58 protein-coding genes (2 of these 58 running past the window's edge) are annotated in these 54,856 nt (G+C 68.5%); 28 read left to right on the top strand and 30 right to left on the bottom strand.

What is annotated here, in order from left to right; translation table 11 throughout:
* A protein-coding gene (locus BLT25_RS15065) for an ABC-F family ATP-binding cassette domain-containing protein (RefSeq protein ID WP_091047330.1) crosses the window boundary here: on the top strand, positions 1-1,026 show its 3' portion. Its footprint begins 606 nt before the window's first position; 1,026 of the gene's 1,632 nt are visible here — the last part of the coding sequence; its start codon lies off the left edge, out of view; the stop codon is at positions 1,024-1,026.
* On the opposite strand, the gene BLT25_RS15060 is transcribed toward BLT25_RS15065, so the two are convergent.
* From BLT25_RS15060 to BLT25_RS15005, 12 genes are all read right to left on the bottom strand, one after another.
* Entirely contained in the window at positions 1,015-2,121 is a 1,107-nt protein-coding gene (locus tag BLT25_RS15060) for an MSMEG_0565 family glycosyltransferase (protein WP_091047327.1), read from the bottom strand. The genes BLT25_RS15065 and BLT25_RS15060 overlap by 12 nt on opposite strands.
* Positions 2,118-2,972, bottom strand: coding sequence for a carbon-nitrogen hydrolase family protein (locus tag BLT25_RS15055; RefSeq protein WP_091047325.1), 855 nt, complete (start codon positions 2,970-2,972; stop codon positions 2,118-2,120). The genes BLT25_RS15060 and BLT25_RS15055 overlap by 4 nt, the downstream gene beginning before the upstream one ends.
* Before the next feature lie 44 nt (positions 2,973-3,016).
* Positions 3,017-4,336 carry an MSMEG_0569 family flavin-dependent oxidoreductase gene (locus BLT25_RS15050; RefSeq protein ID WP_091047323.1) on the bottom strand — a complete coding sequence of 440 codons (1,320 nt, stop codon included), beginning with the start codon at positions 4,334-4,336 and terminating at the stop codon, positions 3,017-3,019.
* Positions 4,333-4,650: an MSMEG_0570 family nitrogen starvation response protein gene (locus tag BLT25_RS15045; RefSeq protein ID WP_091047320.1), complete on the bottom strand. Its 318-nt coding sequence runs from the start codon at positions 4,648-4,650 to the stop codon at positions 4,333-4,335. Before BLT25_RS15045 ends, BLT25_RS15050 begins: the two co-directional genes overlap by 4 nt.
* Complete coding sequence (locus tag BLT25_RS15040) at positions 4,643-5,557, bottom strand: carbon-nitrogen hydrolase family protein (RefSeq protein ID WP_091047318.1); 915 nt, start codon at positions 5,555-5,557, stop codon at positions 4,643-4,645. The genes BLT25_RS15045 and BLT25_RS15040 overlap by 8 nt, the downstream gene beginning before the upstream one ends.
* Entirely contained in the window at positions 5,554-6,972 is a 1,419-nt protein-coding gene (locus BLT25_RS15035; RefSeq protein ID WP_091047315.1) for an MSMEG_0567/sll0787 family protein, read from the bottom strand. The genes BLT25_RS15040 and BLT25_RS15035 overlap by 4 nt, the downstream gene beginning before the upstream one ends.
* The gene (locus BLT25_RS15030) at positions 6,969-8,048 is read right to left on the bottom strand and encodes an MSMEG_0568 family radical SAM protein (protein ID WP_176883918.1); all 1,080 of its coding nucleotides are present in this window, start codon (positions 8,046-8,048) and stop codon (positions 6,969-6,971) included. Before BLT25_RS15030 ends, BLT25_RS15035 begins: the two co-directional genes overlap by 4 nt.
* A gap of 10 nt (positions 8,049-8,058) precedes the next feature.
* Positions 8,059-8,595 carry an MSMEG_0572/Sll0783 family nitrogen starvation response protein gene (locus BLT25_RS15025; RefSeq protein WP_218131347.1) on the bottom strand — a complete coding sequence of 179 codons (537 nt, stop codon included), beginning with the start codon at positions 8,593-8,595 and terminating at the stop codon, positions 8,059-8,061.
* 94 nt (positions 8,596-8,689) lie between these two features.
* Positions 8,690-9,514, bottom strand: coding sequence for an amidohydrolase family protein (locus BLT25_RS15020; protein ID WP_091047312.1), 825 nt, complete (start codon positions 9,512-9,514; stop codon positions 8,690-8,692).
* Between the two features lie 98 nt (positions 9,515-9,612).
* On the bottom strand, positions 9,613-10,272 hold the full coding sequence (locus BLT25_RS15015; protein ID WP_091047310.1) for an enoyl-CoA hydratase-related protein: 660 nt from the start codon (positions 10,270-10,272) through the stop codon (positions 9,613-9,615).
* Positions 10,273-10,287: 15 nt separating this feature from the next.
* Positions 10,288-11,523 carry an NADH:flavin oxidoreductase/NADH oxidase family protein gene (locus BLT25_RS15010; RefSeq protein ID WP_091047307.1) on the bottom strand — a complete coding sequence of 412 codons (1,236 nt, stop codon included), beginning with the start codon at positions 11,521-11,523 and terminating at the stop codon, positions 10,288-10,290.
* Positions 11,520-12,170: a TetR/AcrR family transcriptional regulator gene (locus tag BLT25_RS15005; RefSeq protein ID WP_091047306.1), complete on the bottom strand. Its 651-nt coding sequence runs from the start codon at positions 12,168-12,170 to the stop codon at positions 11,520-11,522. The genes BLT25_RS15010 and BLT25_RS15005 overlap by 4 nt, the downstream gene beginning before the upstream one ends.
* 125 nt (positions 12,171-12,295) lie before the next feature.
* On the opposite strand from BLT25_RS15005, the gene BLT25_RS15000 reads away from it, so the two are divergent.
* Positions 12,296-12,499, top strand: a complete 204-nt coding sequence (locus BLT25_RS15000) for a DUF7489 domain-containing protein (protein ID WP_218131346.1) — start codon at positions 12,296-12,298, stop codon at positions 12,497-12,499.
* 2 nt (positions 12,500-12,501) lie between these two features.
* On the opposite strand, the gene BLT25_RS14995 is transcribed toward BLT25_RS15000, so the two are convergent.
* From BLT25_RS14995 to BLT25_RS14985, 3 genes are all read right to left on the bottom strand, one after another.
* A complete protein-coding gene (locus BLT25_RS14995; protein WP_091047303.1) occupies positions 12,502-13,188 on the bottom strand; it encodes a class E sortase in 687 nt (228 codons plus the stop codon).
* Between the two features lie 89 nt (positions 13,189-13,277).
* Positions 13,278-13,802, bottom strand: a complete 525-nt coding sequence (locus BLT25_RS14990) for a 2'-5' RNA ligase family protein (RefSeq protein WP_091047301.1) — start codon at positions 13,800-13,802, stop codon at positions 13,278-13,280.
* Between the two features lie 63 nt (positions 13,803-13,865).
* Positions 13,866-14,939 (bottom strand): class I SAM-dependent methyltransferase, encoded by a 1,074-nt coding sequence (locus BLT25_RS14985; RefSeq protein ID WP_091047299.1) that lies wholly within the window; start codon positions 14,937-14,939, stop codon positions 13,866-13,868.
* A 292-nt stretch (positions 14,940-15,231) separates the two neighbouring features.
* Here BLT25_RS14985 and BLT25_RS14980 point away from each other — a divergent pair, with 292 nt between their 5' ends.
* From BLT25_RS14980 to BLT25_RS29505, 3 genes are all read left to right on the top strand, one after another.
* Positions 15,232-15,564 carry a hypothetical protein gene (locus BLT25_RS14980; RefSeq protein ID WP_091047296.1) on the top strand — a complete coding sequence of 111 codons (333 nt, stop codon included), beginning with the start codon at positions 15,232-15,234 and terminating at the stop codon, positions 15,562-15,564.
* A 237-nt stretch (positions 15,565-15,801) separates the two neighbouring features.
* Positions 15,802-16,317, top strand: coding sequence for a hypothetical protein (locus BLT25_RS29510; RefSeq protein ID WP_143033760.1), 516 nt, complete (start codon positions 15,802-15,804; stop codon positions 16,315-16,317).
* 355 nt (positions 16,318-16,672) lie between these two features.
* Positions 16,673-17,659, top strand: coding sequence for a hypothetical protein (locus BLT25_RS29505; RefSeq protein WP_143033759.1), 987 nt, complete (start codon positions 16,673-16,675; stop codon positions 17,657-17,659).
* 632 nt (positions 17,660-18,291) lie between these two features.
* Here BLT25_RS29505 and BLT25_RS14965 read toward each other — a convergent pair.
* Complete coding sequence (locus tag BLT25_RS14965; protein ID WP_143033758.1) at positions 18,292-19,476, bottom strand: AlbA family DNA-binding domain-containing protein; 1,185 nt, start codon at positions 19,474-19,476, stop codon at positions 18,292-18,294.
* Between the two features lie 158 nt (positions 19,477-19,634).
* On the opposite strand from BLT25_RS14965, the gene BLT25_RS29500 reads away from it, so the two are divergent.
* Together BLT25_RS29500 and BLT25_RS14960 are read left to right on the top strand one after the other, a co-directional pair.
* Positions 19,635-19,865, top strand: a complete 231-nt coding sequence (locus BLT25_RS29500) for a hypothetical protein (protein ID WP_143033757.1) — start codon at positions 19,635-19,637, stop codon at positions 19,863-19,865.
* The gene (locus BLT25_RS14960) at positions 19,865-22,840 is read left to right on the top strand and encodes a TrlF family AAA-like ATPase (protein ID WP_091047290.1); all 2,976 of its coding nucleotides are present in this window, start codon (positions 19,865-19,867) and stop codon (positions 22,838-22,840) included. The genes BLT25_RS29500 and BLT25_RS14960 overlap by 1 nt, the downstream gene beginning before the upstream one ends.
* A 72-nt stretch (positions 22,841-22,912) precedes the next feature.
* On the opposite strand, the gene BLT25_RS14955 is transcribed toward BLT25_RS14960, so the two are convergent.
* Positions 22,913-24,064: a PIN domain-containing protein gene (locus tag BLT25_RS14955; protein ID WP_091047288.1), complete on the bottom strand. Its 1,152-nt coding sequence runs from the start codon at positions 24,062-24,064 to the stop codon at positions 22,913-22,915.
* A 323-nt stretch (positions 24,065-24,387) separates the two neighbouring features.
* Here BLT25_RS14955 and BLT25_RS14950 point away from each other — a divergent pair, with 323 nt between their 5' ends.
* A complete protein-coding gene (locus BLT25_RS14950; protein ID WP_218131344.1) occupies positions 24,388-25,995 on the top strand; it encodes a hypothetical protein in 1,608 nt (535 codons plus the stop codon).
* 1,571 nt (positions 25,996-27,566) lie between these two features.
* Here the strand turns inward: BLT25_RS14950 and BLT25_RS14940 are convergent.
* Both BLT25_RS14940 and BLT25_RS14935 read right to left on the bottom strand, forming a co-directional pair.
* The gene (locus tag BLT25_RS14940) at positions 27,567-28,496 is read right to left on the bottom strand and encodes an SUMF1/EgtB/PvdO family nonheme iron enzyme (protein ID WP_091047281.1); all 930 of its coding nucleotides are present in this window, start codon (positions 28,494-28,496) and stop codon (positions 27,567-27,569) included.
* A 10-nt stretch (positions 28,497-28,506) separates the two neighbouring features.
* Entirely contained in the window at positions 28,507-29,292 is a 786-nt protein-coding gene (locus BLT25_RS14935) for an aminotransferase class IV (RefSeq protein WP_091047279.1), read from the bottom strand.
* 123 nt (positions 29,293-29,415) lie between these two features.
* Here BLT25_RS14935 and BLT25_RS14930 point away from each other — a divergent pair, with 123 nt between their 5' ends.
* Positions 29,416-30,153 carry a TetR/AcrR family transcriptional regulator gene (locus tag BLT25_RS14930; protein ID WP_091047277.1) on the top strand — a complete coding sequence of 246 codons (738 nt, stop codon included), beginning with the start codon at positions 29,416-29,418 and terminating at the stop codon, positions 30,151-30,153.
* Positions 30,150-31,004: an HAD hydrolase family protein gene (locus BLT25_RS14925; RefSeq protein ID WP_176883915.1), complete on the top strand. Its 855-nt coding sequence runs from the start codon at positions 30,150-30,152 to the stop codon at positions 31,002-31,004. The genes BLT25_RS14930 and BLT25_RS14925 overlap by 4 nt, the downstream gene beginning before the upstream one ends.
* On the opposite strand, the gene BLT25_RS14920 is transcribed toward BLT25_RS14925, so the two are convergent.
* Positions 30,972-31,919, bottom strand: coding sequence for an arginase family protein (locus BLT25_RS14920; protein WP_091047272.1), 948 nt, complete (start codon positions 31,917-31,919; stop codon positions 30,972-30,974). The genes BLT25_RS14925 and BLT25_RS14920 overlap by 33 nt on opposite strands.
* A 165-nt stretch (positions 31,920-32,084) precedes the next feature.
* Here BLT25_RS14920 and zwf point away from each other — a divergent pair, with 165 nt between their 5' ends.
* Both zwf and BLT25_RS14910 read left to right on the top strand, forming a co-directional pair.
* Complete coding sequence (gene zwf, locus BLT25_RS14915; RefSeq protein WP_091047269.1) at positions 32,085-33,521, top strand: glucose-6-phosphate dehydrogenase; 1,437 nt, start codon at positions 32,085-32,087, stop codon at positions 33,519-33,521.
* Positions 33,518-34,507 carry a 5'-3' exonuclease H3TH domain-containing protein gene (locus tag BLT25_RS14910; RefSeq protein ID WP_091047267.1) on the top strand — a complete coding sequence of 330 codons (990 nt, stop codon included), beginning with the start codon at positions 33,518-33,520 and terminating at the stop codon, positions 34,505-34,507. Before zwf ends, BLT25_RS14910 begins: the two co-directional genes overlap by 4 nt.
* 81 nt (positions 34,508-34,588) lie before the next feature.
* Here BLT25_RS14910 and BLT25_RS29915 read toward each other — a convergent pair whose 3' ends face one another.
* Positions 34,589-34,741 (bottom strand): hypothetical protein, encoded by a 153-nt coding sequence (locus BLT25_RS29915; protein ID WP_176883913.1) that lies wholly within the window; start codon positions 34,739-34,741, stop codon positions 34,589-34,591.
* Positions 34,742-34,877: 136 nt separating this feature from the next.
* On the opposite strand from BLT25_RS29915, the gene BLT25_RS14905 reads away from it, so the two are divergent.
* A complete protein-coding gene (locus BLT25_RS14905; RefSeq protein WP_143033756.1) occupies positions 34,878-35,846 on the top strand; it encodes a PGN_0703 family putative restriction endonuclease in 969 nt (322 codons plus the stop codon).
* On the opposite strand, the gene BLT25_RS14900 is transcribed toward BLT25_RS14905, so the two are convergent.
* Together BLT25_RS14900 and BLT25_RS14895 are read right to left on the bottom strand one after the other, a co-directional pair.
* Positions 35,828-36,532: a hypothetical protein gene (locus BLT25_RS14900; RefSeq protein ID WP_143033755.1), complete on the bottom strand. Its 705-nt coding sequence runs from the start codon at positions 36,530-36,532 to the stop codon at positions 35,828-35,830. The two genes, BLT25_RS14905 and BLT25_RS14900, sit on opposite strands and share 19 nt — an antisense overlap.
* A 122-nt stretch (positions 36,533-36,654) precedes the next feature.
* Positions 36,655-37,872, bottom strand: a complete 1,218-nt coding sequence (locus tag BLT25_RS14895) for a trans-sulfuration enzyme family protein (RefSeq protein ID WP_091047260.1) — start codon at positions 37,870-37,872, stop codon at positions 36,655-36,657.
* Positions 37,873-38,025: 153 nt separating this feature from the next.
* Between BLT25_RS14895 and BLT25_RS14890 the strand changes: the two genes are divergently transcribed.
* On the top strand, positions 38,026-38,478 hold the full coding sequence (locus BLT25_RS14890; protein WP_256328610.1) for an Lrp/AsnC family transcriptional regulator: 453 nt from the start codon (positions 38,026-38,028) through the stop codon (positions 38,476-38,478).
* A 24-nt stretch (positions 38,479-38,502) separates the two neighbouring features.
* Here the strand turns inward: BLT25_RS14890 and BLT25_RS14885 are convergent, their stop codons facing one another.
* Positions 38,503-38,715, bottom strand: coding sequence for a dodecin (locus BLT25_RS14885; RefSeq protein WP_091047255.1), 213 nt, complete (start codon positions 38,713-38,715; stop codon positions 38,503-38,505).
* 158 nt (positions 38,716-38,873) lie between these two features.
* Between BLT25_RS14885 and BLT25_RS14880 the strand changes: the two genes are divergently transcribed.
* From BLT25_RS14880 to BLT25_RS14865, 4 genes are read left to right on the top strand one after another with little or no spacing between them, the layout of a single operon-like run.
* The gene (locus BLT25_RS14880; RefSeq protein ID WP_091047253.1) at positions 38,874-40,283 is read left to right on the top strand and encodes an MFS transporter; all 1,410 of its coding nucleotides are present in this window, start codon (positions 38,874-38,876) and stop codon (positions 40,281-40,283) included.
* A complete protein-coding gene (locus tag BLT25_RS14875) occupies positions 40,280-40,729 on the top strand; it encodes a hypothetical protein (protein WP_091047250.1) in 450 nt (149 codons plus the stop codon). The genes BLT25_RS14880 and BLT25_RS14875 overlap by 4 nt, the downstream gene beginning before the upstream one ends.
* A complete protein-coding gene (locus tag BLT25_RS14870; RefSeq protein WP_091047249.1) occupies positions 40,726-41,193 on the top strand; it encodes a GNAT family N-acetyltransferase in 468 nt (155 codons plus the stop codon). The genes BLT25_RS14875 and BLT25_RS14870 overlap by 4 nt, the downstream gene beginning before the upstream one ends.
* 29 nt (positions 41,194-41,222) lie before the next feature.
* Complete coding sequence (locus BLT25_RS14865; RefSeq protein ID WP_091047662.1) at positions 41,223-41,804, top strand: TetR/AcrR family transcriptional regulator; 582 nt, start codon at positions 41,223-41,225, stop codon at positions 41,802-41,804.
* Positions 41,805-41,807: 3 nt separating this feature from the next.
* Here the strand turns inward: BLT25_RS14865 and BLT25_RS14860 are convergent, their stop codons facing one another.
* Positions 41,808-43,073, bottom strand: a complete 1,266-nt coding sequence (locus tag BLT25_RS14860) for an oxygenase MpaB family protein (RefSeq protein ID WP_091047246.1) — start codon at positions 43,071-43,073, stop codon at positions 41,808-41,810.
* A 61-nt stretch (positions 43,074-43,134) separates the two neighbouring features.
* Here BLT25_RS14860 and BLT25_RS14855 point away from each other — a divergent pair, with 61 nt between their 5' ends.
* On the top strand, positions 43,135-43,731 hold the full coding sequence (locus tag BLT25_RS14855) for a TetR/AcrR family transcriptional regulator (protein WP_091047244.1): 597 nt from the start codon (positions 43,135-43,137) through the stop codon (positions 43,729-43,731).
* Here BLT25_RS14855 and BLT25_RS14850 read toward each other — a convergent pair.
* Entirely contained in the window at positions 43,728-44,219 is a 492-nt protein-coding gene (locus BLT25_RS14850) for a MarR family winged helix-turn-helix transcriptional regulator (protein ID WP_091047241.1), read from the bottom strand. The two genes, BLT25_RS14855 and BLT25_RS14850, sit on opposite strands and share 4 nt — an antisense overlap.
* Before the next feature lie 109 nt (positions 44,220-44,328).
* On the opposite strand from BLT25_RS14850, the gene BLT25_RS14845 reads away from it, so the two are divergent.
* The 9 genes from BLT25_RS14845 (at position 44,329) to BLT25_RS14805 (ending at position 51,332) form a co-directional block, all read left to right on the top strand.
* Positions 44,329-44,904, top strand: coding sequence for an NADPH-dependent F420 reductase (locus BLT25_RS14845; RefSeq protein WP_091047238.1), 576 nt, complete (start codon positions 44,329-44,331; stop codon positions 44,902-44,904).
* Between the two features lie 26 nt (positions 44,905-44,930).
* Positions 44,931-45,440, top strand: a complete 510-nt coding sequence (locus BLT25_RS14840; RefSeq protein WP_091047237.1) for a VOC family protein — start codon at positions 44,931-44,933, stop codon at positions 45,438-45,440.
* On the top strand, positions 45,437-46,063 hold the full coding sequence (locus BLT25_RS14835; protein WP_091047234.1) for an alpha/beta hydrolase: 627 nt from the start codon (positions 45,437-45,439) through the stop codon (positions 46,061-46,063). The genes BLT25_RS14840 and BLT25_RS14835 overlap by 4 nt, the downstream gene beginning before the upstream one ends.
* Positions 46,064-46,093: 30 nt before the next feature.
* Positions 46,094-46,531 carry a DoxX family protein gene (locus BLT25_RS14830; RefSeq protein WP_091047232.1) on the top strand — a complete coding sequence of 146 codons (438 nt, stop codon included), beginning with the start codon at positions 46,094-46,096 and terminating at the stop codon, positions 46,529-46,531.
* Positions 46,532-46,698: 167 nt separating this feature from the next.
* Entirely contained in the window at positions 46,699-47,214 is a 516-nt protein-coding gene (locus BLT25_RS14825; protein ID WP_091047229.1) for a GNAT family N-acetyltransferase, read from the top strand.
* A 54-nt stretch (positions 47,215-47,268) separates the two neighbouring features.
* Positions 47,269-48,459 (top strand): helix-turn-helix domain-containing protein, encoded by a 1,191-nt coding sequence (locus tag BLT25_RS14820; RefSeq protein WP_091047226.1) that lies wholly within the window; start codon positions 47,269-47,271, stop codon positions 48,457-48,459.
* Between the two features lie 124 nt (positions 48,460-48,583).
* The gene (locus BLT25_RS30625; protein ID WP_091047223.1) at positions 48,584-49,996 is read left to right on the top strand and encodes a fatty acid desaturase; all 1,413 of its coding nucleotides are present in this window, start codon (positions 48,584-48,586) and stop codon (positions 49,994-49,996) included.
* Positions 49,993-50,187, top strand: coding sequence for a ferredoxin (locus tag BLT25_RS14810; protein WP_091047221.1), 195 nt, complete (start codon positions 49,993-49,995; stop codon positions 50,185-50,187). Before BLT25_RS30625 ends, BLT25_RS14810 begins: the two co-directional genes overlap by 4 nt.
* Positions 50,188-50,189: 2 nt before the next feature.
* Complete coding sequence (locus tag BLT25_RS14805; RefSeq protein ID WP_091047219.1) at positions 50,190-51,332, top strand: NAD(P)/FAD-dependent oxidoreductase; 1,143 nt, start codon at positions 50,190-50,192, stop codon at positions 51,330-51,332.
* Between the two features lie 33 nt (positions 51,333-51,365).
* Here BLT25_RS14805 and BLT25_RS14800 read toward each other — a convergent pair whose 3' ends face one another.
* From BLT25_RS14800 to BLT25_RS14785, 4 genes are all read right to left on the bottom strand, one after another.
* A complete protein-coding gene (locus BLT25_RS14800) occupies positions 51,366-52,256 on the bottom strand; it encodes a universal stress protein (protein ID WP_091047216.1) in 891 nt (296 codons plus the stop codon).
* Between the two features lie 17 nt (positions 52,257-52,273).
* Positions 52,274-52,690, bottom strand: a complete 417-nt coding sequence (locus BLT25_RS14795; protein ID WP_091047215.1) for a pyridoxamine 5'-phosphate oxidase family protein — start codon at positions 52,688-52,690, stop codon at positions 52,274-52,276.
* A gap of 14 nt (positions 52,691-52,704) precedes the next feature.
* The gene (locus BLT25_RS14790; RefSeq protein WP_091047212.1) at positions 52,705-53,676 is read right to left on the bottom strand and encodes a universal stress protein; all 972 of its coding nucleotides are present in this window, start codon (positions 53,674-53,676) and stop codon (positions 52,705-52,707) included.
* Positions 53,677-53,773: 97 nt separating this feature from the next.
* On the bottom strand, positions 53,774-54,856 hold the 3' portion of the coding sequence (locus BLT25_RS14785) for a bifunctional acetate--CoA ligase family protein/GNAT family N-acetyltransferase (protein ID WP_091047211.1). It continues 1,557 nt past the right edge of the window; 1,083 of the gene's 2,640 nt are visible here — the last part of the coding sequence; the start codon falls outside the window, past its right edge; it ends in the stop codon at positions 53,774-53,776.

Below are 54,856 nucleotides of genomic sequence, written 5' to 3'. Positions count from 1 at the left end.
CTCGACCACATGGACAGCACCACCGAGCTGTACGCCGGGACGCTGACCACCTTCGGCGGCCCCTACAGCGCCTGGAAGGAGCACCGGGAGCAGGAGCAGTCGGCCGCCGAGCAGGCCGCTCGGTCCGCTCAGCAGGCGCTCAAGGTCGAGAAGCGACAGCGCATCGAGGCCGAGACGAAGCTCGCCCGTCGCGAGCGGACCGCCAAGAAGACCCAGAAGGACGGCGGGATCCCGAAGATCCTCGCCGGCAACCGGGCCAGCAAGGCTCAGGCGTACGCCGGCTCGCTCCGCTCAACGCTCGACGACAAGGTGAAGGCCGCCCAGGCCGCGGTCGACGCGGCCGGGTCTCGCGTACGCAACGAGGAGCACATCCACCTCACCCTCCCCGATCCCGGAGTACCGCGCGGTCGGCGGATCGCGGAGCTGGAGGACGAGGGCCGGACGGTCGTGGTCCAGGGGCCGGAGCGGGTCGCGCTGATCGGCGCGAACGGCTCCGGGAAGTCGACCCTTCTCGCGCATCTCGTGCGGGGATCCGAGCCTGTGGAAGGTCGCCCGCACGGCCGTCTCCTCACCGATCTGGTGGGTCTCCTCCCCCAGCGTCTCGACGGACTCGACGACGAGGCCAGCGCGATGGAGAACGTACGCGCCGTCGCCCTCGAGACGCCGTCCGGCACCATCCGCAACCAGCTCGCCCGGCTTCTCCTTCGGGGCGACAGCGTCGACCGCCCGGTACGTACGCTCTCGGGCGGCGAACGCTTCCGCGTCTCGCTCGCCCGTCTCCTCCTGGCCGACCCGCCCGCCCAGCTGCTGATCCTCGACGAGCCGACCAACAACCTCGACATCGCCAGCGTCGAGCAGCTCGCCGAGGCTCTCGACGCCTACCGCGGCGCACTGCTCGTCGTCAGCCACGACTTCGGGTTCCTGGAGCGGATCGGCATCGACATCGTCATCGAGCTCGACGGCGCCGGGCGGATGCACCAGCGGCGGGACCTGGAGGAGATCGCCGGACCCACCTCACCCGCCTGACAGGTCGCGGACGGTGCGCTCGTAGAAGGTCTGGTGGGCGCGCGCGGCGCGATTCCAGGTGTAGCCGGCGGCGAGCTCGCGCCCCGCCGCCGGCTCGGGCGGCGTGTCCAGGACGCTGCCCAGCGCCGCGGCGATCTCTGCCGGGCTCGAGGCGTAGGCGACCGTCTCGGCGAAGACCTCGCGGAGCACCGGCAGGTCGCGCGCGACGACGGGTACGCCGGCCGCCAGCGCCTCCAGGGCCGCGAGGCCGAAGCCCTCCTTGGTCGAGACCATCGCGAGTGCGCCGGCCTCGGCCACCAGGGCCGGCAGCTCGTTCTCGGCGACCATACCGGTGACGACGACCGGCACGCCCAGCTCGCGGGCCCGGGCGTCGAACGCGGCCCGGTAGTCGCGGTAGTCGAAGAGCGTCTCGCCGCCGCCGAAGACCAGTGTCAGGTCCTCGTGGCGGGGGTCGGAGGCTCGCAGGCCGGCGTACGCCTCGAGCAGGTCGATCGAACCCTTGCGCGGCTCGATCCCGCCGAGCGCGAGGACGTAGCGGCCGAGGCGCGATCGCCAGGCTTCGCGTCCGGCGGCGTCGCCGGCACCGGCGGCGAACCGGGCGGCGTCGACGCCGTTGGGGATGACGGCCGGGGTGAGCCCCCAGCCGGCCGAGACCTCGTCGGCGACCGACTGCGAGACGCAGACCCGGGCGTACGGCTCGACGACGGCCCGCTCGTGGCAGGCGGCTAGCTGCGGGGTGGTGAAGTGGTCGAGATGGTGGATGGTGCGGAGGCACGGAAGGGCGGCGTTGGCGCTGATGCAGTCTTGGGCGTGCACGATGTCGTAGTGGTCCCGCTGCTGCGCGAAGGCGGCCCTCAGCACGTCGATGGACCGCACGATCCGCTCACCCACGGACTCGTCGTCCCGAGCCTCGAACGGCACCGCATGGACGGTGACCGCCGGATCGACCGGACGGAAGAACGCCGTGTCGCCGTGGCGCCCGAGGGTCCAGACGTGGACGTCCTCGCCGAGTGCGGCCAGCGCCTCGGCGAGCGCCAGCGTGTGCACGACACCACCTCGGGGCCGGGTGGAGTAGGTGAGCAGCGCGATCCTCATCGCGCTGCCCGGGGAGGCTGGTAGGCCGTCGGGGTCAGCTCCTTGAGGTGGTGCAGGACCCGACGGGACCGGGCGATCTCCGCCTCGACGTCGATCTCCGCGACGGCGAGGCCGCCCTTGGACGTGGTGCGAGCAAGGATCTCGCCACCGGGGCCGACGACCTTGGCCTGTCCCAGGAAGCGCAGCCCACCCATCACCCCGGTCTGGTTGGAGGAGACCCAGACGACCTGGTTCTCGGCCGCCCGGGCCTGGTCGTAGAGGTCGAAGAGCCGCGACTGCCGGTCCTGCGGGAGCCGCGAGGCCCGGTCGGTGACCGAAGCCGGCCAGGCCGACAGGCAGGCGATCACCGACGCCCCGTCGAGCGCAAGGGTGCGGGCCGCCTCCGGGAAGGTCTTGTCGTAGTCGATCAGCATCCCGAGCCGCCCGACCGGGGTGTCGAAGGCCGCGAACCGCTCTCCCGCCGCGTACACGAGCGACTCACCGGCGGGCTGATGCACCTTGCGATGCCGCCCGAGGATCCCGTCCCCGCTGAGGCAGACGGCGGAGTTGTAGAGCCGTGCCTGGCCCTCGGCGACGACCTCCTCGGCGTAGCCGAGGCAGATCACCATCTCGCCGGCCATCGCGATCACCCTGCCCAGCTCGAAGGAGTCCTCGGTGAGGGCCGGCGGCAGCGTGTGCGGGTCGGGGTGGCGTAGGTCGGAGAGGTAGCCGCCGAGGGTCGCGTCCGGGAGGACCAGCAGGCCGACCCCGTTGCGGCGGGCGTCGTCGACGATCCCTTCCAGCTTGGCGACCGCCCGGGGCAGATCCCGGCCGAAGTGGGCCGCGACCGCCCCGATGCGAACGTTCGACATGGTCCTCAACCTATCCGTCGTCATGGGTCCGGGACAGGACCACCTCAGGCAACCGCGGCGGAGGCATCGAGGAGCCCCGGCGAGCGCCGACGCGCCAGATCGGCGGCACGCTCGGTGGCCTGACCGGCTCGACCGGCGATGATGCCGGTGACATGCTCGGCATCCGCGGCGACACCGAGGAAGCGGCCGGAGCCCCAGGTGTGCAGCCAGGGCAGACCGAGGAAGTGGAGACCGGCGACGGCGGTCGCGCCCCGGGTGTGGGTCGGCCTCCCGGTCCCGTCGAAGACGCCCGCGCGGACCCAGCGGTAGTCGGGCCGGTAGCCGATCGCCCAGATGATCGTCGTGATGCCTGCCTCGGCGAGGTCGAGGCCCGTCGGGTCGGCCTCGGGCTCCCAGACGGGGCGGTAGGCCTCGGCGGGTGCGACCTCGAGACCCTGCGTCTCGAGGTGGGCGTCGATGTCGCGACAGATCGAGCGGTAGACGTCGTCGGCGGAGTCGAGCGCGTCGCGCAGCGTGGGTGCGATCGCGAGATCGGTGCCTGCCCCGGACTCGAGCCGCCCGTAGAGCCGCATGCCCTCGGCGGCGAACTGGCGCAGGTCGATGTCCCGGCCGCCGTCGCGGCCGGTGACGTAGTGGTTGGTCTTCTCCCGTGCGGCGAGTCCGCCCGGGTAGCCGGTGACGGGGGTGTCGTAGAGCCCCATCTCGGCCAGCCAGGTCATGCAGTCACGCCCGCGGTGGAAACGGGCGACCCGGGGAGCATCGCCGATCGCGAGGTGCACCTGGCGTCCCTCCAGGTGCAGGTCCTCGGCGATCTGCGCCCCGGACTGCCCCGAGCCGACGACCAGGACTCCGCCCGGCCGGAGCCGCGAGGCGCTCCTGTAGTCGGCAGAGTGCAGCTGGTCGATGCCAGGGTCGAGCGCGGGCGCCCAGGCCGGCACGACCGGGACGTGGTAGCCGCCGGTCGCGACCACGACGTGCTCGACCTCCCAGGCTTCGGCGCCATCAGGTCCCTCGGCCTCGACCAGGAACCCTCCCTCGGCGCGCTGGGCCAGCGAGGTCACCCGGGTGTGCTCGCGCAGCGGCGGTCCGAAGGTCGGCGCGTAGCCGGCGAGCCATCTCACCACCTCGTCGCGGGTCATGAAGCCGTCCGGGTCGGGCCCGGCGTACTCGTAGCCGGGCAGGCGGCAGTGCCAGTTGGGCGTCACGAGGGTGAAGTTGTCCCAGCGGGTGTCGGCCCACTCGTGGCCGGCGGTGCCCGCCTCGAGGACGACGTGGTCCACACCGTCGCGAACGAGGAACCAGCTGGCGGCCAGGCCTGCCTGGCCGCCGCCGACGATGGCGACGGTGGTGCGGTGGGTGGTCATCGGGACTCCTGCGGGCTCGGGGTGAGAGGAAGAGGCGGGTGCATGGCGAGGACGGTGACGAGCTGGCCCGGTCCGTACGCAGCGGAGGAGGCCCGCAGCTGCTCGGCGGTCGCTATCGCGCTGGTGCAGGCGAAGCCGAATCTCGCGCGGACCCGCTCGGAGGCGGCGGCCAGGGCGGTCAGGCTGCGGTCGAGGAAGTCGTCGACGGCGTACGTCCGGCCGACCGCCAGGTGGTCGTGCACCACCAGCGAGGGTGAGTAGCAGTCCTCGACGCTTCCGTCGGGCCAGCGCACGGTGAAGGTCATCTCAGGCATGTCCTTCACCCACCTGGGAGAACGGCTCGGCGGTCGCCAGCGCCGAAGGGTACGCCTCCGGCCGACGGTCACGGAGGTGGAACATCGCCCGGCGTGCGGTCGCCAGGGCGCTCGGCACGTCCAGCTCTGCCACGGCCATGCCGGCGTCGACACCGGTCGTCGCCAGGACGTCGCCGCCCGGACCGACCACCTTCGCGTTGGCGACGAAGCGAAGCTTTCCGAAGGTCCCGTGCTGGTTGGAGGCGAGCCAGACCACCTGGTTCTCGAGCGCCCGCGCGGCGTCGAAGAGGTTGAAGCGCTTCGTCCACCGGTCGTCCTCGATCGACGCACTGGTGCCGGTGCGGGAGGCCGGCCATGCGGAGATGCAGGCGATGACCTCGGCGCCGTCGACGGCCAGCGCTCTGGCTCCCTCGGGGAACGCCTTGTCGTAACAGATCATGGTGCCGATCCGACCGGCCGGCGTGTCCACGCAACCGAACCCGTCGCCGGCCGCGTAGTAGAGGTTCTCGCCGAGCGGCTGGTGCACCTTGCGGTGGGTACCCAGCACGCCGTCGCCGGTGACGACGGCGGCGGTGTTGTAGCGGTCGGCGCCGTCGGACTCGCACAGGCCCACGACAACGGTCATCTCGCCGGCCAGTGCGGCGACTCGGGCGAGCTCCGGGCCGTCGACGTCCATCACGGGCGGGAGGTCCTCCGGTGCCTCGTCGTGGTTGCCGTCGCGTCCGGCTCCGAGCACGGAGAGGTATCCGCCGAGGGATGCCTCGGGCAGGGCGAGCAGGCCGACCCCGACCTGCCGCGCGTCGTCGATGAGGGCGGCGATCTGAGCGAGGTTCTCGTCGACGTCCCGGCCGAAGCCGGCGCAGACGGCGGCCACGGCGGTGCGATGGCGCGAGTCGTTGATGGTCATGTCGCGGGTCCTAGTCCGGTGACGGTGTGGTCGATGGCGTCGGTGACGGTGCCGTCCGGCCAGCGCAGGCCGACGCCTGTGCCCGCGACCAGCTCGCCGCAGACGGCGGAGGAGACGAAACCGGGCAGGCCGGGCGGTGCCTCGATGCGGCCGGGCTCCTCGGCGGTGAGCATCGCGAAGCCCGGGAAGCAGGTGAACCAGTCCGCGGTGGAGGCAGCGTCTGGGGTGGGGACGGCGCCGACGTCGATGATCGCGCGGCAGCCGCTGGCCTCGGCCAGCATTCCCGCGGTGCCGACGAGGCCGGCCATGCTGACGTCCTTCGCCGCCGCTGGTGCCAGCACGGGCACTACCCCGGACAGCGCCCGCAGCTCGGCGGAGGTGCGGTGCGAGGACGAGTCCCACTGGCGGCCGTGGTAGCCGGGCCGCCATCCTCCGCCCAGGTCCGCGCTCAGGCGGAGCCGGTTGCCGGGTGCTCCCCCGCCGCCCGGGACCGGCCGTTCGGTTCGCCCGAGGGCGGTGACCGAGAGGGCGGCGGGGACGCCCAGCTGGGTGTGCCCGCCGAGGACGGGTACCCCCCACGCCTGCGCGGCCTCGGCCAGCCCACGCACGATCCGGCGGGCGAAGGACGCGTCCCGGGCACCGATGGCGTCGAGCAGGCCGACCGGCTCCGCGCCCATCGCGGAGAGGTCGTTGACGTTGACCAGGACCGCGCACCAGCCGGCCCACTCGGGGTCGCGCTCGACCATCGAGGGAAGGATCGCGTCGCAGGCCGCGACCAGGTCGCTGCCGGGGACGGGTGCGCCGTCGTCACCTCGGAACCCGGGGGTCGACCGTCCGACGAGCGCACCGACCAGGTCGCCCAGGGGTGACTTGGTGGCCTCGGACAGCTGCCGGATGCGTACGAGCGGCCACTCCATCACCACATGGGTCATGTCGTGGAGGTGGATCCGCTCGCGCGGGGTCCAGCCCAGCCTGCGGAACAGCCCCTCGTTGCGGGCTTGGACGGTGGCGTCGAAGCGGAGCGCACCGGCGTGCTCGGCCGCGGCGCAGGCCGCTCGGACGAGCGCCGCGCCGACCCCGAGAAGCTGCCGGGCATCGGGCTTGACCGCCAGGCGGCTGCCCCGCCACCAGCCCACGTCGCGGGCGTCCGGCTGCGCCGGATGGAGGCGTACGCCGCCCAGGATCTCGCCGTCCTCAGCTCGGGCGAGCAGGACGATCCGGCGCGGGTCGTCGTCGACCTCGTCGACATCGGAGCCCGCGAAGAGGCTCTGCTCGGTGACGAAGACCTCCCGGCGCAGCCGGAGGTAGGCCTCCATGTCGGCCGTGCCCTCGGCCCGGACCACGGTGTAGCCCTCCAGGCTCGGCGAACGGTGTACGCCACCGGCCAGGATGACGTCGTCGAGCAGCTCGGTCATGCCGACTCCTCCCCGCAGGCACCGAGCGCGGAGCAGGCGCCGCACGACGCGCAGCCGGCGGCCTGGTCGGCGCCGGCCATCCCGGCCCGGCGCAGCGCCGCGGCCACGCGGGACGTGACCCGGTAGACGTCGGCGTGCGGCGGCGCGGGGACGGCGTCGACGTCCTTGGCGAGCGTGCCGTCCAGCGGGCGGTAGGGCACGACGAACGGATAGACCCCCATCGCGATGAGCTCCTCACAGCCGGCGACCAGCTCGTCAGGGTCCTCGCCGAGACCGACGAGGAGGTAGGTCGAGACCTGGTTCCAGCCGAAGACGCGGACGGCCTCGGCCCACGCCGCCTGGTACTCGCTCAGCGGGACCGAGCCCTTCCCCGGCATCCAGCGCAGCCGGGCCGCCTCATCGAGGGACTCGACGTGGATGCCGATCGAGCGGGCACCGGCGTCGTACAGCTCCTGGATCGAGGCGAGGTCAGCGGGAGGCTCGCACTGCACTTGGATCGGCAGGTCCGGAACGGCCTCGTGCACGGCACGTACGCAGCGCGCCAGATGGGTCGCCCCGCGGTCGCGGCCCCGGGAGGTGCCGGTGGTCATCACCATCTGGGTGACGCCGTCGAGCTCGACCGCCGCCCGGGCGACCTCGGCGAGCTGGGCGGGCTGCTTGACCGCGATCGTGGAGCCCTGGCGCAGCGACTCCTCGATCGCGCAGAAACGGCAACGCTCCTCGGCGGCGTAGCGTGCACACGTCTGGACCACGGTCGTGGCGAGCACGTTGGCCGAGTGCAGGCGGGCGATCTTGTCGTAGCCGACTCCGTCGGCGGTGACCAGGTCGTAGAAGCGGGGCCGGGCGACGGCCTCGACGCCGAGGCCGGTGTCGGCCCCGTCGAGGAGCAGCTTGCCGCCGCGTACGGAATAGGGGCTGCGGGGGTTGAGCGGGATGGCCGCGCCGACCCCGTCCAGGAGGACGTGGCCGTCATCGCTCGGCCCCGCGCCCGAGCGGCGGGCGACGGGGGCGTCGAGCAGGCGGATCCCCTGGATGGCGACGTCGACGCGGGTGCTGGACGAGATCGGCGAAGTCATGGCCGGTCCCTCAGAGGTTGTAGGTCGAGTTGATGATGGCGCCCTTGCGGGCGTAGTGGATCAGCGCGTCCTGCACGTCGAGCGGGTGCGAGGGCACGACGCCTTCGATCAGGTCCTCCTCGCGCAGACCGTGGAGTCCCATCCCGAAGCGGCAGCAGAAGACCGTGCCGCCCTCCTTGATGAAGGTCTCGATGGCGCCGTTGGTGTTGAGCTCTCCGGGGAACCCGGCATCGCCCATCGTCGGGAAGCCACGCGAGGCCATGCAGGCGAGCGTGCCCGGCCCGTAGAAGTAGATGGCGGAGTCGAAACCCTTCCGCAGCGCCCGCGTCGCCTGCAGAACGGCGACGAAGCTGACCGAGGACTCGTGCGGGATGCCGTGGACGAGGGTGAAGTACGTCTCGCCGTCCTCGGCCTGGTAGTCGGGGAAGATCTTCGTCGAGCCGTAGATGTTGGTGCCCGGCTGCTGCGAGGGGTGCGGGATCTCGCCGAGCGACTTGGCCATGTTCTCGGCGATCTGGGCGTCGATGTCAGCGGTGTCAGCGGTCACAGGAGTCTCCTGAGAAGTCGAAGGGAGCGGAGGGGATGCTGGTGGAGCGAGCCCGTCGTCGTTGACGTGGCGGGGGCAGCAGGTGCCGCCGGTCTCAGCCGTAGAGGGCTGAGAAGTTGTGGTGGAAGAAGGCATCGGCGAGCTCGCCGTCGCCGGCGGCGTCGGACAGGCGGGCGTGCTCACCGGCGAAGTCACCCCACGGAGCGTCCGTGGCGAAGAGGATGCGGTCGTGCCCCACACCGCGGCGCTCGATCTCCTGGACCAGCCAGGTGGGCGCGAAGCCGATCGCCCAGCTGGTGTCGGTGTAGACCTGCATCCCGGCCTCGATCCAGTCGAAGAGCCGGCCACCGATGAGCTTCATGTGGCCGCTCATCCCGCCACCGAGATGCACGAGATGAAGGCGTACGTCCCGGGCGTAGCGCTCGACGAGCGTGCCGATCTGGTCGATGTCGGAGGCGGCGCCGGGAGAGGTGTGCACGTGCACGGTCAGGTCATGCTCGCGGGCGGCGGCGAAGACCTTGTCGAGCTGCTCGAGACAGTCCGGGTCGGTGGGGTGGCCGCCGAGCAGGAAGCTGGTCTTGAGGGCGGCCACGCCGTCCTCGCCGGCAAGGGCGAGCGCCGCGTCGTTGCGGGCGGCGTCGGTCGGCTTCGGCGAGACCCACAGGCCGCACCGGATCCGGTCGTCGCTCTGGGCTGCTTCGATGGCCAGGTGGTTGAGGCCGAAGGCGGCGTCCGGGTCCGGGACGCCGTAGTTCGGCAGCACCAGGGCACGCTCGATCCGGTCGGCATCGAGGTCGGCGACCAGCTCCTTCACGGTGGCTCTCGCGGTCACGTCGGCGTTGATCGCCGGCCCTCCGTAGAAGGGGTACGCCGGCAGCCGGCCGATGTGGCGGTGCGCATCGCGAAGGGGCTTGGTCATGGCATCAAGCCTTCGGCCCAGGCGTTTCGGGCTGGTTACCCCTGGAATACGGAGTGCGCGTCAGCTCGTAAGTTCGAGGTAACGCGGATCGCGAGCCCTCAGGCTCCTTCGTCCTCGAGGGCGGCGACCGCGGTGGCGTACATCGTCGACTTGATCTTCCCGAGCGTCTCGGCGGACTTGCCCGCGAGCGGCGCGACGAGCGCGATCGCCTGGGAGACGAGCTCGGCCTCCGGCGCGGTCCCGTCCACGATCCCGGCGGCGAGCGCGTCGGGGCCGGGGAATCTCCGGCCGGTGGTCATCGAGTCGGTCGCCGCGCGCGGGGTGAGCTTGGCCTGGATCAGGGCGGCCATGCCGGGGGTGAACGGGATCTGGATGTCGACCTCGGGGAAGCAGAAGAAGCCGCGGTCCTCGCGCATGATCCGCCAGTCGAAGGCGATCGCCAGCATCGCGCCGGCGCCGAAAGCGTGCCCGTTGATGGCGGTCACCGTCGGCACCGGGAGGACCAGGATGCGGGCGAGCAGCGCCTGCACCTGGGTGACGTACGGCCCGAACTGGTCGGCGTTCTTCCCGAGCCAGTCGAGGTCGAGGCCGTTGGAGTAGAACTTGCCGGTCGCGGTCAGGACCAGCGGCGCGGGCGCGGCCACGACCTGGTCGAGGGCTTCGTTCACCGACGTCAGCCAGTCGGGGCTGAACCGGTTCTCGGTGTCGCCGATGTCGAGGACGTACACATCGTTCTGCTGGGTCAGGGTCACGGTCATGGTGTTCCTTCCGGGTCAGCTGCGCGGGGAGCGCAGGCTCTCGAGGCCGTTGTTGAGGAGGTACTGGGTCACGTTGAGCGCGGCGTGCCGGTCGGGCGCCGGCTCCTTACCCTTCGCCATCCGCCACATCTGGACGCTGTAGTAGGTCAGCTCGGTGAGGCTGTCGAGCATCCGGATGCCGCTGCGCCGCGGGTTGACGACGCTCTCGTCGGCGCGGCCGTCCAGCAGCTGTGCCGGGAAGTCGGGCTGCACGGTGAGCGGTCTTCCCAGGCCGACGAGGTCGACCGCTCCGGACTCGACCGCGTCGACCATCCCGGCTGCTGTGCGGAACCCGCCGGTGAGCATCAGCGGCAACGTCGGGAGCTCGGCGCGGACCCGTTCGGCGTAGGAGAGGAAGTACGCCTCCCGCCGCCGGGTGCTCGCCTTCAGCGACGGGTCCACGCCGAGCATGGCCGCCGAGGTGTAGGTGCCGCCCGAGATCTCGAGCAGGTCCAGGCCCTCCTCGGCGAGCGCGTGGACGACCTCGAGCGACTCCTCCTCGCCGAAGCCGCCCTTCTGGAAGTCGGCGGAGTTGAGCTTGATCGCGACGGGGGTGCCGGCTCCGACCTCTTCCCGGATGGCCCGGAGGACCTCGAGCACGAAGCGGCGCCGCTTCTCCGCGTTGCCTCCCCAGTCGTCGGTGCGCTGGTTGGACAGCGGCGAGAGGAACTGGCTGATCAGGTAGCCGTGCGCGCCATGGATCTGTACGCCGTCGAAGCCCGCCCCGGTCACGATCCTCGCGGTGGTGGCGAAGCGCCGGATCAGGTCCTCGATCTCGTGCGTGGTCAGCGCGCGGGGCTCGGCGAAGAGGCCGCCCGTGCCGGGCACGGCGACCGCCGAGGGCGCCACCGGGTGAGCGGTGAGCGTACGCGGCGTCTGCCGCCCCGGGTGGTTGATCTGGACCCACACCCTCGAGCCGCCAGACTTGGCGATCTGTGCCCACTCGGCCAGATCATCGAGGTGGCGGTCGTCCTCGACCACGACGTTGCCGGGCTCGCCGATCGCGGTGCGGTCGACCATCACGTTGCCGGTGATCGAGAGGCCGACACCGCTCCCGGCCCAGCGCCGGTAGAGGTTCTTGATGCGGCTTCCCGGGGTGAAGTCGCGACGCCCCAGGCCCTCGCTGAGGGCGGCCTTGGCGAGCCGGTTCGGGATCACGAACCCGTTCGGCAGCTCGAGCGGCTGGGCCAGGATCGACTGGTCTCGGGTCACGGGTTGCTCCTCGTTGGGTTCGGTGATGCCTTGGCCGGACGCGGCTCGAGCGGGACCGTGAGGATGGCGCGGACCGCGGCCTCGAGCCGGGCCGCCGTCGCCTCGTCGGCCTCGCGGTCCTCGAGGAGACAGCGGCGCAGGATCCCGCCGGGAAGGTCGACGACGCAGACCGCGATCGCCTCGACCGCGATCCGGTCGCCGCGGTCCCACACGCCCCGCGCCAGCGCGATCAGCACCTCGACGAACCTCTCCTGGACCGAGGCCAGCTCTGTCTCGATCTCGGGCGGAAGGTCGGCGGAGAAGAGCTGGTCGCGGCGTTGAGCGAAGAAGAGCCGCGCGCTGGCCGGGAAGCGGCGTACGAACTCGACGGGGGTCAGCGCCACCGCAACGACGGCGTCCTCCCCGCGGGCCCGGGCACGCTCCCCCATCGCCTCCGCCATCAGGTCGCCCAGCCGGCACCACGACCGCAGCCACAGTCGTGCGAGCAGCACGTCCTTCGACCCGAACGCGTGGTAGATCGTGCCGTTCGACGCCCCGGACGCGGTGGCCAGCGACCGCAGCGTCAACCCGGACGGGTCGCCGCTGGTCACGATCTGCTCGGCGACATCGAGAAGATCGTCGAGGGTGTGGCGTCGCTGCCGGGACATGCGGACAACCTAAATAGAGCAAGTGCTCTAGATCAATGGTTACAGGTGTGTCGCGCGTCACGTCGCCGCTCCGGCTGATGTACTCGAACTGCCAGCGGCAACGACGAGCAGCGAGGAGTGCAGGCGTGAGCAACGACGAGTCTTGGGATGGAACAGTCGTCAAGAAGTCGCGAGCGATGCTGGACGGTTCGAGCCTCTACCGCCGGCTGACGATCCGGACGGAGTCCGGGCAGACCCAGAAGGTCCGCGTCGACCGGGCTCTGTGGAAGGAGCTCGAGGTCGGAGACCGCATCCTGAAGGAGGCGGGGGCCGACCCGCACCGCGCCTGAAGTCATCGCACGGCGACGAGGACCCCGATCTTGTCGATCCTGTGCTCAGGGTTGTCGAACTCGTCGGACCAGTAGTTGCCGGCCGCGTGGTCCTCGGGAGTGGCGCAGGTCGACAGCGTGATCATCGCGCGGGTGGGCTCCTCGCCGGGCTTGCCTGGGACCGGGGCGCGTTGGGCGCGCAGCGACGCCTCCGAGCGGAACGAGGTCTCCCGGGTACCGCTGATGCGATAGACGTACGTCGCCTCCTCGGTGCGCACGGAGACCCGGTCGCCTCGCCGGAGCTCGGGCAGCCTGAGGAACGCCTGCGTCGAGGAGAGCCGGTGGGCGGTCACCTGGTAGTTGCCGATCCCTCCCGGCCCGGTGCCGCCGCGCGGACCGTACGGACTGGCCGCGACGCCGTTGTTCTGGATCTCGGTGCCCGGGGCATCGTCGGTCCATCCGCGGTAGGGCACGACCTCGAGGTCGGTCAGGCCGATCCTGCGGATGGACAGCTCGCCGCGCATCGGCCGGCCCTCGGAGGACAGCGGTGGCGTCTCGGTGACAGTCGGTGAGGGCGTCGGGGATGTCGAAGCCGGCGAGCTCGATGGCCCCGGCGGCGTGCTCGTCACCGACGGCGTCTCCGTGCCGCACCCGCCGAGCGCAATTGCGCCGAGGACCGTCGCGACGGCCCGGAACGATGTGATCTTCATGGCGCCGCCTCAGGCGTGCTGCTGGGTCCCGATCCACGGTACGCCCGCAGCGAAAGCCCGTTCGGCCCCGAGGCGGTCAAGAGAGCCGGTCAGAGCATCCGGGGCAGCCACCAGATCCGGCCGCTGCTGCTGTCCACCAAGGCGGTGCGAATCGCATGCAGCTCGAGCGGGAGGACATCCGCGACGGCGGTGACGATCACCGGAAGCTGGCCCGCCGAGGCACGGGTCGCCACCGACACGTGCGGCAACCACAGCCCGGGCCGGTAGTGCTTGTGCAGGTCTGCCCCGGCCTCGAGGAGTGCTCTCGCGACACGGTCCTGCCGCATCGCCACCGTGGCGGGGAACGAGGGCGCCAGCGCCACCCGACCACGTGGAAAGATCACGGAGCCATGACTGGAGCACCGGAACGGCTCACCCTCCGGAAGTCCGTCCAGCATGTCGCGTACCGGACCGAGCTCCCACGTCCGCAGGACCGCGAACGAGAGGTGCGGATGGTGGCGGCCGTGGGTGTGGCTCGCCATGGTGCCGACTCCGGCCTCCTCCAACCGCGCCCAGAGCTCCCGCACCAGGCGGTCGGACCGGGCGTCGAAGAGCTGGCACACGGCGAGCGCCATGAGATCAGCGTGACACAAGCCGCGCGCGTACGCGTGCCCTGAACGGCTCGCCCCGACGACGGATCAGAAGAGCCGGTAGAACCGCCAGAACCCGAACCCCTCGATCGGGAGAACCTCGAACCCGCTGAACCCCGCCGCCTCGCTGTAACCCTTCAGCGTCGAAGGCCGCATCACCGTCCCGGTCCCGACGCTCGGGGGCGAGGAGAGCCCGTCCGGCAGGCACACCAGGAGGCTGAACCCGTACATCATCCGCTCCAGCTCGTCGCCGTCCGGCGCGAAGCTGTCCGCCACGGCCTCGTCCATCACCACCATGGACCCACCCGGCGCGAGCGTCTTCCGCACCGCACTGAGCACGTCGACCGGCCGTGGCATGTCGTGGACGCACTCGAAGGCGAAGGCCATGTCGACCGCTCCCTCCGGCAGCGTCGCCGCGTCCTGGCACAGGAACCGCACCCGCTCCTCGACCCCTGCCTCGCGCGCGTTCGCCACCGCCATGTCGACCGAGGGCTGGTCGATGTCGATCCCGAGCACGGTGGCCTCGGGGTACGCGCGAGCCAGCGCGATGCTCGACCATCCCCCACCGCAGCCCACGTCGAGAATCCGGCATCCCTTCACGGAGAGGGCCTCGTGGACTTCCGGCACACCGGCCAGCGCCGGCCCGAGCTGCTTCTCGTACCACGGCCGGTTGGCATCCGCCTGCGACTGCCTCGCATCATCTCCGAGCTCGTCCCAGCTCACCCCACCGCCATTTCGGTACGCCTCCAGCAGCCGAGGCAGCGCCGGCCCCACCGCCGCGAACATCCGGCCGATCGGCGCCAGATAGGCCAGGCTGCTCGTATCGGTCATCACCTCCGCCGTGCTCGCCGGGATGGCGAAGCGTCTCTCGTCAGGGTCGCCATCGCTCTCGACCACCAGCAGCCCCACCACCGCCTGCTGCTCCAGCCACTCCCGTGCGTACCGAGCCTGCGTCCCCGTACGCCCCGCCAGCTCGACCGCACTCGCCGGCCCGTCATCCACCAGGGACCGATACCAACCGAGCCGGTCCCCGATGAAGATCGAGACCGTCTCGACCGTGCCGAGGATCGACCCGAAGAGTCGCTCCGCCACTTCGTCTGCCGTCTGCTGCGATGCGTCCATCGATCCACCATCCGCCGCCCGACGTCCACCTGAGCAGTCCTGTTCGAGCCCTACTTGGTTTGAGGTACGTCGCTTCGACCGACACGACGAACAAGACGCCAGGATGGAGCAATACGACCGCGACCGGCCGCTTCACAGGCCCGCCGCGCCCACCCATGCACGGCCTGTTGTCGCTCAAGCGACCGACCCCAAATGGGTGATGAGACCTTCGCGGCGGTATGACGCGGGACCTTTCTCTCAGCCGGGGTTGCACGCCAGATCAAAGTTCGATGCGTAATGGCAAGATGACCACATGGCATCGGACTCCCGGATGGTGGCATTGGGTTTCGGAAAGTTCGCGCGCGCCGACCGTATCTTCGCGCTGGAGCGCATCACTGGGGAGGAACGCGGCGATGGCCATCGCACTCGAGTCTGGATCGACGGGGTCACCGACCCCTTGATCGCGTCCAGGACCGAGATCACAATCCTTCGCGATATGGGCCAGGAGTCCGCGGTCACAGCACCCGAGCTCGACGAGGCAATGGACCTCGCCGTGCGTCTGGCGGCCGCGGCTGAGGAGGGTCGGGTGGATCTGAGTGATCTGGGTCGTCGTGCGCGACGCCTCCTCGCTACGACGACGCCATAGGAAGGGAGACCTCGACAGCCCGCCCTTCGGTGAGTGACCATCGCGGCGATGTAGCGCGCTCGCGGCGAATAGACGCGCCCACGGGCTACGGGACTGGTGTGTTCTGACCCGACTGGTGTGCCAAGTTCTCGCGCTACGGGACGAATGGGCGCTCACCGACGTCGCCCGATCAGCTATCACGGTCGCGCGTCTCGGCTATCTCCTCCGCTCGCGCCTCTCGTCTGGGACAGTGTGAGCATGACGGCAGCGTTCGTTAGCTTGTTCTTGTCGGCAGCGGCCATAGCGATCTCGCTCTTGGCCGTGTGGTACACGCGCGTCCAAGCAATCGAGGCGAAGCGCGCAAACGACCTGTTTGAAGGTGAGCAGGCGGCGCGGCGTGAGCGGGATCTGGTGGAAGAGCTCGCGAATCGGGTGCGTTGGCAAGTCGAGCCGTTAGAGAACGGCAACTACATTCTGCGCAACATCGGTACTCATGCAGCAAATGACGTCAGGGTTTCGTCCCCATCAATCCAATTCCTTGGCGGCCCCTTGGTTGAACAGGGCTTCTCAGCGAGCGGTTCTGGCATGCTCACGGTGCCAGTCGTTGAGTCCCAGGGCAGCATTAAGTTCACTGCGACGCGGCCGAGCGCCCACATCGGACAGGGGAATGAACTGATCGTCACCTGGGACGGTGGCTCGCCCCTGCGGGTCCCGATGCCAGGAGGGGCACTTGAGCCACGCGGGACAGGTCGGAAGGGTCTGCTTGGGGAATGACAGAAACGGCTACTAGACACTCGACTGCACGATCGGTGTCTGGCCAGACTCGGTCCAGGTGATCGGCGGGCAGCTCTCTATGCGGCTGCCCACCGGCTAACGGGTGTGGCTCTCTTCCGGTCTGCGGCCCGCCGGTCATCGTGACGAGGCGTGGCTCAAGAAGGGACTGCCCTGCGTGATGCGGAACTACGTCAGGGCATGGCCGGATCGAGTCTGGGCTGTCGAGGAAGCCAACGGTGCTGGTCGTCCGCTCGCCCATCGCCTCCTCGAGGCTTGTGAATGGGTCGTTGATGTGCCGGCTTCTGCGTCGCTTTTGAGGCCGGGTCCAACGGTTTCCGTAGGATAGTGTGAACGCGTGGAAGATGCTAACTCACTCCTATCTACGCTAAGTCAGTCAGCTGCCGCGATGGTAGCGATTATCGGCGGATTCTTGGTGAGCCGTCTGGTTGCGCTTTCGTCGGAGCGCGAGGGAATCGCTCGGCAACTCAAGGCGGCCGAGCAACGCCTCGTTCTACATAGAGCCGAATACGAGCCTGCCCATGAGTACCGGCTAGGCAACTCGATCGAAACGATGGAGGAGTGGCTTCTAGACAAACTCATTGATGAGCGCTTGGAGTCAGAGGGCAAGGGCACGGCGGAACTCGTTGACGTGCCTCGCGGTAGTAGCCTGGAGGAGATGCTTCCGTATGCGGAGGAACTTCGGAAGCGTGTTGATATTTCCTTTGCTGACGTTACGGATCTGATAACCGAACGTGACCACAGACGTCTCTCCTTCGACTCGCTCGTCGAGCGAGGGCTCACGTTTGCTGAGGAAGATCGGGACCTGTTTATTCGCGTCGCGTCATCTGTCATTGGAGGGCTGCGTCCAAGCGCGCGCTACGACTTCGGAAACATAGGTACCGACACTCTTAGGTTTGTCACTTCGCCCACTAGCCATGAGATCGAGATGCGCCGGCTAGACGAGTCGATTCGTAGCGAGTCTGACCTTCACGCGCTGGTCGTGGCCGGCGAGCACGAAGTGGAGCGCCTCGGTCGTGACTTGGATGACTTCGCTCAACCAGTAGGTGTTACCTCGGCCGTATGGATTCTTGCGGCCTTTTCAATCGCGGGGATCATGGCGCCACTCCTAGTGATGGCCTTCTGGTCAAAGCCGATTCCAGTCTGGCTCCTATTTGTTCTTGTCGTTGGATTTGGAGCGGGCCTTGCCGCCGTTCTCGGTTATATTGCGTGGTATCAGCGTGAAATCTCGGGCCGATCGGTCCCGGATGAGTCAGATTATGACGATGTGGCACCATCTGACGCTACTTCTACAGATGGCTTCTCTGGCGACCAGACAGCCTAGCTGTGCCTCTTCAGGTCTCCTGGCTTCGTCGAAGCGCTGCGCCGGGCGGTCCAGTTCGGCAACCTGTCGGTTCGGCCATCTACCCTCAGGTCCGAGGGGGATCACCGCGAGAGGGATATAGCATGTCAGATCTGCTCGAGGAACGGCTCAAAACACCGCTACATCTACGTGCCGCGCGGCTGGTACTGGCGTACTCACGTATGACGAAGTAGGAACCCGCCATCCAGCGCCTGGAGAAGATTATGGACAAGCACGAATCCGCGAGCGACGTTCTGCGAACTGTTGGAACAAGGGACGAGCGATGAGTTACGGCATGCACATCGAGCGCAGCCTCAGCGGTCGGCGGATCGAACCTGGTGCGACCTGGCCGGAACCTATGCAGCAGGTGATGTTTCAGACCGTCATCGTGTGCGATGCCGTCAGCCCAGACCAATGGCACGCGGAGGTTCGTCTCGGACGCCACGTACTGATCTCCACACCGCAAGTCGATAGCTAAGGAAGGGCTTCTCGACTGGCACGCGATGCCTTCGAGGCGAAGATAGTCGAGCTGTTCCGCGGAGACTGACTTCGAGCTTCAGTCTGCGCGGAGGTGGCGGCTTCGAGCATTCGGCGGCGTCCGCATGATGAGGGGGTCAGTCCTCGTCGATGAGGGCGCGGAACTGGTTCGTCACGCTGTCGGAGTCGTCTACCTCATGATCGATGTCGGCCCGGATCGCCGCATGGAGATCGGGCAAGCTCGGTGGGCCGTACTGCGGCCTCTCCATGAGCTTGGGGATTTCCTTCACCACGCCGCCCCACCACTTCTGCGTTCCACGCCCCTTGTCCCTGGCTTTGCGTTCACCGAGGAGAGCCTCCCAGAGGCCAAGCTCCCAGGCGTTGTGGCCGGCGTCGATGGCGACGTCGCCTTGAAGCAGGTCGCGCAACTCCTTCGCGAGGCGCGTCGCTCGGAGAGAGGTGTGCTCGAATGTATCCACGGTGAAGGCCCACCAGATCTTCCGGCGCGACGAGATAACGCGGGATGCGAGGCTCTGCGGGTCCTCGTCCTGGATCTGCTCGACCACGCGATGAAGGTCCTTGACCAGCCGCTGGACATCCTCGACCTCATACGACACCGAGCCTGCTGCTGCTTCGGCTGAGTCGGCGGACGAGGCTGCGGAATGAGCGGCATCTGCAGCTTCGGCCGCGGTCGCAGTCATTCGTTCGATTGGCTTGGCGATGTTCTTCTCGATGGCGTCGGCGATCTGGTCGACCTGACTACCGACCGCGCCAACCGCTGACTGCAACTCCGTCGTTGTCTGTCGGAAACGCGTCGCGAAACTCCCCGCCTCCCGATCAAGGTAGATGCCGAGTAACTCGTCATCGGTGAGTGCACGAGTGGATCGACCCTGCCTGGTTTGGCGGCGCCCCTCGTCGTCGAAATGCGGAGCCATTGTCGGTCGGATCTCGACTCGGATGAACGGCGTAGGTTCTTCGACGCCTTCCTCGACGATGCGGACGTCTACTGGGATCGGTCGGGTCTTGCTCGCCATGTCTTGAATACGCGCGACGGCTTTGTCGAGTCCCTTCGCCAGCCCGCACGGCACGCCGTAGACGAGACCGGTGTCCTTGTCTTCGGTCTCATCGACGCCTACCAGCAAGTGAGCAGCGTCGCGCTCCGGATCGAGGGACACCCAGTTCGCCAGTCCCGCGAGGAGTTTCGGGGTGACCGCATCGACGTCGCGCTTGAACTCGTAGCGATCTGATTCTCCGACCGCGAGGATCTGTTTGGCCGCGGGGCTCACGTTCTTGAACCGGCACGGCTGAGGATCCTTGCTCATAGGACAGTTCTAGCAGTGAGCACCGACGAACCAGGGTGTGGCGATGCGCTGTCCCAGGGGGAGTCCCATCTCGCGAGCACTGATCGATGTCCACGGGCTCGTCAGGCAGTTGCGGCGAGATGCCTCCCGCCGTCTTCCATGTGCGCTACAACAGTTGCATGGAACTCACGCTGCGCGGCGAGCGTTTGGACCGCATGCTGGGACCGAGCCCTGCGCGGCTCAACGATCGCATCCGCGAGGAGCCCTGGGTCGGGCCCGAGGAAGACCGATTGCCTGCGAAGCAGGTCATCTCATGCCTTGCCAACACAGATGTTGACGTCACGGCGGCCGATGCGCCGGGTGAAGGAGGGCATGGGGCTTGCCCGTTCAGTATCGGAGACGAGACGTGATGAGGTCGCAGGCCGACCCGCGTGGGTCGGTGTGGAGGCGATGGGATCCCCACATCCACACTCCTGATACTGCGATGAACAACCAGTTCGGGCCGGACGCGTGGGACGACTACCTGACGCTCATCGAGCATTCTGAACCCCGGATCGAAGCCCTTGGAGTCACGGACTACTGCAGCATCGATCAGTACGAGAAAGTCCTCGAATATCAGATGGCCGGTCGGCTTCCCGACGTCGGGCTGATCTTCCCGAACATCGAGCTGCGTCTTCCGACGGCCACGGCCCGTGACCACCCCGTCAACATCCATCTCCTGGTCTCGCCCGAAGATCCGAGCCATGTCGATGAGACTCGGCGATTCCTGCGAACGTTGAGGTTCTTATCTGGACGCGAGTCATACGTCTGTGATCGAACAGATCTGATCCGACTCGGCAAGGCACACGACGGGTCGATCACGGACGAGACGGCAGCTCTGACTGCAGGTACCAATCTGTTCAAGGTGACCCTGGAGAACCTCAAACAGTCCCTGGAGGAAAGCGCTTGGGCGCGACACAACATCATCGTTGGCGTGGCAGCCGGCACTACGGATGGCACCTCCGGTGTCCGTGATGCCAGGGGCTCACTTGAGGCTGTCCGAGTAGAGATTGAGCGCCTCGCGCGCGTGATATTCGCGAGTTCTCCGGCGCAGCGTGGCTTCTGGATCGGAGAAGGCGTCCTCGGTATCGAGGATCTCTTCAACAGGTACGACGGTCCCAAGGCCTGCATACACGGCAGTGATGCACACAGGCTTGCGGACGTCGGGAAACCCGATGAGAATCGGTATACGTGGATCAAGGGAGACGCCGCCTTCGAGGCTCTGCGACAAGCCTGCCTAGAGCCGAAGGAACGCGTGATCGTCGGCGATCAGCCTCTCAAGGGGGCGCTCGACTACCGGATCATCGACTCGGTGACCGTGTCCGGCGCGGACTGGGTTACGACGCCAGAGTTGCCACTCGCTCCGGGCTTGGTCGCCATCATTGGCTCCCGTGGTTCGGGCAAGACTGCGCTCGCTGACTTGATCGCGGCTGGTGCTGGAGCAGCCAGCATCGACATGTCCGACCAGACGTTTCTTCAGCGCGCTCGCAAGCACTTGGCGGGAACGAGTGTCGCCGTCGCATGGGGCGATGGAGCTACCTCCGAGGCCGAGCTTCCGCCGGATCTCGTCGATGACGGTGACACGCCGCGCGCTCGGTATCTCTCGCAGCAGTTCGTAGAACGCCTCTGCTCGTCTGAGGGAATCACGGATGAACTGATCGCTGAGATCGAGCGGGTCATCTTCGAGGCACACCCCTACGAGGAGCGACTGGGCGCATCTACCTTCCGTGAACTTCTCGATCTTCGGGCGAGCCATGGGCGAGACTTGCGACGCTTTGCCCAGAGCGAGATTGACGGCCTCGCCGCGCAGATCGAGTCTGAACACGCGTCGCGCGACGAGTTGCCGGGCCTGATCAAGGAAAGGGCAAGGCTTGCAGGAGTTCTCGCGGAAGACAAGCGGGCTCGTGGTGGCCTCGTCGTAGTGGGCGGGGAGGTCCGCGCCCAGCGCCTCGAAGCGCTGAACGCTGCTCTTGTCATAAAACAGGCCGAAATCGATTCCCACAGACGACGGGAGCAGGCGTTCGATGGCCTGGCTGACGCCGTCAAGGACATTGCCACTCGACGCCTCCCAGCCATAAGGGCGGAGTTGGAGCGTGACTATTCGGGGGCGGGTCTCTCGGCTACTGAGTGGGAAAACTTCAACCTGAAGTTCGCTGGCAACCCGGCCGAGCTCGTGTCGGAGCGACTGAAGACGATACGGGAGTCAATCACTGATCTCACAGGGCCAGCTATCCCGAAGCCAAGCCAGCCGGCAAACGAGCTTCCCCCATTCGTAGACGATGCAGTCGACCTATCGACCATCCCGCTCGCGATGTTACGGGCTGAAGCCTGGCGCATAGGGGAGCTCATCGGCCTCGATGCCAACCGGCAGAAACAGCTCCGAGCGCTCAATGACAAGATCGCTAAGACAGAGTCCGCGCTTGCTTCAGCAGATCGAAGCATCAAGGATGCCGAAGGCGCCAGCGACCGTGTCAAGGCGCTGATGCTCAAGCGGAAGCAGGCGTACGCGTCCCTCTTCGACGGGTTTGCTGCGGAGCAGGAGCAACTCGAGACGATGTACGGGCCCCTCAAGGACATGCTCGGCGCCGAGGCTGGAACGCTCGGCAAGTTGACCTTCAGTGTCAGACGGGTGGTCGACATCGAGGCATGGGCGGCTCGGGGAGAGTCTCTCCTTGACCTTCGTACCGGCGTGTTTCGCGGCCGTGGCGAGCTCCTCAACCAAGTCCACGAGAAGCTGCTGCCCGCCTGGGAAAATGGTGCGAGCACCGACGTCGCCGAAGCCATGGCGATGTTCCGGGACGAGCACGACCAGCACTTTATCGAGCAATCCAAGGTCCCATCCTCGGACGTGCAGGCGTTCCGCCGGTGGGCTGCGGATGTCTCGACCTGGCTCAACGGCACCGAACACATCTCGGTCGCGTACGGAGTGGAGTATGACGGTGTCGCGATCGAGCAACTGTCACCGGGCACACGGGGGATCGTGTTGCTGCTTCTCTATCTCGCGGTTGACCAAACGGATGACCGGCCGCTGATCATCGACCAGCCCGAGGAGAACCTTGACCCGAAGTCCATCTTCGATGAGCTGGTCGGCCGGTTCGTTGAGACTCGGCGCCGTCGACAGATCATCATCGTGACGCACAATGCAAACCTGGTCGTCAATACTGACGCTGACCAGGTGATTGTCGCCACCGCAGGCCCGCATCGGCCGGGTCGTCTGCCTGAAATGACGTACACGAGTGGCGGCCTGGAGAATCCGGTCATTCGACAGCAAGTCTGCGAGATCCTGGAGGGTGGACAGCAGGCGTTCGAGGAGCGGGCGCGGCGTTTACGGATCCGCTTGACCTAGGGGCGGTGCTGTGCGTGCTGTACGCCGCGATCACCTGCACCGCTCTGAGACGGGATTACGAGCCTCTTGTTACTACGCAGGCTCGGCGCCCTCGAACTCGACGTAGTCAACGCCGACGCCTTCTTCGACTTGGAGTTGAAACTTGAGAACGACGGCGCGAGTGAAGGTCACGTGGGCGACGTGGTCATTCCAATCGAACTCGCGGATCTCGAAGCCTTCGGCGTGAAGTGCCTCAAACTTGTCTGCAAAGCCTTCGAAAGACAGGTTGGCCCCGATCGTGGCGGCGATCAGCAACGTAGTGCCGTCAAAGGCCTCGTAGACCTGCCACTGAACGGTCCCCGGGTCAGCGTCGACATATTCGATCGTCATTTCGCTGACCGCACTTGGAAGACCGATCTCGTCGAATGATCCTCCGTCGTCGTATGCCGCGTACGGGCCCTCGACGGTCTCTCCAAGGAGGCGCTCAGCAGCGTCGACGAGGGCATCGCGAATGAAGTCGTCCGTGGTTTGCGGTGCAGTCTCACTCCCGGCAGTGACGAGCGTCGTTGCTAGGTACTCCTCCAACTCCTCTGGACTTGCGGCGAGCCCGCCAACGAGCGGAGCGATCTCTGGACGCTTGAGGAGATCGGCAAGTGTCGAAACCCAGATAACCTGATCAGCATCATCGAGTTCCTCAACGAGGTCCGGGTGGAGTCCTCCCTGGCCATTGCCGAAGTCAGCCGAGTTCTTCGACACCCAGTAGATCGAGCCACTGCTTGGCTTCGCGGCGAACTCGAGGATTGTCTCCCAGTTCAGAGCGTCTCGAAGCCCCTTGCCGGAGGACGCGAACGGCTTGCGCTCACGGAGGTCCCGCTCCAAGAGTTTGGCAGGTGTCGCAGCCTCGGGCAATCCATGAAGGTCGGCGCCGACCTTCATGAGCCGCTCTTTGAGATACTGCTCGTGTTCCTCGACGTCCACTAGGTCGGGCGGTGGCGCATCACCTGCAGCGAGACCAAGGCCGCTCAGCTTCTTGATGCTGGACTGGAGGTCCTTCACGGCTTGGTCTGCCTGCCGCCTCCAATGACGTACTGACTCGAGGAAGACAGCATGAGGCACCACAAGGCTGATCTCGTCCTTCGCGCATAGCGCCAGGATCTGCATCCAGTTGAGGCGTCGGAGGCGCAGGTCATCGTAGAGAGTGGTGGTGTCGACGACAACGATGAACTCCGACGACTCGTCTGCCATCTCGACAACCCCTCACCCTGCTTGTGTTGCCAAGTATGCCGCCTGGCCGTCGATTGTGTTCAGCAACAGCGACCTGCCGACAGCGTTGCGGCAGTAGATCACCTCGGCACGCCCGACAGAGGTACGCGGAGGATCCCCAGCGGGAGGCCAGCGATTGGTACACCGTCGTCAAGGCGTCCCGTTGGCTCGGAGATCGTCAACGGTCCGACTACTCCAGCTCCTCATTCTGAGGGCGAACTTTGCGCAGCCTTGACGTGTCGGTGCCTGCTGTCATAATCAGGCGCAGTATGGGGAACACAGTAAGTCACGACGATGCTGCTGAGGTGCTGAGGCAGTCCAGCGAACGCAAGGCGAGTCAGACCAATGGAAACGGTCCGTGGACCGTGGTCTGCGACAGCTGGCACGAGTCCGGCGAAAGGAATGGTGGGCGCTTCGCGACGTTCGCCACGCCAAGTTACCGCGAGCGTGCGATGCAAAGCGCCGGGTGGGACATGTCAACAGGGGGCGGCTTCCCCGGATTCTCCCAGCATTACGACGGCGACGGAGCGTGGGTCACTGCTTACCACCGCAACATCGACGGGCCGGATCTCGAGCCCCTCGTCCTGGTGCAGCGGATGCACGGCGTCGTGCCGGACGCATACCTCATCTCCGAAGAGTTCCGTCTTCTGCTGCAGCTTTGGGAAGACAAGACCACCGGAAACTTCTACAGCCTTAGTGAAGACGGCTCGAAGGAGCTCGCGATCGAGTTCACCGGGTCCCAGATCCGTGTCCGTACTCCACTCCTGCGCCGTTACCAGGCTGCCCGTCAACTCGACCTACTTCTGTTCTCAGACACCCGTGTGTTCGTTGACACGGACGAGGGGACCGACACCTTCGAGGACCTGAGGGAGGAAGACCATGTTGAGAACGACTCAGTCGTCTTCTTGGGGGTTGGCGACATCGACCTCGATCAAAGTCAGGTGTTCTCTCGACTACTTGTGAAGCGGATCCTGCCGCCACCGCCGCAGGAGAAGAGCAGGATCTGGCCCTGGGACCGTGATGACGAGGAGTACCCGGAGTTCATCATCGGCGAGGATGAGGATGGACGCCCGGTGAGGTTCACGTGCGAGGAAGACAAGCTTGCTAACTACTTCGGCATGAACCCTGATGCGCCGAACTACCTGACCCCTGTCTTCTTCAAGCCTGAGGTGCTCAAGCGGTACTACGATGACCCGGCACTGTATTCGGTGACCGACGGTCGCCTTCGCTGCGGGCATCTCTGGGGTGTGCATATTGACAATGGCAACCCGGCTGCCGTCATGGTGTTCCTAGGCGACATCGGTCGAGACATCCCGAGCAGCCACCGAGATCACTGGCGCGCCTACAATGTCCCTCCTCTCGCGAAAATGAGCGAATCCGCCTTCCGGAGATCGTTCCTCGCCCAGTTCGCTGAGTCCGAGAACCCGGAGCACCTGTTCAAGAACGCATACCTCGCCATTCAGCGGAACTGGATCGAGAAGTGGGGATGGGGTCTGTACCGCGCGGCCGATGGAAGCGATGCCGAGTTGATTCAGCGCGTCCGGATACCACTAAATAGCACTGACTCTGAGTTCGAGGCGCAGCTGCTGAGCCTCGCAAAGCTACTCATCGACCTACTGAACGAGGCAGCGATTGCGAAGGACTTGTCGCCCGTCAAGGACGAGAAGGGAATCTCCAAGCTCAAGCGATTCCTCCAGGCCAATGGCTACGAGCATGTCGATCGTGACATCGCGCTTCTACGTCGTATCCAAGGGCTCAGGTCACGTATCGCTGCGCACACTTCAGGTTCGAGCGGCCAGGCGTTCCTGGCGGAAGAACTAGACGGCCTCAGTAAGACAGACTTCATCGAGAAGCTGATGCGCGAGGCTACTCAGATGTTTGCCGACCTTTCGGAGCTCGGTCCTAACGGATGACGCCGAAGCTGAGGCGAGCAGCCTTTGACATGGACCCAGGTCGAGCTGACGTGGCCTAAAGCTCGTTGAGGATGAGCCGGACAGCCGTCTCGGACCGCCCGGCCTCACGAGCAATCTGAGTCACAGACATGCCGTCGCGTCGTCGCTCCGAGATGGTGCGACAAGCCTCGTCTGTGGCCGGGCTGCGCTTCGGCTTGACGCCAGCTCGCCGCAGTACCTTGCGGTTTGAGTAGTCGCTGACGCCAAACTGCTTACCGAGCTCGACCAAGGACACCCCACCTGCTCCATACGTCGCCACGATGGTGGCGCAGTCCTGGTCAGTCAGCCTGTCGATGAGACGCCACGGCTACGAGGTCCGAGGTGCGCCAGCTTGTCCTCGGCGGCGACGCGGGCACCCCGGCGATCCAGAGGCGGAGGCGAGGCTGAAGGACGTTCTCCATACGATCGCCGTCATTGGCAGGCAAGTCGCCTTGAGTGAAGGCCGGTGGGGTGGCCTGAGTCGGAGAAGCTCACAACGTACCTTGGCAAGCCGTAGCGCGGACACCTCAACGCCAGCCCCTATCGGCTGACGGTTCTCACCGACGTCGGCGAGTGGTCTGCCGCCGGTGTCACTTTGCCGCGGTGCGCGCTCCACTCAGAGGTCACCGCGGAAGGTCGTTGGCGCGACCGCGGGTGCAGGCCGGCGGTGCCGCTGTGTGTCCTGTTCGGACAGGAGCTTCCTGCGGGCATGGGGACACTTTAGTCGAACTCTGGACCCGTGCAGATCACACGGACGGGCGGGCTGGTCGTTGCTGGCCCCACCCACGATCGGGGCGGTCTCAGCAACGCGGCCGATCGGAGCTGCGTCATAGTGGGCGGATCGACGCACTCCCCGCACGTAGACGCGGCAAGGCTGCGCAGACGCGGTTCGGCTAGGCCCGATGCGTGATACTTCCGCGGCGGCCAAGAGCAAAGCAGCCGAATCGACCTTTGTGGTACGAGGAACTGGCGGCGAATGGTCGGGTCGAGTTCGCCATCTCCAAGAAGCGGCCGTGGCTGATGACACTAGGATGTCTAGCCTTCGCGGGGATCGGCCTCGGGATCGTTCTCTCTTCGATTCGGTGACAGAGGCTCAGGTGTGGGGCCGGGCAGCTGTCGTGTTCTTTGGTGTCGTCTGCGTTCCGGCGCTGGTTCTCCTAGCAATGCGAGCTAGCGTCGTGGTCGTCGACGCCGACGGGGTCAGACCTTCCGTCGGTGGGCGGCGCGGCACAATGACTTCCTGGCCTGATCTGGTTCCGTGGCACCACATCGAGGGGACCGGAACCAACGACGTCCGGGGCACGAGACTCGTCATCCTCTACATCACGGACGAGTTCGAACGTGACTGACTGGCTGGACGTGGTCCGCTCCTGCGCGGACTGATGCGTGCGATTCGGGCGACGCACGGCACAGCATCGTTGGCGCTCCCGGCCAACCTTCACGGCAATGTCAACGAGATCGCAGACTGGATCGAGCGTCAAGCGCCGTACCAGGTCATTGGTCAATTGCTCTGACTCGGCGTCGTTTGGTTGTTGGTCTTGTGCCCGTCTCCGTCAGTGCGGGCCATCACCCACCGTGGCGCAACGGAAGCCGGTGTCGTTGTCGTGCATGGCGTCGTCGGCATCGTTGGAGGTGCTGGGTCGGCCGGTGAACAGCGGGCTGGTCCAAGCACCGCCTTTGAGCTCGTGGCGGCCGCTGGTGGTGGGGGTCTGCGTCCATTCCCAGACGTTACCGACCATGTCGTAGGCATATACAGGGCTGATGCCGGATTGGAAACGGCTGACCTTGGAGGTCGTGCCGAGCCCGGTCTCTTTCACATTGCACTTGGCGGCGGTGTGTTCGTTGCCCCAGGGCCAGATGTTGCCGTTGGGCCCGCGGGCTGCCTTCTCCCACTGCGCGGAGGTGGGGAGGATCTTTCTGGCCCAGTTGGCATAGGCAGCGGCGTCGTGCCAGGTCACGTGGGTGACCGGGTGGGTGTAGAGATCGAGGGGGCAGCGGCCGTCGGGCCAATGCTCGGGCGCACGGTGCCCGGTTGCTGCGATGAAGCGTGCATAGTCGGACCCCGTTACCGGGTGGGCATCGAGCCAGAAGGTGTCTTCCCAGCGGGGTTCGTCCTCCGGGCCCGCGAGGTAGATACCGCCGGTGACTTCGACCATGAGCTTGCCGTCTCGTGGGTGCTTGACGAAGTGATCACCGAGGACGGGATCGGGCTCGGGGTCGGCCACGACGGGGTAGGTGGTCTCGCCGTCACGGGTCAGGAGGTTGATCAAGCGGGCGTGGACGTCGGAAGGAGCTTGACGAAGGAGGTCGTCGAGCATGGCCTGAGTGATCGGCCGCAAACTGTGACGTGAGCCGGCGGCTTCGGCTTTGGCGATCCCCCGCTCGGAGACCTCGAGCCTGGCCGCCAGGTCTGCCTGGCTCCATCGTGCGGCGACCCTGAAGGCACGCAGTTCCACGCCTGACCACTCCGGCACGATCGCCATCTCGCGTCCCTCAGATCCGTTGGGTCGGGATGGCTGCGTAGGTGCGCTGCAAGTCAGCGATCACTGGGTGCTCGGGATCGAAGCTGTGGTGGTCGATCGCACTGATCGGACGTACGCCGATGCTGGCGTTGGTGGCGAACGCGGCCGGGATGTCACCGATCTGGTCGAGCGGGACACTCCGTTGTTCGTCCGCACCAGAGGCTTGGAGCAACTTCATCGTCACCCCGGGCAGGACGGGTGCGTCGGGCCAGATCACGGTCCCGTCGGCGGTGATGAAGCCGATGTTCCAGGTGCTGCCCTCGGAGATGTTCGTGCTGATCGGATCGGTGAAGAGCACGTCATCGAAGCCGGCCTTCTTCGCGGTGACACGGTGGTGAAGCGTGCTGAACAGGCCGACATGCTTGACCTCGGGGGTGTCGCGTTGGAAGGCGATCGTCTTGGCCCGCAGCGGTGGCAGCGACCCGCCTCCGCTGGGGCGTGAAGTGATCAGCGGGACCGGCTGAGCGGCCACCGTACCGATGTTTCCGAGATTGATCGTGGGATCGAACATCGTCACCCGCAGCGTGTAGGACCCGCTCGATCCGGCGATCGCAGCACGGATGTCGGTGACCAGGCTGTCGCGGTCGAGATCGGTATCGAAGACAGTCTTCGCGTTGCTGACCAGGCGCTCCAGGTGGAGGTCGAAGCCGCGTACGGCGCCGTCTTCGACGTGCATCGACGTGAAGTGACCGTAGCCGGTCAGCGCGAGTGCATTCAGTTGGGCGGCGGTCGCTTCGATGCCATGGATGGTCGCCATGGCGATCACCCTCCCATGGAAGTGCAGAAAAGTTCAGGAGGTGGTCGAGGTCGGATCGTTCCGGAGTCGAGCGAGACAGACGAGCGTGAGAGTCATCCACTCGCCATCTCAAGGACATCGATCATGACAACGATCCAGATGGGGCCCGGCCGCCCACGGCACACCGGGTCACGATCATCCGAGCGCCCAGCGCGGGAAGAGATCCTCGACCACGCGGCGCGACTGTTCGTCGAACGCGGCTTCTCCGGTACGTCGACGCGTGAGATCGCCGAAGCGTGTGGCATCCGCCAGGCGTCGCTCTACTACCACTTCACGGGCAAGGACGACATCCTTGCTGAGCTCCTGCATCTGTCGGTGCGGCCAAGTCTCGACAAGGTCGAGAAGATCGAGGCGGAGTGCGCTCCCGACATCCCGGAGCGGACGCTCTACCTACTCGCGTTGATCGACGTGAACACGTTGACGATGGCCCCTCACAACATCGGGAAGCTCTACCGGATGCCTGACGTCCGCAACAGCAGAGTCTTCCAAGAGTTCAAGCCTGCGCTCCAGGAGTTGAATGCGGCGTACGGACGGCTCGGGGCCGAGATAGCCAACGAAGCTGTGGCAGCAGCGATCAGCGTCAACCAGTTGGGTGGCCTATTGATCCAAGTGGTCGAGGTCGTGATCCGAATCCGCTCCGGCGGCTGTGACGTCGTCACTTCCCAGGCACATGCCATCGCCGCAACGTGCCTGCGAGTGTGCGGCGTGCCCGAGAATCGGATCGCGCTGGCGGCAGCAACCGCTGAAGATGTCATGACGGTTCTGGACGCAACACCTCGATCGGTCAAGACCTTCATCACCAACGAGAACGGGACACATTGAGCACCCTGATCCTCAGCGACCTCGACGGCACTCTCCTCGGCCCCGGCGCGACTCTCTCGGCCACAACCCGGAACGGCATCAACGACCTCGTCGCCGACGGCCTGCTGTTCACGTACGCAACCGCCCGCTCGTACGTCTCCGCCTCCCGTGTCACCGACGGGCTCGACCTGCGGATCCCGGTCACCGTCTCCGGTGGCGCGTTCCAGCTCGACCCGCAGACCGGCGCGATCCTCAACGAAGAACGTATCGCGGACGACGACCTCGACACGGTGATCCGGCTCTGCGAGAAGCACCGGGTTCCGCCGGTCGTCTACAACGGCACCCCGACGGCCGAGCGGGCGACGTGGGTGGAGGGCGAGGAGTCCGAGGGGATGCGGCGCTTTCTCGCGGACAGGGTCGGGGACCGACGGTTTCAGCCGGTTACGGACTGGGCCCGTCACCCCCGTGACGGCATCTTCTACGCCACGATCATCGGCGAGGCAGCGGCGATCACGGCCCTGACCGCCGACATCGCGGCGGCCACCGGGGGCCGGCTCTCGCTCATCGCGCAGATCGACACGCACCACCCGCAGGACACCTACCTCGAGCTCAGCGCCGCGCGCGCCACCAAGGCCCACGCTGTCGCATGGCTGCGCGACTACCTCGACGTCGACCAGGTCATCGCCTACGGCGACAACCTCAACGACCTGCCCATGTTCGGGGCAGCGGATCAGGCGTACGCGGTCGCCAACGCTGCCTCAGAAGTCCTTGCCGCCGCCACTGGAGTCATCGGCGCGAACACCGAGGACGGTGTCCTCCGCCACGTCATGAGGACCTGGTCAGCGCGCTCGACCCGCGACGAAGCGATCTGAGACATCGCTGACCTTCCCGCCTCGACCGAGTCCCGCGCCCGCGAGACCAGCGACGAGCATTTCGACCAGATCGGCGGCATGCTCCCCGGTCGGATCGAGGTCCGGGTCGAAGACCGTGATCTCGAGGCCTCGCGCGACCGGCACTGAGCAGAGCGTGGCCAAGAGGTCGACGAAGTGCTGCTGATCGAGGCCGCCGGGAGCCGGAGAGTCGACCGCAGGCAACACCTCGGGATCGAGCACGTCGACATCGATGTGGATCCAGGCGTCACGTACGCCTCTGGTCTCCAGATGCTCCAGCGCCCGCGCCGTGCATCGCTCGACGCCATCTCGAAGAATGTTGCCGCAGGTCTCGACGTGCATGCCCAGGTCTGCGATCTCGGCGAGGTGCTCGTCATCGTCGCGTACACCGAGAACGACGACGTCGGCGGGATCGACGAGCGGACGGTCCAGTCCCAGCCCTGGATCGGCGAGCCCGCAGGCCATCGCGAGGTCCTCGCCAGCCGCAGCTTGAAGGACATCCGTGTTGCCCGGGTGACGGAAGTCGCTGTGCCCGTCGACGAAGACCAACCCCGGGCGAGGCTCGCTCCCCTCCCCGACCGCGAGGAGCGAGCCGATCAAGATGCTGCAGTCCCCGCCCAGAACGAGTGGGAAGCCCTCGGTGGCGAGCAGGGCGGAGAGCCTGCCGGCCAGCCGCCTGCTGTAGTCGGCGATCGCCCCCAGGTTGCGTGTAGTCCGTCCGTCCCAGGAGCCGTGGTAACGCGGCGGGACGACTACGCCTGCGTCGACGGCACCCAACCGTTCAAGCAGTCCATGGTCCCGCAACGCGCCGGGCGCTTTGTAGCATCCTGGCACCGCATCCGGCTCTGGTGGGCGTAGGCCCAAGTTGGTCGGGGCATCGAGAAGAAAGACCGACATCGCGTCATCCTAGCTAGCTGCGTACCACGTCCTGGGTACGCAACATCTGCAGCCGAGGCGTTCTCCACCATTCACGGCGGCGTGGTCGCCGCGAAGGTGCGCAGCTGAACGCCCACCGGTGCCGCGCGTCCCTGACACCACCACCCCGAGTGGTTGACTAAGGATGTGTCCACCAAACCAGCCCCGCACGTACTCGTCCTCTTCGGCGCGACAGGCGACCTGGCCGCGCGGAAGCTGTTCCCCGGGCTGTACCGGCTCGCGCTGGCGAAGCGGCTTCCGGAGCAGCTCGCGGTCATCGGCAGCGGGCGGCGCTCGCCGGGCACGGACGAGGACTTCCGAAGCCACGTGCACCGGGCGCTGACGGAGTTCGTCGGAGAGGTCGACGAGACCGTGGCCCGGCCGCTGCTGGAGCGGATCCGGTTCGTGCCGTCGTCCGCGGAGGACGGCAAGGCGCTGGCCGAGGCGGTGCACGAGGCCGAGGACCGGCTGGCGCTGGACAGCGGGCAGACCGTGGGGGACGTACAGCGGCTCCTCTATCTCTCCGTGCCCCCGCAGGCGGTGGAGCCGATGGTCGCGATGCTCGACCGGGAGCAGCTGAACGTCCGCAGCCGGCTGGTCGCGGAGAAGCCGTTCGGCACCGACCTGGCGTCGGCGCGCGAGCTCGACGCGGTGCTCAGCGAGGCGTTCGACGAGAAGCAGATCTTCCGGATCGATCACTTCATCGGAAAGGAGGCCGTGCAGAACCTGTTGGCGCTGCGGTTCGCCAACGGCCTCTTCGAGCCCGCGTGGAACCGGCACAGCATCGAGTCGGTGCAGATCGACGTACCGGAGAAGCTCACCGTCAAGGGGCGCGGCAACTTCTACGAGGGCACCGGCTGCCTGCGCGACATGGTCACCACCCACCTGTGCCAGCTGCTCGGGTTCGTCGCTATGGAGGACCCGCACGCCTTCCGGGAGGGCGCGATCCGCGCGGCGAAGGCCGCCGCCTTCGCGGCTGTGCGGCCGCTGGACCCCGAACGCGTGGTCTTCGGGCAGTACGACGGCTATCGCGAGGAGCCCGACGTCGCCGCCGACTCCGATGTGGAGACGTACGTCGCCATCGAGGCGTGGATCGACAACGACCGCTGGCGCGGGGTGCCGTTCTACCTGCGCACCGGCAAGGCGCTCGCGGCCGGGCGGCGGACGATCACGATCCGGTTCATCGACCCGCGGCACCGGTGGCTGCAGGCGGCGGATCCTGGTTCGACCGAGCCCAACGAGCTGGTGATCGAGCTGAGCGACGACCCCCGGATCGAGATCGAGGTCCGGGCCAAGCGCCCCGGTCCAGGCATGGCGTTGACAGATGCCGTCTTCCGCCTCGATCTCGCAGGTGACGCCCCGGACTCCGGGCCCCTGGAGGCGTACGAACGGCTGATCCTCGACGTCATGAACGGCGACCGGACCCTGTTCACCAGTGCGCGCGAGGTGGAACGGCTCTGGGAGATCTGCCAGCCGGTCCTCGAGCATCGGCCCGACGTGGAGAGCTACCCGCAGGGATCCTGGGGCCCGGAGTCGGCGCTCGAGCTGCCTGTCGGCGGCTGGCGGCTGGGAAGGAACGCGTGACCGGCTCGCGCCGCCTCCTGCTCGTCGTCGACGCCCCGTCGCTGCTGCACCGCAACCATCATGCCCGGGCGCACACCCGGATGATCGACCGTGCCGGCCGGCCCGCCTGGGCGCTGCACGGCATGCTGCGGCAGATCCTCGACTCGATCGACGCCTTCGCTCCCGACGCGGTGCTCTTCGGTCTCGACGATCGCACCGCGTCCCTGCGCCGAGACGCCTACCCCGACTACAAGGCCGGCCGCCCCGAGAAGGACCCGACGCTGGCCGAGCAGCTCGACCGGGCCGGGGCGATGCTCGACGCCCTCGGGCTCGCGACCGTCACTCCCCCGGGCCTCGAGGCCGACGACGTCAACGCCTCGGCCGCTGCCTGGGCCGGCCGCAACGGCTGGGACTGCGTCGTGATCACCTCCGACCGCGACGCGTTCGCGCTGATCAGCTCGCACACCAAGGTGCTGCGGCTGATCAACGGCGGGATCAACGGCTCACCGCTGCTCACCCCCGCCCGGCTGTATTCGATGTACGGCGTCCCCGCCTCCCGCTACCTGGAGTTCGCCGCCCTGCGTGGCGACGCCAGCGACAACCTGCCCGGCGTGAGCGGCATCGGCGAGAAGACCGCGGCGGCCTTGCTCGACCAGGTGGGCCCGATGGAGGGCGTCTGGTCCGACATCTCCGACAACGACGGTCGGAAGGTGACCGAGGTCCTCGACGCGTGGGCAGCCGACACCGGCGTACGCCGCATCGCGCCGCGCATCGTCCGCGCCCTGTCCGCGCCCGGCGCCCGGGAGCGCTACGACTTCAACCTGCGGATGATGTCGTGCCACGAGGACCTCGACCTCCGCCTCACCCCGGACATCCCCGGCACCCCCGGCCTGCTCCCGCTCGACATCGACCGGGTCACCCGGGTCGTCGGCTTCCTCGGCGTCGAGGCGACCACGGCGGTGGCGCAGCGGGTGCTGAGCACCAATCCCGCCTCGGTGGTCTCGTAGACCCCTAGCTGACCGCCCTCGAGGTGCGAGGGCCCGAGGTGACCCAGACGGATACCGCGTACGACCTGGTGCTGGTCATCGTCACCATCGTGCGGCGACCTGATAGTGCCCGTCCCAGAGCCTGCCCCCGGCTTCGCCGAGAATCACCGAGCCCCCGAGCCACGCCTGGGTCGCAGCCGGGAACCGCTGACCGACCAGGTCGCGGGCGGCGTCGAGGGGTTCTGGGAGTGTCATGCTTGTCAGCCTGATCGCTCCTAACCCGCCGGCACAATCGGGTTTCCTGCTGGATGGCCGGCCTGCGTACCCGATTTCAGCGAGTGCGTTCGCTTCGGCCACGTACGCCCCGCCTGCCCCCGGGTAGAACGAGCCCGTGACCGTAACGGACGCCAACCTGCCTTGGACCAGCCCGGAGTGGAGAGAGCGCAACGACTCCGTCTGGCAGCGGACGCTGCGGCTACAACAGTCGTGGTGGCGGCAGGCCCGAACGGGAATGGCTGCCGGGCCCTCGACCGGCGGCACCAGACTCGTCTCCTCGATGCTTCCGGTCGGCACCGAGTGGAGCCCCAATCTCATGACGCCGGCGGCGGTCGACGCAGCACGACGGGCGAGGCTCGATCTCGAGACCGAGCAGAGGCCGGGGATCATCCAGATCGACCGCCTCCACCGAAACCTCCTCTCCTCCCAGCCCTTGTGCTTCAACCTCTTCGGGCATCTCTCCGCCGAACCGTCGACGCTCCTGGAGTGGGTTCGCACGTTCCATCACGACGCTGAGAGCGTCGATGGCGTACGGCTCGAATGGGCGCCGCTCACCGGGAACACCGGGGGCTCCGCGTTCGACGCCTTCGTCACGTACACACGGAACGGCGGCGCGCGGGGAATCCTCGGGATCGAGTGCAAGTACGCCGAGAATCTCACCAAGGCACAGCCCAGACCGGCACCTGAGAAGTTCAAGGTCGAGACGGTCAACGGTCCCTGGCGCGACGGAGCGGAGACACGCCTGGACCGGCCCAGCCTTCGCCAGTTCTGGTACAACCAGCTTCTCACCCAGCGAGTCGCCGCCGGCGACTTCACCAGCGGGATCGGCGTAGTTGTCGCCTGCCACGACGACAACCCCGCTCGCAGAGCCGTTGAAGCGGTCCGTACCGAACTGGCCGACCCGAGCTCACTCCGCTTCTCGTCGATCAACGACGTGATCGACGCCGTCCCCGGCCACGAGCGCTGGCGTCGGGCCTTCACCGAGCGCTATCTGACGTACGACCAGATCCCTGCGCGGTTGGCTCAGGGCAACGAGCCACCAGGTCGGCGGTCAGCAGGTCCCGCTCACGCCCACCGGTCTTGAAGGTCGGCGACCAGTTTCTCGGCTTCGCGTGTGTCGGGGGCACGTACGGCGTCGAGGCTCGATTGCGGAAGCACGACATATCGACCGGCGCCGTTCAGACCGAGGTCGCTCAGCGCCTCGATCGAGTCGGTCCGGGACAGGTCGAGAACCTGGATGTCCTCGCCGATCCTGTCGAGGATGTCCTGGCCGGAGGCGGCCTTCACCCTGGCGATCTGCGAGGCAAGCTCCGACGCGGCGGCGCGGGTGTCGCCTACGGCGAGCTCGGCGACCTTCATGTTGTTCTCCGCCGCCTGCATGTTCTGGATGGCCGCGTCGTGCTGTTTCTCGGCTTCCTTCTTGTTCTGGTCGGCAGCGTTTGCAGCGCCCTTCGCCGCGGCGCCGGTCACCGAGACGCCGAGGAGCGCACCGAGCACGAACAGCGCGATGTTCTGCACCCGGTCGATGATGCCGAGCAGCTGCTCCCAGTCCGCCTGCTCCTGTGCCTCATCGTGCTGGACGATGTAGTTCCAGCCAAGCGCCAGCACCGCCAGCACGGCGATCAGAGCGACCCCGGCGATCGCTGCGGAGACCTGCCATGGCCACTTGCCCAAGGCCGGAGGACTCTGCACGGCCGGGCTCTCCTCGACAGGTTCCGGCTTCTGGAGCTCGGTAGGAGCCTCGGCATTCACGTCCGCGTTTGGCGTCATCGCGTCTCCCCTGGGCCGTAGAAGTGACGATGACGCTCCTCCCTGGAGAATGCGTGGGATGGAACCGCGGGCCGAGGTACCGAGTATTCGGCACGCGGAGACCGCGACTCCTCCCAGGTCGCTCAGGAGAAGTCGGGTGAGCGTCGAGACCGCTTGACCGGGGGCACGGAAGCGGCCGAGAGGGCGTGGTCGAGGTCGGCGATGAGGTCCTCGGGGCTCTCGAGGCCGATCGAGAGGCGTACGAGGTTGGCGGAGGGCTTGGCGTGGGCGGCGACGGGGCGGTGGGTGAGGCCGGCGGGGTGCTGGATGAGGGAGTCGACGCCGCCGAGGGAGACGGCGTGGGTGAAGAGCTGGACCGACGACGTGAGGCGGGCGGCGGCTTCGTAGCCGCCGCGCAGGGCGATCGCAATCATGGCACCAGGACCACTCATCTGCTTCCCGACCAGCCCCCGGTCGTCGTCCAGCCCCGGAAAGTAGATCTGCTCGACGGCCCGGTGCGACCGCAGCCACTCCGCGATCTCGACGGCGGCGGCCTGCTGGGCGCGGATGCGGGTCGGCAGGGTGGCGAGGCCGCGGTGAAGGAGGTAGGCGCCGAGGGGGTGCAGGAGGCCTCCCGTAACGGCACGGACCCGGCGAAGAAGCGCCGCGGTCTCCTCGTCGCAGGCGATCACGCCACCGACGACGTCGCCGTGGCCACCGATGTACTTGGTGGCGCTGTGCAGCGACATCGCCGCGCCCAGCTCGATCGGGTTCTGCAGGACCGGGGTGGCGAAGGTGTTGTCCACGAGCACCGGTACGTCACCGGCAACCGCCACGACAGAGGCGATGTCGACGAGGTCGAGGGTCGGGTTGGCCGGGGTCTCCAGCACCACCAGCGCCGTATCGGCACGCACGGAAGCGGCGACCTCGTGCTCGGCGCAGAACGTCACCTCCACACCGAGCAGACCGGAGGCGAGCAGGTGGTCCGTACCGCCGTAGAGAGGCCTGACGGCGACGACGTGCCGCTTGCCGCTGAAGGACGTGCTCGCGATGATCGCCGCGGTCATCGCCGCCATGCCCGAGGCGTAGGCGACCGACGTCTGGGCCTGCTCGAGCTGGGCCAGCGCCGACTCGAACCGCGCCACGGTGGGGTTCCACAGCCGCTGGTAGACGTACCCGCCGTCCGGGAGCGGCTCGCCGCCGGTCGCCATCGCCTCGTAGGACGCTCCCCCGCGCTCGATGTCGGGCAGCGGGTTGGTCGAGGACAGGTCCAGCGGCAGGGCGTGGACGCCGAGCATCGCCAGGTCGTCCCGCCCGGCGTGGACGGCGAGTGAGTCGAGGTGAGGGTTCGCGATCGGCATGAGGCGATGCTGGCGGGAACCACAAGATCAAGCCAGATTGATTGTCGAAGATCCCAAGGAACCCCTGATACTGACATCTTCGAGCAACTCGGCCCCAGACCCAGGTAGGAACCGTTGGCGAAAGAACAACCCTCCGCAACCACTCTCGACTCCGTGGACCGCCGCATCCTGAGCGAGCTCGGTGCCAACCCCGAGCTCACCAACAAGGCCCTCGCCTCGCGTCTCGGTCTCGCCGAGTCGACCTGCGCCTACCGGCTGCGCGCCTTGCGCGACAACGGCGTCATCACCGGCCGCCGCCTCGACGTCGACGTCCGCGCCCTGGGCTACCCGTTGCAGGCCGTGATCAAGGTGCGCCTCGGCAGCCACAGCCAGGAGCACGTCGAGAAGCTGTACGACGAGCTGGCCTCGACCCACGGCGTGATCCAGGCCTTCCACGTCGCCGGCGCGGACGACTTCCACCTCCACGTGGCCGTCGAGGACGCCGAGGCCCTGCGCGACTTCGTGCTGCAGCACGTCACCGTCCATCGGGTCGTACGGCAGACCGAGACGCAGCTCGTCTTCGAGCTGCGCGAGGGGCCGGGCGTGCTGCCGCGCGACCCCGCGTAGCCCCCGTTCAACGCTGCAGCGCGGTCACTCCTCCTCCATCCGGAAGCCGACCTTCAGCCCGACCTGGAAGTGCTGGATGTCGTTGTCGTCGACGTGTCCGCGGATCTGGGTGACCTCGAACCAGTCCAGGTGACGAAGCGTCTTGCTTGCTCGCCCGACCCCGTTGCGGATCGCCTGCTCGAGCCCTTCGTCGGAGGTCCCGACGATCTCGGTGACGCGGTAGGTGTGTGAAGACATGCTCCTGGCCCCTTCTCTCGATGCTCGCTCTACCCACCATGAGCGCGACGTCGCGACCGTGCAAGAGGTGCCCTCCCAGGAAATGCCGTTGTCGTACACCGATGTTCGAGTTAGCATCTCGTACATCAGTGTTCGACTTGTGCTCGAGGAGGAGCGCCATGACTTCAGAAAGCAACGAAACCGTCGACCAGTCCGCCGGTCCGCGCCGATGGCGGCTGCTCGGGCTGCTGGGCCTGGCGCAGTTCATGCTGATCCTCGACGTCACCGTGGTGGCGATCGCGCTGCCGCACATGGGCGCCGGCCTCGGCCTGGGGCGCGATGCGCTGACCTGGGTGGTGAGTGCGTACACGCTCGCGTTCGGTGGGTTGATGCTGCTCGGCGGCCGGGCTGCCGACCTGTTCGGCCCGAAGCCCGTGGTGCTCGCCGGGCTCGCGACGTTCACCGCGGCCTCGCTGGCCACCGGCCTCGCCACCAGCGCGGAGCTGGCGATCGGCGGGCGGGTCGCACAGGGGGTCGGGGCGGCGATGCTCTCCCCCGCTGCCCTCTCGATCGTGGTCCGGCTCTTCGACGGCGAGGAGCGCAACCGCGCGCTCGGGATCTGGTCGGCGCTGGGCGCCGGAGGGGCGGCGATCGGCGTGCTTCTGGGCGGTGCCCTGACCGCCGGGCCGGGTTGGGAGTGGGTGTTCCTGATCAACGTGCCCGTCGGCGTCGTCGTGGCAGTCCTCCTGGCCCGTCTGCTCCCGCCGCTGCCCGCCTGGGGAGGCGACGTACGTCTCGACCTCGTCGGCGCTCTGATCGTCACCGCCTCCACCGGGCTGCTGATCCTCGGCTTCATCGAGGCCGGCGACGAGGGCTGGGCCTCGAGCCGCACCGTCGTGCTCGTCCTCGCCGGGCTCCTCGGGTACGCCGTCCTGGCCGGCTGGTTGCGACGTACGCCTCATCCCCTCATCGACCCGGCGCTGCTCACGCGGCGACCGGTCCTGTCCGGCACGTTCGTGCTGTTCGTCGCGACCGGGCTGATGGTGGCGGTCTTCTTCCTCGGCACGTTCTACCTGCAGAGCGCCGCCGGGCACGGGCCGCTCACGACCGGGCTGCTGTTCCTGCCCGTCGCCGCCGCGACCATGGTGGGTGCGCAGCTGGCCGGCCGCCTCATCGGCCGCGTCGGCGCTCGCACCCTCGGCGTCGTCGGGCTCCTCGTCGCCGCGGCCGGGCTCGTCGTACCCGCGATCAGCATGAGCACGGCGTCCACCGTGGTCGCGGTCAGCGTCGGCTCCGCCGGCCTCGGCGTCCTCTTCGTGGTCGCGGCCGCGACGGCGCTGAGCCAGGTCGAGCCGCAGCTCGCAGGCGTGGCCTCCGGGATCCTGAGCACCTTCCACGAGCTCGGCGCCTCGCTCGGCGCCGCGGTGATGTCCGGCGTCGCCGCCGCCAGCCTCGTCGAAGGCACCACCGACGGCTTCGAGAGGGCCTATCTGGTCGCGGCCGTCATCGCCGCGCTCGCCGCCGTCCTCGCCGGGGCACTGATCCCCGGACCGACCCCCACCACGACCCACCAGGAGACCGCGTCATGACGAAGACTCCGAGATCGCCCAGGCTCACCTTCGCGCTCCACTACCTCCAGATGATCGTCGCGATGGTCGTCGGGATGATGGTGCTCTACCCGCTCTGGATGCTCGCCACCGGCAACCAGCCGGCGGACGCCTGGGTCCATCGCACCGACGTCGAGTCGCTGGTCATGGCCACCACGATGGTGATCCCGATGGCCGCCTGGATGCGCTTGCGCGGCCACGCCTGGAGGCCGGTCGTGGAGATGTCGGCCGCGATGTACGCAGGCTTCGTGGTCCTCTTCCCGTTCCTCTGGCTCGGGGCCATCGACGCCGACGGCCTGATGCTGCTCGGCCACGTACTCATGCTGCTCCTCATGCTCGCCGCGATGCTCGCGCGCCCCGGCGAGTACTGCGGCAGCCACGCCCACGCACACCACCCCCATACCTCCACCGACCAGGAGCCGGCATGACATCCACCCGCCCCGACCTCGTCGTACGCGAGGCCACCCCGGACGACGCCGAGACCGTGCTGAGGCTCGTCAAGGAGATCGCGGCCCACCAGGCCCAGTCCGACTCGGTCACCGTGACCGCCGAGCAGTGGGCCGGCCACCTCGGGCGCCCCGACATCACCGTCCTGCTCGCCGAGATCGACCGGCAGCCGGTCGGCTACGTCTCCTCCGTACGCCGCCTGCACCTGTGGTCGGGCAGCGACATCGTCGCGCTCGACGACCTCTACGTCCGCCCAGGCCATCGCGACGCCGGCGTCGGCCGGCTGCTCATGACCGAGCTCGCCAGACGCTCCGGCGGCCTGACGATCACCTGGGGCGTACAACCCGACAACGACGCCGCGATCCGGTTCTACCGACGCCTCGGCGCCGCCGTCCGGGCGAAGGTGATGTGTGCGTGGAGCAGGGCCGCCCAACCTGTACAATGATGTTCAACATCTCGTGGGAGGTTCAGGCCGTGACGACCCTCAAGCGCGCCGACGCACGTAAGAACATCGAGTCGATCATGGACGCGGCCACCGCCTGCCTCGCCCGCGATCCCGACGTCAGCGTCGCCGACATCGCCAAGGCGGCCGGCGTCGGCCGGGTCACGCTCTACGGCCACTTCGAGTCCCGGGCCATCCTCGTGACCCAGGTCGCCGAACGCGCGATCCAGCAGTCCGACGAGGCGCTCGGAGCGGTCGATCTCGACGGCGACCCACGTGCCGCCCTCAGCCGGCTGCTCGAGGCGTCGTGGCGCCTCACCCAGCAGTACGGCGCGCTGATCGTCGCGGCCGAGCAGAGCATGCCCCACGAGCAGTTCCAGGCGGTCCACCTCGGGCTGATCGACCGCTGGAAGCCGCTCATGGAACGCGGTCGCGGCGACGGCAGCTTCCGCGACGACCAGCCGCTCGGGTGGCAGCTGACCCTGCTCCAGAGCGTCCTCCACGCGGCCTCCGGCGCCGTCTATCGGGGCGAGATCAAGGCGGCCGACGCGGCGACCCTCATCGACGGCACCCTCCAGGCCGCCCTCACCCCGCCCGGTGCCACCCGCCACTGACGCTCACTCCGGCAGATTGCCGACCGCCGCGCGCTCACGGCCGAAGTAGCTGGCCAGCAGCGAGTCGGCGTTGCGGGCACCTCGTCTCTCCAGGCGGGCTCGGCCCTTCGCGGTCCGGCCGAGGACCCGATACCTGACCACGTTCAGCGGCAGCAGGTAGGCGTGCGCCCACGGGGGTCTCGTCGGAAGACCGAGCTCGCGCATCGAGGTGACCCCGAGGAAGACGGTCAGCATCGAGAGGAGCCGCTCGGTCTCGTACCAGCCGCGCACCCGCTGCAAGGGACCCGGCCAGCCCGGATAGCTGCGATCGCGCTGGACCTCGACCGCCGCCTGCGCCAGCTGCGGACCGGCCTCGGAGATCTCCGCCTGCGAGAGCAGCACGTGATAGTTGATCCGGTGCCGCTCCCACTCGTCGTCGACGAGGAAGTCCTCCTCGACGCCCATCAGCCAGCCGACGTACTTCCACAGATGCATCAGCGCCCGGGCGTCCCGCCTGGAGACCGGAACTCCCAGCGCCCGGCACCCGATGATGAGTACGCCGTCGAACAGGCCCAGCGTGGCCGCCTGGTCGGCCTGGTTGATCGGCAGGCCCCACCGGCCGGTGTCCCACCTCTGCTCGAACCCGGCGTTGACCAGTGCATGCATGGCTCGTACGTGGACGGTGAGCCGCCACGCCTCCCCCGAGCTCGAGCCCGATCCCGGCCCCGGCGGCCGCAGCCCGCCAGGCGTACGCAGGCTCACCGCCCAGTGCTGGGTCTCCCCCAGGCGCCTCCGGGTGGTGCTGCCGGTCAGGCCGCCGGTGGCTACGAGCAGGTCCGGCGGGCCGCCGAACCGGTAGCCGCTGATGAGCGAGAGCTGCAGGAGGACGTCGGCCGCGTTCTGGCCGAGTCGCGCGAACACGCGGCCGCCCTCGTCGACGAGGTCCCAGTCGACCCAGCCAGGCGTGGCCTCGACCTGGGCGAAGAAGTCGGCGAGCGCCGGAGGCGGATCCTTGACCCCCGCGACACCGTGCTCCAGGGCCGTACGCAGCTGGGTCATCGTGACCTTGCCCGTCGTCCCGGCTCGCATCCGGATCGCCTCCGCCAGCCGCGCTCCGGGCTCGTCCCGCTCGCCGAACGCCCGCCCGATCCGCTCCATCAGGTCCTCGTCGACCTCGTCGATGCGGCCCAGGAGGCGCAACGGCCGGCCGAGACGGCGCCCGCGCGCCTCGCCTTCGCGAAAACGTGTCGGGAATCCGGTGGGTTGGGTGCCCTGCGCGAGAGTGGTCACACCTCCAGCGTGATGCGAGCAGGAGCTCGCTTTCAATTCGCGTTCTGCCTAACGTAGAGGCATGCGCAAGACACCCACCCAGGCCCGTTCGAAGGCGACTGTCGAGCGCATCCTGGAAGCCGGGCGCCAGGTGCTGGTCGAGGACGGCTACGAGACGTTCTCGACCAACCGCGTCGCGGCCGCCGCCGGCATCAGCCCCGGTTCGCTCTACCAGTACTTCTCCGACAAGGCCTCGATCCTCGACATCGTGATCAGCCGCTACTGGGACGACGTCTCCGAGCGCACCGCCTCGGCGCTGGCGCTGCAGGCGACCAGCACCGGCATACCGGCGATCCGGTCGGTCGCCGACGCACTGCTCGCGGGACTGGAGCAGGATCCGACCCTGCTGCGCGTCCTGATCGAAGAGCTCCCCGCCTCCCGCAACCGAGATCGCCACGCGGCCCTGGTCACCCGCGTACGCGACCTCACGGCCGCCTATCTGCACGCCGGATCGGTCGCGAGGACCCGCCCCGACCCACAGCTCACCGCATGGGTGCTGGTGGTGGCGATGGAGAACATCGCGCTGCGCTGGGTGCTCGACCGACCGCCCTACCCGCGCGAGGCCGTGCTGGAGGAGATGGTGGCGCTCACCGCCGGCTACCTGGGCCAGACGCCCTAGGAATCCTCCGGGCGATACAGCGCGGTCATCTTTCCCTTCGGGTCGAGACGGGCGAGCAGGGCGTCCCCGACCTGCCTCAGCTGCCGGACCTGCTCCGCGGTCAGCCCGTCGATCACGTTGCCGCGTACGTTCGCGACATGGCCGGGCGCGGCCGCGACGACCGCGTCCCAGCCGGCGCCGGTGAGCCGCGCGTTCGTCGCCCGCGCGTCCTCCGGGCACGGGAACCGCTCCACCAGCCCCCGCTCCTCGAGGCGCCGCACCACGTGGGACAGCCGCGCCAGGGTCGAGTTGGTGCGGTGGGCCAGAGCGGTCATCCGCAGCGTGCGGTCATCCGCCTCGGACAGCATGGCCAGGACGAAGTATTCGAAGTGGCTCAGGCCGGCATCACGGCGCAGCTGGGTGTCGAGCACCCCCGGCAGCAGCTCCACGATGGCGATCAGGCGCAGCCAGGCCGCCATCTCGTCCTCATCCAACCAGACATCGTCCACGTGCCCATTTTAGCTCGGCTGCTTGTCACTACAACCAAAAACTTGACGCTACAACCTTTTCGTGAGAGTTTTGTTGTAGCAACAACCTTTCATCCGAGGAGAATCCGACATGACAGACATCTCGATCATCGGCACCGGCAACATGGGCCAGGCCATCGCGGCGCTCGCCGGCCGCGGCGGGCACTCGGTCCAGCTGCTCGGCAAGGCAGACGCCGCCACCTCCGCAACCGGCGACGTCGTCGTGCTCGCCGTCCCCTACCCCGCGCTGAGCGAGCTCGTCTCGCAGCGCGGCGCCGACCTCGCCGGCAAGATCGTCGTCGACATCACCAACCCGGTGAACTTCGAGACCTTCGACTCCCTCACCGTCCCCGCCGACAGCTCTGCCACCGCGGAGATCGCCGCGGCGCTGCCGGACTCGCGCGTTCTGAAGGCCTTCAACACCACCTTCGCCTCGACCCTGGCCACCGGCACGGTCGGTGACCTGACCACCGCCGTCCAGATCGCCGGCGACGACGCCGACGCCAAGGCGACCCTGGCCGAGGTCGTCACCTCCGCCGGCCTGCGGCCCATCGACGCCGGCGCGCTCAAGCGGGCTCGCGAGCTCGAGGCGCTCGGCTTCCTGCAGATCTCCCTGGCCGCGGCCGAGCAGGTCTCCTGGACCGGCGGCTTCGGCGTCGTCGCCTGATCGCGCGTCCCAGGAGGAGTCCCACGATGACCGTCAGCCCGGTACGTCTCAACCACGCCGTCCTGTTCGTCTCCGACCTCGAACGCAGCATCGCGTTCTACGAGGCAGCCTTCGGCATGACGGTCATGGCGCGCGAGCCGCGTGCCAACGCCGCCTTCATGCGGCTGCCCCTGTCCGGCAACCACCACGACCTCGGCCTGTTCGGGGTCGGGCCGCAGCCGCCGCGGCCGCGCGGGTCCCTCGGCCTCTACCACCTCGCCTGGCAGGTCGACACGATCGACGAGCTCGAGCAGGCCCGGATGACGCTGGCCGAGCTCGAGGCCTTCACCGGCGAGTCCAGCCACGGCGCCACCAAGAGCGTCTACGGCTCCGACCCCGACGGCAACGAGTTCGAGGTGATGTGGATGCTGCCGCGAGCCGACTGGGGCGACTTCGAGAACGCCGCTCCCGTCGACCGGCTCGACCTGGCCAAGGACGTCGCCCGCTGGAGCGGGGTCCGTACGGCCGCCGAGCTGAACCGGCCGGAGGAGCGATGAGCACCCCGGTGCACACCGCGAACCACGGCAGCACCGACCCCGGCGCTCCCCTGGTGGTCCTGCTCCACGGCCGCGGGTCGCACGAGCACGAGATCATCGAGCTCGCCCAGCGTCTTCCCGCCGGCCCGGCCTATGTGGCCGTGCGAGCCCCGATCGCCGAAGGCGGCGGGTACGCCTGGTTCGCCAACCGCGGGATCGGCCGCCCCGTCGCCGAATCCCTGACGGCGACCATGGGCTGGTTCCGGGAGTGGCTCGACAGCGTCGCGCCGCAGGGTCGTCCGGTCGTCCTCGTCGGGTTCAGCGGCGGCGCCGCGTTCGCCGGCGGGCTCGCCCTTCAGGAGCCTGGACGCTTCGCCGGCGCCGCCATCCTGTACGGCACGCTTCCCTTCGACGCCGGTGTCCCGGTCGAGGCCGATCGCCTGGTGGACCTGCCGGTCATGGTCGCCCAGGGCGAGGCCGACCAGGTCATCCCGCGCGAGCTGCTGGAACGAACCTGGCGCTACCTGGTCGAGGAGTCGGGTGCCCCGACGGTGGCGCACCGGGACCCCGGCGGGCACGACATCACCGCGGCCGCGCTCGACGAGCTCGCCTCCTGGGTCGCCGCCCGCGTACGCCCCAGCTGAACACCCCCTGCACACCAAGAGAAGGAACATATGAAACTCGGACGATCGCTCCCCGCTCCCGCCACTGACCTGGGTCTGCTCGCCGCCCGGCTCCTCGTCGGGACCGTGCTCATCGCCCACGGCTGGCAGAAGTTCGCCACCTACACGCTCGACGGGACCGCGCAGTCCTTCGAGGCGATGGGTGTCCCGGTCGCTCAGGCGGCCGCGACCTTCGCCGCACTCGTGGAGCTCGCCGGCGGCGTGCTGCTCGTGCTGGGTCTGCTGACGCCGGTGGCCGCCGCCCTGGTCATCGTCGACATGATCGGCGCGTTCTGGTTCGCCCACCGCGGGGCCGGCGTGTTCGTCGACCAGGGCGGCTGGGAGCTGGTCGCGGTCGTCTCCGCCATCGCGATCGCGCTGGCCGTGGCCGGCCCGGGCCGCGCCAGCATCGACCACGCCATCGGTGGGAAGGCCCGGGCCGAGGCCTGAGGCTCACACGGTGCCACCTCCGCCGTGCCCCCACCCTCGCGCACTCGCCGCGACGCGGAGGCACGGCGGATCCGGTGACGGTCGTGCGTGACGCTCACGGACCTCGAGCGCGACCCCGCTGCGGAAAGTGTTCGACAGGCGTACCCAGCCCTGCCAACGTTGCGTCCATGCACGTCAGACCCGGGTCGGTCAGCGACCTCCCAGACGCCCTGGACCTTCTCGACGCCGCCGTCGCCTGGCTCGCCTCGCAGGGCCGCACCGGGCAGTGGGGCGAGGTTCCGTTCTCCGCCATCGAGGCCAGGGTCGAGCAGATCCGGACGATGCTCTCCGAGCGCACCGCCCGCATAGCCGAAGAGGACGGGCAGGTCGTCGGAGTCTGCGTCCTGGCCGACCAGCCTCTGCCGTACGTCGATCCCGCACCGGTCCCCGAGCTCTACCTGCAGCTGCTCGTCACGGACCGAGCCCGAAGCGGTTCCGGCATCGGCCGGATGCTGGTCGAGGACGCCGTCGAGATAGCACGGCAGCGGCGTGCGACGCAGATGAGACTCGACTGCTATGCCGGCGACGACCAGGCGCTCATCCGGACGTACGAAGGATTCGGGTTCGTCCTCGAGAAGCACTTCACGGTCGACACCGGGCAGCCCGAGCCCTGGCCCGGTGCGCTTCTCCGGATGGAGATCTGAGCCCCGCGGCTTTGTAAACTGCCCCGGGCCGGCACGTCGAGAGAGGGGGAGGCGATGACCGAGCTCGATGCCTGGGTGACGGCGTTCGCCGCCGAACAGCGCCGGCCCGAGGAGGTGGCCCGCTGGGCGGCCTCGACAGCCGACGCGATCCTGGCGGACGGCGAGGTCGACCTGGCCGATCTCCGTCCGCTGCTGCTGGCGGCCGTCGAAGAGCACTGGTACGCCTTCCTGGACCGCCTCACCCAGCCGGAAGGATCCTTCGAGCTGGTGCCCACCGCGCGCACCGTGGCGCTGGAGATCGCGCGGCGCCATCTCGGTCTCCCGCTGCTGCTCAAGATCTACCAGCGGGCGCAGGAGGCGAGCTGGGACTTCGCCGTGCAGGTCGTCGAGGAGGCGCCGAGCGACCTCGACCGCGCGGGCCTGCTGGTCTGGTTCTGGACGAAGGCGACCGCGTGGTTCGGCTCCTCGGTCGAGCAGTCGGTGCTGCTGCACCAGACCGAGACGGACCGGATCAGGCAGCGTGGCGACGCCCGCCGCTTCGAGGTGGTCTCGCAGGCGCTGGGCGACCGCAGCGTCTCACCCGCCGAGCTGTCCGCCGCCCTCGACGGCCACCCGGTCGGGATCCCCGGTCATGTCGCGCTGGTCGCGCACGCGCTCACCGCCGACGCCATCGAGCAGCTCGAGCCCGCGATCAGCGCCGTCGCCCGCCGCGCGGCCCACCCCCGGTCCGTCCTGGTGCGCCCCGGCGGCCGGGAGGTGTGGGCCTGGCTCGCCCTGGGCGAGCTGCCCGACACCATCGACGAGACCGGCATCGATCCCACCGCCGTCCGGGTCACCGTCGGTGTCGGCGGAGGCGGCCTCGACGGCTTCGTCGCCGCGCACCGCGACGCCCGGGCGGCCCAACGGGTGGCGCTGGCTCCGGGGTGCCAGGAGCCGGTGACCGCCTACGGCGACGTCGCCGCGCTGGTGCTCGTCGCGCACGATCCGGCTGCCGCCGAGCGGTTCACCCGGTCGACGCTGCGCGGCCTGGCCGAGGCCCACCACGACCGGCTGCGTGAGACCGTGCGGGAGGTGCTCACCTCCGCCGAGACCGCGGACCGGCTCGCCGAGCGGCTCGGCATCCACAAGAACACCATCCGCTACCGCATCACCCAGGCCGAAGGGCTCTTGGGCCACCCGCTGCGCGAGCGGGCCGGTGACCTGCTGCTGGCGCTCGACTACCACGACGCGTTCCTGCGGCCGTGACTGTGACGGCGACTGTGAATATGCACAGTTATCCGTGACCGATTCGGCCTGATCGCCCAGAGACTTCCCTGCTGCGTACGTCCATTCTGACAGGAGACGTAACCGACCTCACAGGAGGCAGCAGATGACACTCGACGCCAGCGGCACCGTCGACAGGGGCTCCACCGAGAGGTGGCGGGACAGGAAGCGCTATCTGTGGCTCCTCGGGCTCGTGGTCCCCTCCTTCGCCTTCATCGCGGTCGGTGGCTACGCCCTGACCGGCTGGGGTGTGTTCCTGTGGACGGGTCCGATCGTGGTCCTCATCCTCGTCCCGGCCATCGACTTCGCGACGGGCCTGGACCGCTCCAACCCGCCCGACGACGTCATCGAGGAGCTCGAGGCGGACAGGTACTACCGCTACATCACCTTCGCGTTCCTCCCGATCCAGTACGCCGGGTTCGCCTTCGCGATGTACCTGATCGCGACCCAGGACTGGCCGCTCGTGAACAAGATCGGCCTGGCCCTCACCATCGGGTTCATCGGCGGCATCGGCATCAACACCGCCCACGAGCTCGGCCACAAGAAGGAGAGCCACGAGCGCTGGCTGTCCAAGATCGCCCTGGCGCAGAGCTTCTACGGCCACTTCTACATCGAGCACAACCGCGGCCACCACGTACGCGTCGCGACTCCCGAGGACCCGGCCTCCTCCCGGATGGGCGAGAACCTCTACGGGTTCTGGTTCCGCACGGTGCTCGGGTCGCTGAAGAGCGCCTGGGGTCTGGAGGCCAAGCGCTACCGGCGCAAGGGCACCCACCCGTTCCATCTCGGCAACGACGTCCTCAACGCCTGGCTGATGAGCGTGGCCCTGTGGACCGCCATGACGCTCTGGCTGGGCGTCGGGATCCTGCCCTACCTCGTCCTCCAGGCGGTCATCGGGTTCTCCCTGCTGGAGGTCGTCAACTACCTGGAGCACTACGGGATGCGGCGGCAGAAGACCACCTCGGGACGCTACGAGCGGGTGCTGCCGATGCACTCGTGGAACTCCAACAACATCGCCACCAACGTGCTCCTCTACCACCTCCAGCGGCACAGCGACCACCATGCCAACCCGACCCGGCGCTACCAGACCCTGCGTGACTACCGGGAGTCCCCGGCACTGCCGACCGGCTACGCCGGGATGATCGTGCTGGCCCTGGTCCCGCCGCTGTGGCGCCGGGTGATGGACAAGCGCGTGGTCGCGCACTTCGACGGCGACGTACGGCTGGCCAACGTACGTCCCGCGCGGCTCGAGAAGCTGCTCGCCGCGTTCCCGCCGCCCGCCGAGCCGGCGGACGACGAGACCGTGAAGACCGACGTGACCCGGCAGACCTTCGACGACGAGGTCGCCGCGGGGCGGTGCCCGGGCTGCGGCTACGTCTACGAGGTCGCCGTCGGCAACGAGCTCGAGGGCTTCGCGGCCGGCACCGCCTGGCGAGACATCCCCGACGACTGGTGCTGCCCGGACTGCGGCGTACGCGAGAAGGTCGACTTCGTCCCGCTGAAGGAGTCCGTGCTGTGAGTGTCATCGAAGCGGACAAGACGGTGTGCGAGGGCATCGGCATGTGCGAGACCCAGGCCGACACCTACTTCCAGATAGGCGACGACGGCCTCGTCGAGGTACTCGTCGACGAGGTGCCCGAGTCCGACCGCGGGTACGTCCGGGCCGCCGTCGACTCCTGCCCGGTCTCCGCCCTCCGGCTCCAGGGCTGAGCATGTCGTCCTTCCAGAACCGTCATCTCCTGGTCGTCGGCGCCGGGCTGGCCGGACTCCGCGCCGTCGAGGGCGCGCGCGGGGCCGGCTGGTCGGGGCCGATCACGATCGTCGGCGACGAGCCCCACCCGCCCTACGACAGACCACCGCTGTCGAAGGCGGCCCTCTCCAGCGAGGAGGAGCCCGGCGTGCCGGTACTGCGCTCGAGCGAGGTGCTCGAGGAGCTGCGGGTGCAGCACCTCTCCGGGGTGATGGCCCACGGCCTCGACACCGAGCGCCGCACGGTGACCACCAGCGCCGGAGACCTGGGCTACGACGCGCTCGTGATCGCCACCGGCAGCACCGCGAGGACCCTGCCGGGGCTGACCGCGCTGCCCAGCGTGCACGTGCTCCGTCGCTACGACGACGCACTGGCCGTGCGGGTCTCGCTGGCCCGTGCGCGCCACGTGGTGGTCGTCGGGGCCGGGTTCATCGGCTCCGAGATCGCCTCGGCCGCCCGTGCCCGCGGCATCGAGGTCACCGTCGTCGAGGCGAGCGGCCGCCCGCTGGAGCGCGCGGTCGGCCCGCTGGGGGCCGCGCGGCTGATGCAGCTGCATGCCGACGCCGGCGTCAGGCTGCTCACCCGGACCACCGTCTCCGGCGTACGCACCTCGGACCGCGGCGTCGAGAAGGTCGAGCTGAGCACCGGTGAGACCCTGGCCGCCGATGCCGTGGTCCTGGGCATCGGCGCCCGTCCGGCCACCGCGTGGCTCGCCGGGAGCGGAGTCGCGCTGGACGACCGTACCGGTGGAGTCCTCTGCGACCGCCGGCTCGCCACCGGCGCGCCCGGGGTCTGGGCCGCGGGTGACGTGGCGTGCGTCGACGGCGAGCGCAGCGAGCACTGGACCGCTGCCGGCGAGCAGGGTCGGGTCGCCGGGGCGAACGCCGCCGGAGCAGGCGATGTCTTCGCCTCCGTCCCGTTCGCCTGGTCGACCTGGCACGGTCGCCGGATCCAGGTCGTCGGCGAGACCACGGCGGCCGAGGAGGAGGAGCGCGAGGACGGGTTCATCCTCTACCGGCGAGACGGCAGCGAGGTGGGCGCGGTCGGCATCGACAGCCCAGGCCCGATCGCCAGGCTCCGGCGCGCGCTGGCCGGCCGGCGCTGAGCCCGCACCGAGCGCCGCGGCGTCGTCCCGCGCTCACACGGCGGTCGCCGGAGGCGAGGTATCGGCGTGGGAGAGGGCTGAGGGAACCACGGCGACGACGCTGTGCGCGTGGTCCAGGAGGTGGCTGGCCACGCCTCCGTTCCCGCCGACCACGACCATGTGCATGGTCTGGGACTGCTCCGCCAGCGCGTGCGTCAGGCTTCCGGACTCGACCCGCAGGCGTGGATGCAGGTCCGGATAGCGCTCTCGAAGTCCTGCCACGCACTCCGCGGCCAGCAGCCGATACTCGTCGCGACGGTCGGCGCCGTGGAGGCGGTAGCAGTACAGCACGGTGACCGGCAGGTTCCGCAGCGCTGCCTGGGCGAAGCCGAACTCCAGGGCGGGAGCCGAGTCGACGGTCCCGTCGATACCGACGAGCACACCCCGGCCCACGGCTCCCCCACCCGGACGCAGCACGACCACCGGACACCGTGCGTCCTTGACGGTGGACCTGCTGACCGAGCCGAGGATGCGGCTGCGGATCGTCCCTCTCCCACGCGACCCGAGCACGAGCATCGACGCGTGCCTCGAGGCTTCGTCCAGCCCACGGGCCGCCGATCCGACCTCCAGCACGACGCTCACCGCAGGACGCCGGTGGCCGACGAACGTCGTGGCTCTGGAGAGCTCGTCGAGGCGAAGCTCGGCGTAGTTCCTCACACTCTCCAGCACGCTCGCCGCATGATCCTGCTCGGGCTCCGAGGGACCGCCCGCCCGGAACCCGGGCGGGGTGTCCAGCGTCGTCGCGGACACCACATGGAGCAGACACACATCGCGGCCGTCCCGGAACGCCTGCTCGGCCGCCCAGGACACGCTCTCGGCCGCCGCCGGCCAGCTCTCGACGCCGACCAGGACGGCGCCTACAGGGATGATGGCTTCGTACGTCATCTCGACTCCTCGACACCTCAGACCGGCACGACGCGCCGGCCGGTGATCTGGCTGGGGGTGATGCAGACGAACAGCGTCCGCCGGCCGTCGGCCCACGGCTCCGGCTCGAGGTCGTGCGCGGCCAGCCAGACGCCGTCGACGAACTCCGCGGTCCCCCGAGCCAGCACGCTCCAGCCCGAGGAGGTGTAGGAGTCGAACTCGTCGATCTGGTACGAGACCTGTCCGGCGCCGACGTGGTCCGCGAGGGCCGTGCGCGGGGCGGTGCGAAACACGATCCGCTCGCCGACCATGACGTGGTTGACCGGTAGGACGATCGGTCCCTCGGAGTCGCTGAAGGCGACCCGTCCGACCTCGCTGCGCTGCAGCAGCTGCAGGCATTCGTCCCGGTCGATCGTGGTCAGGTGTCCCGGGAACCATCGTGCTGCCAGGTACATCCTCTGCTCCTTCGTCACGGGCGTCCGGAACGGGCCGGCTCGTCGGCTGTCGTGCCGAGGCCCTCGGTGGCCTCGGCGGCCCCGGCGCCCCCCTCGAACGCCGGGGCCACGTGTGTGTTGATCTCGACCGGGCAGCTGCTCTCCCGAAGCACCGCCCGGGAGGTGCCGCCCAGCTGTCCCAGGCCGAGGAGGTGCCGTCCCCGGCCCAGGATCAGCAGCCCGGCGTGCCGGGACGCCTCCACCAGGGCGTACGCCGCCTGCGCGTGCACCACCTCCACCCGGGCATCCACCCGGGCGGTGGACGGGTCCGAGGCGTTTCGGGCGGCCTCGAGGGCCGCGCTGAGCTCGCGCTCGGCCCGGTCGGTCCATGCCTGCTCCTCGCTCCCGACGGTGAGGTAGTCCTGGTAGGCACCGAACGAGTGCCAGGCGTGCAGCAGCCGTAGTCGGGCCCCGCGCGCAGCCGCCACCTCCAGCCCGCGGCGTACCAGCGTGACGGAGGTGGTGGCTTCCTGGACGCCGACGACGATGTTGCGGGGACCGTCGTCTCCCCGCCAGGCGGAGGGGACGACGACCATCGGCACAGCCGAGTGAGCCGCGACCGGGCCGAGGATCGAGGAGGTGATGAGCCGGTCGAACGTGTTACGTCGCTGGTCACCGAGCACGAGCAGTCGCGCCTTGGCGGCGGCCTGGACCAGCACCGACGCCGGGCGGCCGAGCAGCAGGTAGGTGCTCACGACCGCGCCGCTGTCCGCGACGGCGTCCTCCGCCTCGGCAAGGATCGATCGCCCCAGCTTGCCCATCCTCGAGTCCGGGTCCGTGGGTGCCGGCGGCCAGGTCGGCAGCGGAGGTGCGTACGGGTCGACCACGTAGACCAGGTGCAGCGCGATGCCTGCCCGGGCCGCCTCCGTGGCGGCGTAGCGAGCGGCGGCCAGTCCGCCATCGGTGCCGTCGACCCCTGCCAGGATCAGATCCCTGCTCTCGCTCATGACTTCAAGACTCGGGGAGCGCGGTGATCGGCGGACAGGGACCGTCGGCCCGAACCGAAGGCCTTTGGTCGTTCAGGACCGGCACCGTCGCGGCCGCTCAGCCGATGCTCTGGTGGCCAGGGGTGATCAGGACCTTCGCATCGACGATCGACAGGCCGCGCTCGTGGACGATGACGGGATCGAGCTCGACCTCGGCGACCTGTGGCAGGTCGTCGGCGAGACGGCCGATGCTGAGCAACAGGTTCTCCACGGCTGCCACGTCGGCAGCAGGGGCGCCCCGGTGCCCGAAGAGCAGCGGTGCGGTCCGCAGCTCCCTGAGCGCCGAGGCGGCATCGGTGTCGCTCAGCGGCGCCAGCCGGTAGGACCGGTCGCCGATCAGCTCGGTCGCCACCCCGCCGTAGCCGCACATCACCAGCGGCCCGAACACCTGGTCCTGGGTGACACCCACGACCAGCTCGGGTCCCGGCCGGACCTGGCGCTGCACCAGGAGGCCCGGCCGCTCCGTCGAGATCTCCAGCAGCTCGCGGGCCGCCGCACGAGCACGGTCGGGGTCGGTGATGTCGAGGCGTACCCCACCCAGATCGGTGCGATGGACGATGTCCGGGTCGGCGAGCTTCAGCGCGACCGGGTAGCCCAGCCGACCGGCAGCCTTGACCGCGTCGTCCACCCCGTCCACCTGTGCGCCCGGCACCACCTCGATCCCGTACGCCCCCAACAGCCGCCCGACCTCGGCCGGTGAGAGCCGCCGGCTGATCGGCGAGCCCGCAAGGACCTGCCGCACGACCGCCCTGGCTGCGGCTCGGTCCGTACCGTCGACGGAGCCCGGCCGACCGGGTGGCCTGGCCCGCCATTCGGCATGGCGAGCGATGGGGGCGAGCGCCCGGGCGGCGTCCTCGGGGAACCAGAACATCGGCACCCGATGTCGACCTGCGCTGACCGGCCTGGTGGCGCCGATGCGCCCGAGCATCACTGCGACCGTGGCCACCGGGACCTGCTGTCCCTGCCCGGTCGAGTCGAGTCCCCGGCACCCCGTTCGCACCGCCCGCTCGAACCCGGCGTCGCTGAGCGCGGGCAGCGGGGTGTGCAGGGCGATCAGCATGTCCACCTCGCCGCTGTGCCCGAGCGCGGCCAGCACCTCGGCGTACGCCTCGGAGGTGACCGCGGAGCCGAGGTCGACCGG

It is taken from the genome of Nocardioides sp. YR527, assembly GCF_900101045.1.
Taxonomy (GTDB): domain Bacteria; phylum Actinomycetota; class Actinomycetes; order Propionibacteriales; family Nocardioidaceae; genus Nocardioides.
Note: the sequence above shows the minus strand (reverse complement) of the source record. Positions and strands in the feature narration are given on the sequence as shown.

Excerpts from the sequence above, each read along its gene's own strand:
- BLT25_RS15060 (WP_091047327.1), bottom strand. The coding sequence starts at position 2,121 with ATGAGGATCGCGCTGCTCACCTACTCCACCCGGCCCCGAGGTGGTGTC.
- BLT25_RS15055 (WP_091047325.1), bottom strand. The coding sequence starts at position 2,972 with ATGTCGAACGTTCGCATCGGGGCGGTCGCGGCCCACTTCGGCCGGGAT.
- BLT25_RS15050 (WP_091047323.1), bottom strand. The coding sequence starts at position 4,336 with ATGACCACCCACCGCACCACCGTCGCCATCGTCGGCGGCGGCCAGGCA.
- BLT25_RS15045 (WP_091047320.1), bottom strand. The coding sequence starts at position 4,650 with ATGCCTGAGATGACCTTCACCGTGCGCTGGCCCGACGGAAGCGTCGAG.
- BLT25_RS15040 (WP_091047318.1), bottom strand. The coding sequence starts at position 5,557 with ATGACCATCAACGACTCGCGCCATCGCACCGCCGTGGCCGCCGTCTGC.
- BLT25_RS15035 (WP_091047315.1), bottom strand. The coding sequence starts at position 6,972 with ATGACCGAGCTGCTCGACGACGTCATCCTGGCCGGTGGCGTACACCGT.
- BLT25_RS15030 (WP_176883918.1), bottom strand. The coding sequence starts at position 8,048 with ATGACTTCGCCGATCTCGTCCAGCACCCGCGTCGACGTCGCCATCCAG.
- BLT25_RS15020 (WP_091047312.1), bottom strand. The coding sequence starts at position 9,514 with ATGACCAAGCCCCTTCGCGATGCGCACCGCCACATCGGCCGGCTGCCG.
- BLT25_RS15015 (WP_091047310.1), bottom strand. The coding sequence starts at position 10,272 with ATGACCGTGACCCTGACCCAGCAGAACGATGTGTACGTCCTCGACATC.
- BLT25_RS15005 (WP_091047306.1), bottom strand. The coding sequence starts at position 12,170 with ATGTCCCGGCAGCGACGCCACACCCTCGACGATCTTCTCGATGTCGCC.
- BLT25_RS14995 (WP_091047303.1), bottom strand. The coding sequence starts at position 13,188 with ATGAAGATCACATCGTTCCGGGCCGTCGCGACGGTCCTCGGCGCAATT.
- BLT25_RS14990 (WP_091047301.1), bottom strand. The coding sequence starts at position 13,802 with ATGGCGCTCGCCGTGTGCCAGCTCTTCGACGCCCGGTCCGACCGCCTG.
- BLT25_RS14985 (WP_091047299.1), bottom strand. The coding sequence starts at position 14,939 with ATGGACGCATCGCAGCAGACGGCAGACGAAGTGGCGGAGCGACTCTTC.
- BLT25_RS14980 (WP_091047296.1), top strand. The coding sequence starts at position 15,232 with ATGGCATCGGACTCCCGGATGGTGGCATTGGGTTTCGGAAAGTTCGCG.
- BLT25_RS29510 (WP_143033760.1), top strand. The coding sequence starts at position 15,802 with ATGACGGCAGCGTTCGTTAGCTTGTTCTTGTCGGCAGCGGCCATAGCG.
- BLT25_RS14965 (WP_143033758.1), bottom strand. The coding sequence starts at position 19,476 with ATGAGCAAGGATCCTCAGCCGTGCCGGTTCAAGAACGTGAGCCCCGCG.
- BLT25_RS29500 (WP_143033757.1), top strand. The coding sequence starts at position 19,635 with ATGGAACTCACGCTGCGCGGCGAGCGTTTGGACCGCATGCTGGGACCG.
- BLT25_RS14960 (WP_091047290.1), top strand. The coding sequence starts at position 19,865 with ATGAGGTCGCAGGCCGACCCGCGTGGGTCGGTGTGGAGGCGATGGGAT.
- BLT25_RS14955 (WP_091047288.1), bottom strand. The coding sequence starts at position 24,064 with ATGGCAGACGAGTCGTCGGAGTTCATCGTTGTCGTCGACACCACCACT.
- BLT25_RS14940 (WP_091047281.1), bottom strand. The coding sequence starts at position 28,496 with ATGGCGATCGTGCCGGAGTGGTCAGGCGTGGAACTGCGTGCCTTCAGG.
- BLT25_RS14935 (WP_091047279.1), bottom strand. The coding sequence starts at position 29,292 with ATGGCGACCATCCATGGCATCGAAGCGACCGCCGCCCAACTGAATGCA.
- BLT25_RS14930 (WP_091047277.1), top strand. The coding sequence starts at position 29,416 with ATGACAACGATCCAGATGGGGCCCGGCCGCCCACGGCACACCGGGTCA.
- BLT25_RS14920 (WP_091047272.1), bottom strand. The coding sequence starts at position 31,919 with ATGTCGGTCTTTCTTCTCGATGCCCCGACCAACTTGGGCCTACGCCCA.
- BLT25_RS29915 (WP_176883913.1), bottom strand. The coding sequence starts at position 34,741 with ATGACACTCCCAGAACCCCTCGACGCCGCCCGCGACCTGGTCGGTCAG.
- BLT25_RS14900 (WP_143033755.1), bottom strand. The coding sequence starts at position 36,532 with ATGACGCCAAACGCGGACGTGAATGCCGAGGCTCCTACCGAGCTCCAG.
- BLT25_RS14895 (WP_091047260.1), bottom strand. The coding sequence starts at position 37,872 with ATGCCGATCGCGAACCCTCACCTCGACTCACTCGCCGTCCACGCCGGG.
- BLT25_RS14885 (WP_091047255.1), bottom strand. The coding sequence starts at position 38,715 with ATGTCTTCACACACCTACCGCGTCACCGAGATCGTCGGGACCTCCGAC.
- BLT25_RS14880 (WP_091047253.1), top strand. The coding sequence starts at position 38,874 with ATGACTTCAGAAAGCAACGAAACCGTCGACCAGTCCGCCGGTCCGCGC.
- BLT25_RS14875 (WP_091047250.1), top strand. The coding sequence starts at position 40,280 with ATGACGAAGACTCCGAGATCGCCCAGGCTCACCTTCGCGCTCCACTAC.
- BLT25_RS14870 (WP_091047249.1), top strand. The coding sequence starts at position 40,726 with ATGACATCCACCCGCCCCGACCTCGTCGTACGCGAGGCCACCCCGGAC.
- BLT25_RS14855 (WP_091047244.1), top strand. The coding sequence starts at position 43,135 with ATGCGCAAGACACCCACCCAGGCCCGTTCGAAGGCGACTGTCGAGCGC.
- BLT25_RS14845 (WP_091047238.1), top strand. The coding sequence starts at position 44,329 with ATGACAGACATCTCGATCATCGGCACCGGCAACATGGGCCAGGCCATC.
- BLT25_RS14840 (WP_091047237.1), top strand. The coding sequence starts at position 44,931 with ATGACCGTCAGCCCGGTACGTCTCAACCACGCCGTCCTGTTCGTCTCC.
- BLT25_RS14835 (WP_091047234.1), top strand. The coding sequence starts at position 45,437 with ATGAGCACCCCGGTGCACACCGCGAACCACGGCAGCACCGACCCCGGC.
- BLT25_RS14830 (WP_091047232.1), top strand. The coding sequence starts at position 46,094 with ATGAAACTCGGACGATCGCTCCCCGCTCCCGCCACTGACCTGGGTCTG.
- BLT25_RS14825 (WP_091047229.1), top strand. The coding sequence starts at position 46,699 with ATGCACGTCAGACCCGGGTCGGTCAGCGACCTCCCAGACGCCCTGGAC.
- BLT25_RS14820 (WP_091047226.1), top strand. The coding sequence starts at position 47,269 with ATGACCGAGCTCGATGCCTGGGTGACGGCGTTCGCCGCCGAACAGCGC.
- BLT25_RS30625 (WP_091047223.1), top strand. The coding sequence starts at position 48,584 with ATGACACTCGACGCCAGCGGCACCGTCGACAGGGGCTCCACCGAGAGG.
- BLT25_RS14805 (WP_091047219.1), top strand. The coding sequence starts at position 50,190 with ATGTCGTCCTTCCAGAACCGTCATCTCCTGGTCGTCGGCGCCGGGCTG.
- BLT25_RS14800 (WP_091047216.1), bottom strand. The coding sequence starts at position 52,256 with ATGACGTACGAAGCCATCATCCCTGTAGGCGCCGTCCTGGTCGGCGTC.
- BLT25_RS14795 (WP_091047215.1), bottom strand. The coding sequence starts at position 52,690 with ATGTACCTGGCAGCACGATGGTTCCCGGGACACCTGACCACGATCGAC.
- BLT25_RS14790 (WP_091047212.1), bottom strand. The coding sequence starts at position 53,676 with ATGAGCGAGAGCAGGGATCTGATCCTGGCAGGGGTCGACGGCACCGAT.